The 57,671-nt window shown below is 30.0% G+C and carries 53 protein-coding genes and 1 other RNA gene (1 of these 54 only partly in view); 33 read left to right on the top strand and 21 right to left on the bottom strand.

Translation table 11 applies throughout. The annotated features are described in order from the left end of the window. The 11 genes from ACFQ1R_RS00930 to ACFQ1R_RS00880 form a co-directional block, all read left to right on the top strand. A protein-coding gene (locus ACFQ1R_RS00930) for an ATP-grasp domain-containing protein (RefSeq protein ID WP_379924210.1) crosses the window boundary here: on the top strand, nucleotides 1-449 show its end. It extends 598 nt beyond the left edge of the window; the window shows 449 of its 1,047 coding nt (coding positions 599-1,047); its start codon lies off the left edge, out of view; it ends in the stop codon at nucleotides 447-449. 263 nt (nucleotides 450-712) lie between these two features. Next, the gene (locus ACFQ1R_RS00925) at nucleotides 713-1,957 is read left to right on the top strand and encodes a GNAT family N-acetyltransferase (RefSeq protein ID WP_379924209.1); all 1,245 of its coding nucleotides are present in this window, start codon (nucleotides 713-715) and stop codon (nucleotides 1,955-1,957) included. A gap of 201 nt (nucleotides 1,958-2,158) precedes the next feature. Continuing rightward, nucleotides 2,159-3,322 (top strand): GNAT family N-acetyltransferase, encoded by a 1,164-nt coding sequence (locus ACFQ1R_RS00920; RefSeq protein ID WP_379924208.1) that lies wholly within the window; start codon nucleotides 2,159-2,161, stop codon nucleotides 3,320-3,322. Between the two features lies 1 nt (nucleotide 3,323). After that, the gene (locus ACFQ1R_RS00915) at nucleotides 3,324-4,505 is read left to right on the top strand and encodes a GNAT family N-acetyltransferase (RefSeq protein WP_379924207.1); all 1,182 of its coding nucleotides are present in this window, start codon (nucleotides 3,324-3,326) and stop codon (nucleotides 4,503-4,505) included. Further along, nucleotides 4,495-5,682 (top strand): GNAT family N-acetyltransferase, encoded by a 1,188-nt coding sequence (locus ACFQ1R_RS00910; protein WP_379924206.1) that lies wholly within the window; start codon nucleotides 4,495-4,497, stop codon nucleotides 5,680-5,682. The genes ACFQ1R_RS00915 and ACFQ1R_RS00910 overlap by 11 nt, the downstream gene beginning before the upstream one ends. Nucleotides 5,683-5,697: 15 nt before the next feature. Next, nucleotides 5,698-6,879 (top strand): GNAT family N-acetyltransferase, encoded by a 1,182-nt coding sequence (locus ACFQ1R_RS00905; protein WP_379924204.1) that lies wholly within the window; start codon nucleotides 5,698-5,700, stop codon nucleotides 6,877-6,879. Nucleotides 6,880-6,906: 27 nt separating this feature from the next. Further along, nucleotides 6,907-8,061 (top strand): GNAT family N-acetyltransferase, encoded by a 1,155-nt coding sequence (locus tag ACFQ1R_RS00900; protein ID WP_379924203.1) that lies wholly within the window; start codon nucleotides 6,907-6,909, stop codon nucleotides 8,059-8,061. An 89-nt stretch (nucleotides 8,062-8,150) separates the two neighbouring features. Further along, nucleotides 8,151-8,837, top strand: coding sequence for a hypothetical protein (locus ACFQ1R_RS00895; RefSeq protein WP_379924202.1), 687 nt, complete (start codon nucleotides 8,151-8,153; stop codon nucleotides 8,835-8,837). Next, a complete protein-coding gene (locus ACFQ1R_RS00890) occupies nucleotides 8,834-9,358 on the top strand; it encodes a hypothetical protein (protein WP_379924201.1) in 525 nt (174 codons plus the stop codon). The genes ACFQ1R_RS00895 and ACFQ1R_RS00890 overlap by 4 nt, the downstream gene beginning before the upstream one ends. Beyond that, nucleotides 9,355-10,401, top strand: a complete 1,047-nt coding sequence (locus ACFQ1R_RS00885) for a hypothetical protein (RefSeq protein WP_379924200.1) — start codon at nucleotides 9,355-9,357, stop codon at nucleotides 10,399-10,401. Before ACFQ1R_RS00890 ends, ACFQ1R_RS00885 begins: the two co-directional genes overlap by 4 nt. Before the next feature lie 87 nt (nucleotides 10,402-10,488). Continuing rightward, nucleotides 10,489-11,457, top strand: coding sequence for a hypothetical protein (locus ACFQ1R_RS00880; protein WP_379924199.1), 969 nt, complete (start codon nucleotides 10,489-10,491; stop codon nucleotides 11,455-11,457). Between the two features lie 8 nt (nucleotides 11,458-11,465). On the opposite strand, the gene ACFQ1R_RS00875 is transcribed toward ACFQ1R_RS00880, so the two are convergent. The 3 genes from ACFQ1R_RS00875 to ACFQ1R_RS00865 form a co-directional block, all read right to left on the bottom strand. Continuing rightward, nucleotides 11,466-12,917, bottom strand: a complete 1,452-nt coding sequence (locus ACFQ1R_RS00875) for an MBOAT family O-acyltransferase (RefSeq protein ID WP_379924198.1) — start codon at nucleotides 12,915-12,917, stop codon at nucleotides 11,466-11,468. A 185-nt stretch (nucleotides 12,918-13,102) separates the two neighbouring features. Then, nucleotides 13,103-13,582: an Lrp/AsnC family transcriptional regulator gene (locus ACFQ1R_RS00870; RefSeq protein WP_209651953.1), complete on the bottom strand. Its 480-nt coding sequence runs from the start codon at nucleotides 13,580-13,582 to the stop codon at nucleotides 13,103-13,105. 70 nt (nucleotides 13,583-13,652) lie between these two features. Continuing rightward, nucleotides 13,653-14,813 (bottom strand): M14 family zinc carboxypeptidase, encoded by a 1,161-nt coding sequence (locus tag ACFQ1R_RS00865; RefSeq protein ID WP_379924197.1) that lies wholly within the window; start codon nucleotides 14,811-14,813, stop codon nucleotides 13,653-13,655. Nucleotides 14,814-15,101: 288 nt separating this feature from the next. On the opposite strand from ACFQ1R_RS00865, the gene ACFQ1R_RS00860 reads away from it, so the two are divergent. Further along, nucleotides 15,102-15,506, top strand: coding sequence for a helix-turn-helix domain-containing protein (locus tag ACFQ1R_RS00860; protein ID WP_379924195.1), 405 nt, complete (start codon nucleotides 15,102-15,104; stop codon nucleotides 15,504-15,506). Between the two features lie 38 nt (nucleotides 15,507-15,544). Next, on the top strand, nucleotides 15,545-15,916 hold the full coding sequence (locus tag ACFQ1R_RS00855; RefSeq protein ID WP_379924194.1) for a DNA topoisomerase IV: 372 nt from the start codon (nucleotides 15,545-15,547) through the stop codon (nucleotides 15,914-15,916). Here ACFQ1R_RS00855 and ACFQ1R_RS00850 read toward each other — a convergent pair. Together ACFQ1R_RS00850 and ACFQ1R_RS00845 are read right to left on the bottom strand one after the other, a co-directional pair. Then, on the bottom strand, nucleotides 15,913-16,413 hold the full coding sequence (locus ACFQ1R_RS00850) for a hydrolase (RefSeq protein WP_379924193.1): 501 nt from the start codon (nucleotides 16,411-16,413) through the stop codon (nucleotides 15,913-15,915). The two genes, ACFQ1R_RS00855 and ACFQ1R_RS00850, sit on opposite strands and share 4 nt — an antisense overlap. A 9-nt stretch (nucleotides 16,414-16,422) precedes the next feature. Further along, nucleotides 16,423-17,184: an MBL fold metallo-hydrolase gene (locus ACFQ1R_RS00845; protein WP_379924192.1), complete on the bottom strand. Its 762-nt coding sequence runs from the start codon at nucleotides 17,182-17,184 to the stop codon at nucleotides 16,423-16,425. A gap of 243 nt (nucleotides 17,185-17,427) precedes the next feature. On the opposite strand from ACFQ1R_RS00845, the gene ACFQ1R_RS00840 reads away from it, so the two are divergent. Next, entirely contained in the window at nucleotides 17,428-18,900 is a 1,473-nt protein-coding gene (locus ACFQ1R_RS00840) for a TonB-dependent receptor (protein ID WP_379924191.1), read from the top strand. A gap of 44 nt (nucleotides 18,901-18,944) precedes the next feature. On the opposite strand, the gene bcp is transcribed toward ACFQ1R_RS00840, so the two are convergent. Beyond that, complete coding sequence (gene bcp / locus ACFQ1R_RS00835; protein ID WP_379924189.1) at nucleotides 18,945-19,397, bottom strand: thioredoxin-dependent thiol peroxidase; 453 nt, start codon at nucleotides 19,395-19,397, stop codon at nucleotides 18,945-18,947. Nucleotides 19,398-19,430: 33 nt separating this feature from the next. Between bcp and ACFQ1R_RS00830 the strand changes: the two genes are divergently transcribed. Then, a complete protein-coding gene (locus ACFQ1R_RS00830; RefSeq protein ID WP_379924188.1) occupies nucleotides 19,431-20,090 on the top strand; it encodes an endonuclease III domain-containing protein in 660 nt (219 codons plus the stop codon). A 31-nt stretch (nucleotides 20,091-20,121) separates the two neighbouring features. Here the strand turns inward: ACFQ1R_RS00830 and ACFQ1R_RS00825 are convergent, their stop codons facing one another. Next, nucleotides 20,122-20,268, bottom strand: coding sequence for a hypothetical protein (locus ACFQ1R_RS00825; protein WP_379924187.1), 147 nt, complete (start codon nucleotides 20,266-20,268; stop codon nucleotides 20,122-20,124). Between the two features lie 57 nt (nucleotides 20,269-20,325). Next, nucleotides 20,326-20,910, bottom strand: coding sequence for an RNA polymerase sigma factor (locus ACFQ1R_RS00820; RefSeq protein ID WP_379924185.1), 585 nt, complete (start codon nucleotides 20,908-20,910; stop codon nucleotides 20,326-20,328). 235 nt (nucleotides 20,911-21,145) lie between these two features. Between ACFQ1R_RS00820 and uvrA the strand changes: the two genes are divergently transcribed. Next, nucleotides 21,146-23,929 carry an excinuclease ABC subunit UvrA gene (uvrA, locus tag ACFQ1R_RS00815; protein WP_379924184.1) on the top strand — a complete coding sequence of 928 codons (2,784 nt, stop codon included), beginning with the start codon at nucleotides 21,146-21,148 and terminating at the stop codon, nucleotides 23,927-23,929. Between the two features lie 17 nt (nucleotides 23,930-23,946). Here the strand turns inward: uvrA and ACFQ1R_RS00810 are convergent, their stop codons facing one another. Further along, nucleotides 23,947-24,951, bottom strand: coding sequence for a DUF3667 domain-containing protein (locus tag ACFQ1R_RS00810; protein ID WP_379924183.1), 1,005 nt, complete (start codon nucleotides 24,949-24,951; stop codon nucleotides 23,947-23,949). A 306-nt stretch (nucleotides 24,952-25,257) separates the two neighbouring features. On the opposite strand from ACFQ1R_RS00810, the gene ACFQ1R_RS00805 reads away from it, so the two are divergent. The 8 genes from ACFQ1R_RS00805 to ACFQ1R_RS00770 all read left to right on the top strand — a co-directional run bounded on the left by ACFQ1R_RS00805 (nucleotide 25,258) and on the right by ACFQ1R_RS00770 (nucleotide 34,905). Then, on the top strand, nucleotides 25,258-26,820 hold the full coding sequence (locus tag ACFQ1R_RS00805; RefSeq protein WP_379924182.1) for a PQQ-dependent sugar dehydrogenase: 1,563 nt from the start codon (nucleotides 25,258-25,260) through the stop codon (nucleotides 26,818-26,820). A 230-nt stretch (nucleotides 26,821-27,050) separates the two neighbouring features. Beyond that, the gene (gene gcvT, locus ACFQ1R_RS00800) at nucleotides 27,051-28,133 is read left to right on the top strand and encodes a glycine cleavage system aminomethyltransferase GcvT (RefSeq protein WP_379924181.1); all 1,083 of its coding nucleotides are present in this window, start codon (nucleotides 27,051-27,053) and stop codon (nucleotides 28,131-28,133) included. A 1-nt stretch (nucleotide 28,134) separates the two neighbouring features. Beyond that, nucleotides 28,135-29,049: a glutaminase gene (locus ACFQ1R_RS00795; RefSeq protein WP_379924179.1), complete on the top strand. Its 915-nt coding sequence runs from the start codon at nucleotides 28,135-28,137 to the stop codon at nucleotides 29,047-29,049. A 13-nt stretch (nucleotides 29,050-29,062) separates the two neighbouring features. Continuing rightward, on the top strand, nucleotides 29,063-29,893 hold the full coding sequence (locus tag ACFQ1R_RS00790; RefSeq protein WP_379924178.1) for a sugar nucleotide-binding protein: 831 nt from the start codon (nucleotides 29,063-29,065) through the stop codon (nucleotides 29,891-29,893). Nucleotides 29,894-29,947: 54 nt separating this feature from the next. Further along, on the top strand, nucleotides 29,948-30,247 hold the full coding sequence (locus tag ACFQ1R_RS00785; RefSeq protein WP_379924177.1) for a 4a-hydroxytetrahydrobiopterin dehydratase: 300 nt from the start codon (nucleotides 29,948-29,950) through the stop codon (nucleotides 30,245-30,247). 110 nt (nucleotides 30,248-30,357) lie between these two features. Next, nucleotides 30,358-31,077, top strand: a complete 720-nt coding sequence (locus tag ACFQ1R_RS00780) for a YebC/PmpR family DNA-binding transcriptional regulator (RefSeq protein WP_379924176.1) — start codon at nucleotides 30,358-30,360, stop codon at nucleotides 31,075-31,077. Nucleotides 31,078-31,181: 104 nt separating this feature from the next. Next, entirely contained in the window at nucleotides 31,182-32,165 is a 984-nt protein-coding gene (locus ACFQ1R_RS00775; RefSeq protein WP_379924175.1) for a Gfo/Idh/MocA family protein, read from the top strand. A gap of 145 nt (nucleotides 32,166-32,310) precedes the next feature. Further along, nucleotides 32,311-34,905 (top strand): zinc-dependent metalloprotease, encoded by a 2,595-nt coding sequence (locus tag ACFQ1R_RS00770; protein ID WP_379924174.1) that lies wholly within the window; start codon nucleotides 32,311-32,313, stop codon nucleotides 34,903-34,905. Between the two features lie 158 nt (nucleotides 34,906-35,063). On the opposite strand, the gene ACFQ1R_RS00765 is transcribed toward ACFQ1R_RS00770, so the two are convergent. The 6 genes from ACFQ1R_RS00765 to ACFQ1R_RS00740 form a co-directional block, all read right to left on the bottom strand. Continuing rightward, nucleotides 35,064-35,612 carry a 1-acyl-sn-glycerol-3-phosphate acyltransferase gene (locus tag ACFQ1R_RS00765; RefSeq protein ID WP_379924173.1) on the bottom strand — a complete coding sequence of 183 codons (549 nt, stop codon included), beginning with the start codon at nucleotides 35,610-35,612 and terminating at the stop codon, nucleotides 35,064-35,066. Nucleotide 35,613: 1 nt separating this feature from the next. Continuing rightward, nucleotides 35,614-36,696 (bottom strand): iron-containing alcohol dehydrogenase family protein, encoded by a 1,083-nt coding sequence (locus ACFQ1R_RS00760; protein WP_379924172.1) that lies wholly within the window; start codon nucleotides 36,694-36,696, stop codon nucleotides 35,614-35,616. A gap of 57 nt (nucleotides 36,697-36,753) precedes the next feature. Then, entirely contained in the window at nucleotides 36,754-37,458 is a 705-nt protein-coding gene (locus ACFQ1R_RS00755) for an HAD family hydrolase (protein ID WP_379924171.1), read from the bottom strand. Then, nucleotides 37,449-38,177, bottom strand: coding sequence for a 3-deoxy-manno-octulosonate cytidylyltransferase (kdsB, locus tag ACFQ1R_RS00750; protein WP_379924170.1), 729 nt, complete (start codon nucleotides 38,175-38,177; stop codon nucleotides 37,449-37,451). The genes ACFQ1R_RS00755 and kdsB overlap by 10 nt, the downstream gene beginning before the upstream one ends. A gap of 126 nt (nucleotides 38,178-38,303) precedes the next feature. Beyond that, entirely contained in the window at nucleotides 38,304-38,879 is a 576-nt protein-coding gene (locus tag ACFQ1R_RS00745) for a DUF4126 domain-containing protein (protein ID WP_379924169.1), read from the bottom strand. 20 nt (nucleotides 38,880-38,899) lie between these two features. Then, nucleotides 38,900-40,324, bottom strand: a complete 1,425-nt coding sequence (locus tag ACFQ1R_RS00740; RefSeq protein ID WP_379924168.1) for an ATP-dependent DNA helicase — start codon at nucleotides 40,322-40,324, stop codon at nucleotides 38,900-38,902. A 128-nt stretch (nucleotides 40,325-40,452) separates the two neighbouring features. On the opposite strand from ACFQ1R_RS00740, the gene ACFQ1R_RS00735 reads away from it, so the two are divergent. From ACFQ1R_RS00735 to ACFQ1R_RS00720, 4 genes are all read left to right on the top strand, one after another. Further along, nucleotides 40,453-41,190 carry a hypothetical protein gene (locus tag ACFQ1R_RS00735; protein WP_379924167.1) on the top strand — a complete coding sequence of 246 codons (738 nt, stop codon included), beginning with the start codon at nucleotides 40,453-40,455 and terminating at the stop codon, nucleotides 41,188-41,190. Then, entirely contained in the window at nucleotides 41,174-41,995 is an 822-nt protein-coding gene (locus ACFQ1R_RS00730) for a DUF3822 family protein (RefSeq protein ID WP_379924166.1), read from the top strand. Before ACFQ1R_RS00735 ends, ACFQ1R_RS00730 begins: the two co-directional genes overlap by 17 nt. Further along, on the top strand, nucleotides 41,995-42,540 hold the full coding sequence (gene rsmD / locus ACFQ1R_RS00725; RefSeq protein ID WP_379924165.1) for a 16S rRNA (guanine(966)-N(2))-methyltransferase RsmD: 546 nt from the start codon (nucleotides 41,995-41,997) through the stop codon (nucleotides 42,538-42,540). The genes ACFQ1R_RS00730 and rsmD overlap by 1 nt, the downstream gene beginning before the upstream one ends. Nucleotides 42,541-42,680: 140 nt before the next feature. Continuing rightward, on the top strand, nucleotides 42,681-43,427 hold the full coding sequence (locus tag ACFQ1R_RS00720; RefSeq protein WP_379924164.1) for a hypothetical protein: 747 nt from the start codon (nucleotides 42,681-42,683) through the stop codon (nucleotides 43,425-43,427). 70 nt (nucleotides 43,428-43,497) lie between these two features. Here the strand turns inward: ACFQ1R_RS00720 and rnpB are convergent. Both rnpB and ACFQ1R_RS00710 read right to left on the bottom strand, forming a co-directional pair. Then, nucleotides 43,498-43,841, bottom strand: an RNA gene (gene rnpB / locus ACFQ1R_RS00715) — RNase P RNA component class A. Between the two features lie 298 nt (nucleotides 43,842-44,139). Next, on the bottom strand, nucleotides 44,140-45,267 hold the full coding sequence (locus ACFQ1R_RS00710) for a hypothetical protein (protein ID WP_379924163.1): 1,128 nt from the start codon (nucleotides 45,265-45,267) through the stop codon (nucleotides 44,140-44,142). Nucleotides 45,268-45,516: 249 nt separating this feature from the next. Between ACFQ1R_RS00710 and dnaX the strand changes: the two genes are divergently transcribed. Genes dnaX through miaE form a run of 3 tightly spaced genes read left to right on the top strand, consistent with a single transcriptional unit; the run spans nucleotide 45,517 to nucleotide 48,417 of the window. Then, complete coding sequence (gene dnaX, locus ACFQ1R_RS00705; protein ID WP_379924162.1) at nucleotides 45,517-47,253, top strand: DNA polymerase III subunit gamma/tau; 1,737 nt, start codon at nucleotides 45,517-45,519, stop codon at nucleotides 47,251-47,253. A 9-nt stretch (nucleotides 47,254-47,262) separates the two neighbouring features. After that, the gene (locus ACFQ1R_RS00700) at nucleotides 47,263-47,829 is read left to right on the top strand and encodes a hypothetical protein (protein ID WP_379924161.1); all 567 of its coding nucleotides are present in this window, start codon (nucleotides 47,263-47,265) and stop codon (nucleotides 47,827-47,829) included. A gap of 6 nt (nucleotides 47,830-47,835) precedes the next feature. After that, on the top strand, nucleotides 47,836-48,417 hold the full coding sequence (gene miaE / locus ACFQ1R_RS00695) for a tRNA-(ms[2]io[6]A)-hydroxylase (RefSeq protein WP_379924160.1): 582 nt from the start codon (nucleotides 47,836-47,838) through the stop codon (nucleotides 48,415-48,417). Here miaE and ACFQ1R_RS00690 read toward each other — a convergent pair. From ACFQ1R_RS00690 to ACFQ1R_RS00675, 4 genes are all read right to left on the bottom strand, one after another. Continuing rightward, nucleotides 48,414-48,938, bottom strand: a complete 525-nt coding sequence (locus tag ACFQ1R_RS00690) for a porin family protein (protein WP_379924159.1) — start codon at nucleotides 48,936-48,938, stop codon at nucleotides 48,414-48,416. The two genes, miaE and ACFQ1R_RS00690, sit on opposite strands and share 4 nt — an antisense overlap. 98 nt (nucleotides 48,939-49,036) lie before the next feature. Then, entirely contained in the window at nucleotides 49,037-49,942 is a 906-nt protein-coding gene (locus tag ACFQ1R_RS00685) for a Ppx/GppA phosphatase family protein (protein ID WP_379924158.1), read from the bottom strand. A 1-nt stretch (nucleotide 49,943) separates the two neighbouring features. Then, nucleotides 49,944-52,007, bottom strand: a complete 2,064-nt coding sequence (ppk1, locus tag ACFQ1R_RS00680; protein ID WP_379924157.1) for a polyphosphate kinase 1 — start codon at nucleotides 52,005-52,007, stop codon at nucleotides 49,944-49,946. 137 nt (nucleotides 52,008-52,144) lie between these two features. Then, the gene (locus tag ACFQ1R_RS00675) at nucleotides 52,145-52,630 is read right to left on the bottom strand and encodes a SixA phosphatase family protein (protein WP_379924156.1); all 486 of its coding nucleotides are present in this window, start codon (nucleotides 52,628-52,630) and stop codon (nucleotides 52,145-52,147) included. Nucleotides 52,631-53,100: 470 nt separating this feature from the next. Between ACFQ1R_RS00675 and ACFQ1R_RS00670 the strand changes: the two genes are divergently transcribed. Beyond that, nucleotides 53,101-53,622, top strand: coding sequence for a hypothetical protein (locus ACFQ1R_RS00670; protein ID WP_379924154.1), 522 nt, complete (start codon nucleotides 53,101-53,103; stop codon nucleotides 53,620-53,622). Nucleotides 53,623-53,660: 38 nt separating this feature from the next. Continuing rightward, nucleotides 53,661-57,671, top strand: a 4,011-nt coding sequence (locus ACFQ1R_RS00665) for an HYR-like domain-containing protein (protein ID WP_379924153.1), incomplete at its 3' end; no start/stop codon positions are given.

Raw genomic sequence — 57,671 nt, 5'->3', positions numbered from 1 at the left:
CAATTCTAATTCAAGAAAAACTTGAAGGTAGTGAGTATGGTTTAGACATAGTAAACGATTTAAAAGGCAATTATTTTGGTACCTATGCTAGATTAAAACTGGCTATGCGTTCTGGTGAAACAGATAAAGCTGTATCCGTAATAGATAGCCGCATAGAACAACTTGGAAAAAAAATTGCTGAAGAATTAAAGCACATAGGCAATATGGATTGTGATGCCTTTCTTGTTGGAAACACATATTATCTGCTTGAAATAAATCCACGTTTTGGAGGCGGCTATCCATTTTCGCATGAAGCAGGTGTTAATATAGCTGCTATAATTCTAGAGTGGTTAAAAGGTAAAAAAAGTGAAAGTCTTACACATTTAGTAAACTATAAAAGTGGTGTTGTGTTTTCAAAATGTGACAGATTGTTACATGTTAATGAAGTAACTAGTATTAAAATGAGTTAATGAATAAATTTACTTAACACTTAAACTTAGGAAATTACCTATTAACGAAATGCATAACAATACCTCTAATATTAGTAGTATTTTTTTTAACTTAGAGCTGCTGAAGGTATTGTAAATATTGATATTTATACTATTAGAAATCAGTATTTTAAAACATTCTAATTTATGATTTATGTATTTTAATAAATAAATCAGGACATAATAACATAAGATAAAATGCAAAAGTGATGTCATTTTATGTTTTTTTAATTTAAATACTAGCTTTGAGTCATAATAATAATCCCTTCATATCAGATACATTTTCAGAAATTTGGAAAAAAAGGTTTGCCAACCCTAAACTAATAAAATCGTTTAGCTTCATTAAAAACCTTACATTTTTCAAACACCCCTTTCTGCCCTTTTACACCAATGTTGGCAAAAACTTAACCAAAGGTGTCTCATACACACTTGAACAAAACACTTCTAAAGATTTTAAAAAAAACACACTTTTAATTTATGATGTACCACAATATTTTGAAATTAAAACAACCACAACGTTAAAAAATTTAAGGTTAATAAAAATAAAACAATATCCAGGTTACTTAATTCAACTTAAAAAACATACTAATTTTAATAACTACTTAAAAAGCACTTTTAGTAAAAGTAGTGTTCAAAAATTTAACCGATATAAAAAACGCTTAGAAAGTTGTTTTAATATTGATGAAAAAATGCTAATTGGTAATATAGACAAGGCAGAATACGATAACGTTTTTAATCACTTTAATCATTTACTTACCAAGCGCTTTGAAGATAAGCAAATTACAAACAATAATTTAAACCCTGATGAATGGGCTTTTTATTATGATGTAGTATTCCCTATGATATTAGAAAAAAAAGCGGCTCTTCATGTAATTTATAACAACAACATACCCATTAGCATTCGATTATTATACTTTTCTGATGCTATTATTTTTGATGCCATTACTGTTTTTGATATCGATTATTCTAAATTTCACATAGGAAAAGTATCAATAATGAAAGTATTGGAATGGAGTTTTAATAGCAATTATAAATATTTCGATTTTTCAAAAGGTTATTTTGATTATAAAGAAAGCTGGAGCGATTTAAAATATAATTTTGAATACCATCTGTATTTTGACACTAAATCTTTAATAGCAAACATTTTAGGGAATAGTATAGCAACCTTTTTTAAGTTAAAACAATTTTTAAGAGATAAAGAATTCGATAAAAAATTACACCAACTTACATTTTTATTGAAAAAAGAAAAAGCTTTAAGTTCTGAAACTTTAAAACAAATACCTCCAAATCAGGTTAGTTTAACAGAAACCATGTTAACAAAAATTAATATAAACAATATTGATTATGCATTTTTAAAAAAATATGCTTACAATTTTTTATTTCTAACTACAGAGCATATTAATGATTTAAAAGTTTTTAAATGTAATGATGCCAACCAAAACACCTACTACCTAATAAAAGGTAAAAACAATGAACAACTAATTGGTTAACCATAACCAATTAATAAAATTAGCACAACATAGCGCTTTTATAAGTTAAAGTTTAATAAAAATCAGTTAATCTGTTGCTTACATATTAATACTATTTTTCTTATCAAGAATAATGGCATTTTGTCTAAAAAAGCAAAAACCTATTAAATTTAATGAGTATTTTTAACCTATTATTTACAATGGGTATAACGTATTTTGCAAATGGGTTTAAAAATTACCAACCATAACTTTTTTTCTAACGTGTTTGAACAGCATAAAACAAATGCGTTATATAAAACGGTTTGTAATTCGTTTAATAATACATTGTTAGATAACGATGTGTATTCCGATAACCCACCATTTAATATAACAACCTTTAAGTTTGTTCCTAATTATTTAAATACCACGGTAACTACTAATGTTGCTTGCAGTAAAGTATTCTTAAAACACGGTTATTTAGCAAATTTAAAAGGATACAAAAATATAGACGATTACTTAAAAAAAGATTGTAAGCGAAACTTTAGATATAAAATTTTAAAATCCGTTAAACGCTTAGAATCGTGTTTTGAAATCAATTATAAAACTTATCATGGTGATAATATGTTGTACCAAGAGTACATACATTACATGAATATATTTCACAACATGCTTACAAAACGTTTCAACCAACGAAACGATAGAAATTTAATTCTTGAAAATTGGGATTATTATTTTAAAATAACATATAACTTAATCATAAACAAAAAAGCATCACTTTTTGTAATATTTAATAAACAAGAACCCATAACATTTACATTAAATTTTCATTGCGACACTATTTTATACTTTTCAGTACCAACCTTTAATTTGGATTATTCAAAATTTACACCAGGTAATGTGGCCATATATAAAATTATAGAATGGTGTTTTCAAAACAATTACCAAATTTTCGATATGGGTTATGGGAGTTTTGAAAATAAACTAAGTTGGTGTAATACAACGTACAATTATGAACACCACGTGCTATATAACCCAAAAAATAAAATAGGAAAACCTTATGCGTTTATTTTAAAAAACAAGTATAAACTTATAAATTACCTATTAGCAAAACGTGTAAATTTAGCTGTAAAAAAAATAAAGAATACAATTAAAGGAAGTAATAAAGAATTTCAAATTCCTTATGTGCTTTTACAAATAGAAAATACAGATTTTAATCAAATAAATAATGCCACCAAAATTGATTTAAACCTTGAAAGCAATAATTTTTTAAAAAAAGTAATTCATGATTTTTTATATTTAAATACAGAACATATTAATAACATAACTGTACATAAGTTACAGAATGCCCCAAAGCAATATATTTTTAAAGGAAAAGAAACCATGTCTAAAATCCAATTTACCTACTAGAATGAAACATATTAAAAAAGAACAGTTTATTTGGGATTTTCAAAATAAAGAAATAATACCTAGCTGTTATGAAAACGTGTTTTTTAATAACACAACATATAAAAATGAGTTGTCTTTAGCAAATAAAGAAAAAATAGTATATGTTAGTTTAGTACCATCCTATATAAACTACACACTTGTAAACCAAGAAGATTATAACCAAAAAAAAATACAACACATAGGAAAAGATGGTGCAGGCATATTAATTGATGGAAACTACACTACAGATACCTATTTACAAAAATTTACCAGTAAAAAATTACGAATTAATTTAAAAAGAGGAAAAACACGTTTAGAAGAATCATTCAATATAAAATACGAGTGCAATTTTGGTAGCATAACAGCAGATAAGTACAATTTTTTATTATCAGAATTGCGTATTATGCTTGAAAAACGCTTTAAGGAAAAAAACATAGAAAATATGTTTTTAAAAGAATGGGACTTGCACACCACAAATTTATACTCATTAATAAATACAAAAAAAGCATCATTATTTGTTATATATAGTGATGAAAAGCCAATAAGTATAACTATAAATAATCATATTTTAAATAGTATACTTTACTCTAAAACAAATGCTTTCGATACCGATTATTCAAAATTTGGATTAGGGCAAATTGATAATTATATCCTTTTGGATTGGTGTTTAAAAAATAACTACCATTTTTTAGATTTAGGCTTCGGGATTTTAGAATACAAAAAAAAATGGTGTAACCTTTTTTATAATTATGAGTATCACCTTTACACAAAAAAGGGAAGTTTAACAGCTAGCAGTATAGCATTAATGGAAAGTTTTAAAATAAAATTTAAAAATAACCTTAAAATTTTTAAAATAGACAAAGTATTACAAAGCATAAAATTTATATTCAAAAAAACACCAATTGAAAAAAACAACTCCTCACCTGTCGAAACACTAGAAGTAAAAACTAAAAGTGATGAAATTAATGATGATTTTTTAAAAAATATAAATATAAAAAACAAAAAATTTAAAGCATTAAGGCAACCAATATATAATTATTTGTATAATAGCAAATTGCATGTTGATACTATTGAAACCTATGAAGTAACCAATCAAAAAAACACCTATATAGTCAAAGCTGAAGAAGATATAATAAAAATAAAGGTACTTAGTTATGAGTCTTAAAAAAAGTCATTTTCTAAATGAATTACTAGAAAATCATAAAATTAATGATGCATACAAAACATTGCACTTTACTTTTAATAACACCTTATGTTATGAATTAAATACCGCAATGGATTTTAAAAAAAAAACAGAACCTTTAACACAAATCTACATAGCTTTTCCAAATTTTTTAACCCCTACTTTTAAAAATTCATCCAAAAACACCAAACGCATCGTTCAAAAATACCAAGATAGCTTTGGTATTATATTACCTAACAATATTACAAATATTACCGAGTACCTAAATAGCCATTTTAGCAAAAATTCTAGAACGCCTATTATAAAAAAAATGAAGCGTTTGGAAGCTTGCTTTAATATAAGCTATAAAGTGTTTTATGGCGCGATTGATAAAAAAACATATAGCCATATAATGGATAAAACCCACGCAATGTTAGTACGTAGGTTTAACCAGCGAAATGATGCTAATTTTGTTTTAAATAATTGGAATAAATATGAGGCATTGCTTTTTCCTTTAATAAACAGTGGTAAAGCATCTATTTTTGTAATCTATAACAACGAAACACCAATACAAGTTTCTATAAATTTCCATTATAAAAAAATATTTTTCGCGTACATTCCTACCTACGATATAGATTATGCTCAGTTTGGTTTAGGTAATACAGCAGTTTACAAACAACTCGAATGGTGTATTGAAAACAACTACCAGTATCTAGACATGGGAAATGGCGATTATGATTATAAAAAAAGATGGTGCAATTACCATTACGCGCTAGAAACACATATTCATTACAATCCTAATAACTTGAAATCTAAAATTTTAGCAATAAATGCGTTAAATACAATCCGTATTAAAAACATAGCTAAAGATGTTGTTAATAACACATTTTATAAAAAACTAAAACAACAAATTTTTACTAAAAACAATTCCGACAGACTTGATGTATATGCAAATTACACTACCAACAAAATAGAAAAGCAAGCATTATTAAAAACAAATAATTTAAATAAAATAGATTACAAAACAGTTTCTAACTTTGAGAAAATAAACAAACCGCTTTTCGATTTTTTATATACCACGCAAAATCATATTGATACAGTAACCATATATAAAGACACCAACAATACAACCTACTACATAGTAGGCAGTATAAATGCCATTCAGGTAATTTTTAATTAAATGAAAGGTTGAACTATGAAAAAAATTAAAAGCCTTATTCTAAAGAAATTTTTAATATTCGATTTTTATAATAATACCATTATAAAAAGAACATCACCTCCTTTTTTTAAAGCAATAACTAACAACAACACAAACCAAACCATACAGTTTGAAGCTAAACCAGAAAAGCTAAATGCAAATAAAGGGCTTCATTACATTACCTACATCCCACCCTATATTACAACTTCAAAATATGAAGGTTTAAAATATAGATCTTTATATCAATTCATAGGTTTTCTAGCTGATATTTCAGCCTACGATTCTTTAGAAGCCTATATGGGAAATCAATTTGGTGCTAAAAGCAGAAGTAAAATTAGAGCCTATTGCAAACGCTTAGACACCTGTTTTAAAACAACCTATAAACTATATTATGGTGCTATAGAAAAACAAGACTATCAAGCAATTATGGATGCATTAGAAACCATGATTTCAAGACGGTTTAACCAACGCGGAGATACACACCAAGCAGAAAAAGACTGGAACTATTATAAAGAAACCACTTACCAATTGATTCTTGATAAAAAAGCATCATTATTTGTTATTTATGATAATAATAAACACATTGATATTTGTTTAAATTATCATTTTAATACCATAATGATTAATTATATTAGAGCTTTTGATATTGATTATGCAAAGTTTAGATTAGGATATATCGATATTTATAAACAGTTAGAATGGTGTTTTGATAATAATCATACCATTTTTGATTTGGGTGCAGGCGTATTTTCATATAAAAAACAATGGTGTAATGTAACCTACAAATTTAGAAACGACATTGTAAACAGTAAAACATCTATATTTAATACATGCCTTAGTTTTTACATTCATAAATTACTAAAATTGAAGTTGTATTTGAATAGTAAAAACATCATTTCAGACAAAGCAAACCTAAGTAAAGATGTTTCAAACAGTAATAATAATTTAGAAGAAAGCCCATATTATAGTTTCAATCAAACACCTATTAATGCGAATGATATAACATCAGATTTTATTAAAATTAATATTGAAAACCCCGAGTACAAATTTTTAAGACAACCCGTTTTTGAATATTTATATTTAAATTTTGAAAATAAAAATACTATAACCATTTATAAAATAAACAATAAGCCTAACACCTTTTGCATTAGTGGAAAAAAATGCATGCTGCTTAACTAATAAAACTAGCCAAACAATACAAACATTATGGCAATACATAACAATTTTCACGAAACAATATCTACAAAAAATGAGGTTTTAGCTTGTTATAAAAAATTAAGTTTTACCCACAACAAAGTAAATATATACACAGCTCAAACTTTAAAAAAAAACAAGCAAAACAATACACAAAACGTATCATTATTTCCTTCTTACATACAACCAGAATTTTTTAATACAGATACCGTTGAAGTGGTTAAAATACCTCAAGAAAAAATTACAGGATATGCAGTTTTAATTAATAATCATGAAAATTTAGATACGCTTTTTAAAACCGAATACAAAAAAAGTTTTAGAGCTAATATTTTAAGATTTGTAAATAGATTTGAAGATTGCTTTGACGCAAGTTATAAATTATTTTACGGCCATATTTCACAAGATGATTATACGTTTTTAATGGCAACTTTACACAATATGTTAACCAATAGGTTCGACCAACGAAACGATTCCAACAAGGTGTTAAATAATTGGGAATTCTACCTAAGCACAACATATAATTTAATTTTAGAAAAAAAAGCATCCCTATTTGTTATTTACCAAAACACAACCCCAGTTCATATTTGTATTAATCATCATTTTAATAACATTTTATTTGTATCAGTTCCGTCGTATAACATCAATTATGCAAAATTCGCTTTAGGCAATGTGTCGCTTTACAAATTGTTAGAATGGAGTGTAAACAATAAATACGAAATAATGGATATGGCTCAAGGCTATTTAGAATATAAACGCCGCTGGAGCAATCTTATTTACACGTTCGAACACCATATTGTTTTTAATAAAAGCAACTTAAAGAGCAAGTTAGATGCAGCTATTGAAATTAAAAAATTAAACTTCAAAAACTATTTGAAATCTAAAAATATAGATGAACTAATAGAAACTATTAAAAAAAGACTTAAAAACAGCAACGCTTCGGTTGAAGTGTTAAACTATAGTTTTGAAGACTTAAAACAGCAAAACACAGATAATCTCATTGCCATTAAGCAAGGAACGTCAAAATACAATGAGCTAGTAAAACCTATTAACGATTTTTTATATACAAACAAGGCGCATATTAACAATATAAGAATTTTTGAAACAACAAAAACTAATGAGTTCTTGTTTTGCAGTGCGAATACAATACAAAAGTTAACCATTAAATAACCATATCGAAATTTTAGGGCTTTAAACTAATTATAAAAAGAAAATAAATATAAAAATTTAACTTTAGCTATTTAAAACCAAAATCTACTATGTACAAACTTGTAAAAAAAGCAAAGGTTTTTTTAAATATGGTATTAAATGGCTTATACAAAGATATTTTTAATATTATAAAACAGAGAATCTACTCTAACACCTATTGGTTTTACATCAGAAGAGATTTAACACAAGGTATTAATAACCAAACTCATAAAGCTAAAATAGACATAACACTTCGCGAATATACAGATGCTGATCATAAGTATTTTAAAAACTTACCGTTAGATGATATGCTTATAAATGCAAATATACCTACCTGCTATGTGGCAGTAACTAAAGACGGTATTCCTTGTTTTAGAGAATGGTTTATTGAACCTTCACAAAATGAAAAAATAAAAAAGTTTTTTGTTAATAATTTACCACAATTAAAACCCGATGAATGTATTTTTGAACGAGCTTTTGCCGTTAAAGCTTATAGGGGTTTAGATTTGTACCAAGAAGTTAATTACCTGTTTGCAAAAAAAGCCCTAAATTTAGGTTACAAATGGTCAATAAGTTGTATCGATTTAGATAATATTTTATCCTTAAAAGCAGCTCATAAATTACAAACTACACCTACTAAACTTCTAGTAATTAAACATCGCTTTTTTACACAAAAACCCGTTTTAATTGATATTCCTAAAAAACTGAAAGCAAAAACACCATGGCTTTTTGACGAAGAAAATGAAGTTAAAGTATGACACTAAAAAACATATATAAAGCCACTATTATTCCTTTAATAGTGATACCAAATATTTTTGTAATGGTACTAGGTATTGAAAGTTTTCCATATACCTGTGCGCCCATGTTTGGGCATTATATAGACAGCAAAACAGATTTATACTTATTAGAGTTTGAAGGTGTTAATGATGGTAAAACAACAAATTTAATTAACTATTTAGGAAAACCAGAAGACTTTTTTATGAGGCATTTTTTTAGCAAAGTGTACGGTTCTACAAAAGCGATTTCGCCATTTTCTAATAAACTATCAGAAAGTGATGAAGCATTTCATGATAGAATGAAACTTTTTTTCCTTCACTATACCAAAATTTTAAAAGATGAATACCATTTAACATTCCAAAAGATAAATATTAAAGCAGTAAAAGTAAACCAAGACCGCAAAAAACTTACAGAACCTAAAATTATTGGGTTTTATGATACTTCTGAAAAAGAATACATTTCTAGTATAGAAAACAAAACAGTAAAAAGATATAAAAAATGAAGTTAATCTATAAATGCTATGCTATTGTAATAGCTTTATTAAATCAACCGTTAAGTCTACTAAGGTTTTTATTATCTATTTTACTTGGTAAAAAGTTAATAGAACAACTATATTTTATCAACGAAGTTGTAGATAATACTAGATACCAACTTGCCACAACATGGTTTACTCGTTTATTACCAGATACATGGTTTGTGTTTAATGATAGTCATGTTTCTACAATACTAATATTAATTATAGTAGTAGCAATTGCTGCGGCTATTGGCTTTTTAGGAAGATTAAGTTTATTTACACTAGCTTTTTTAAGCTATTATATTTTTGGAATAAGCGAAGGTATTGGCATTTTCGACCATCACATGTCCTTACCAACCCAAGTTATTCTTGCGCTAGCCTTAGTACCTGGTTCTATGAAACTGTCCATAGATTATTTACTTTTAAAATATGTCTATTTAAAAGAAAAAACACCATTATTTCAGTTTTCAAAAAATCCTAAATGGGGTTTTAATTTAGTTTTAGCCTTAGTTGTTTTAACCTATTTTACCGCAGGCGTTTCAAAATTACGTTACGGACATGGTGTAAACTGGCTAGATGGTTCTACTTTAGGATTTTATTTAAAAGAACGAACAAACTTGTACAAACAAGGCGATGTGCAATTAATAATTGGTGATGCTAAAATTGCTGAAAACAAAAAATGGAAAGACGAATATGGTTTTATAGCACATACATACGCCAATTATCAAATATCTCCAAGGCTAACGGCTATTGCAGAATATGTTGCAAATAAAAAAATACTACTCATTTTACTTTCAATAGGTTCTGTGTTATTCGAACTTTTAGCGTTTATTGCTTTTATAAATTCTAAATACAGAAACATATACCTTGTTGCTGCAATTATTTTCCATTTATCTATTGGTGCTTTAATGGGTATTTCATTTAGACAATACAGAATAATATGCTTATTTTTAATAGATTGGGTTATAATATTTGAATTTATACTTAAAAAGATAAAATCTATTAAAAGCCTTCGTATCAATAAAACATAAAACTGAATAAACAGCATTTTGACGATTATTAATTTAATGAAAATAAATTAGTGATTATCTTTATAAACAAGTCAAAACAATGAGGTTATGAAACTGCTTTTCTTAAAAACATTGATATACAGTATATTAATATTTATTTCTTTAGAAATAATTGTAAGGGTATTTCATTTATACGATCATTACCCACTATTTATTATAAATGATAAAAATGTTAAAACCTATGCGCCAAATCAAGATGGTTATACGGTTACAGGTAATAGAGTTATGAATTTTGCGCAATACCACATAAACAAGTCTGGATTTAATTCATACAGAGAATTTACACCATCAAAAAACAAAACAGACATAGCCATTATAGGCGATTCGTTTATTGAAGGACTTCATCAAAATTATAATAATTCTATTGGAAAAAAAATTGAAAGCAAACTAAACGATGGAACTGAAGTATTTGAATATGGACATTCTGGTTATGATTTTGCAGATCAATTGCATCTAATTTCTGCTTACAAAGAAAAATTCGACTTGATAGATTATATTATAATTTACATGAAATTTGAAAATGATTTAAAAAGAGATTTTTATGAGCCAGACCAATATTGGATTGATTCGCAGTACTTTTTAACATCAAGAATTCAAAATAAAATTAAACTATTTAACTACATTGGTAATATTGGTCTTTTTGAACCATTAAGAGAATTAAAAGGCAAAATTGTGTCGTTAGGAAGTAGCAATCCAGAAACAGAAAGTGATAAAACTGAAACTACAAAACCAATTTCAAATGATTTGGTGTATCTAGAAAACTTCAAAAAGCTAATTAAAACGTATGGGTTTAATAAAAGTAAAACAGCCATATTATTAGATTCACGAACAACTAGCAAATCATTTTTGAATTACTGCGATTCTATGGGTTACAAATATTTAGATTTTGGAAAAGCTCTGGAACAATCTAAAACCCCCGCAACATTAATTTACGACATGCATTGGAATAATCATGGCAGAGAAATTATTGCTTCAGAAATTTCAAGTTACATTAAAAGCGTAAAAGTATCTAATTAATTGTTTTGTTAAAACTGGAAGTAAATAAACGACCTATCAATACCATCGTCAAAAAACAATAGCATCAATAAAATTACAGCTGTATAAGCTATAAATCGAACAATTTTCGATTTAAACTTAAATGGTGAACGTTCATCCTTACGAATAATATACTCATAAACAACAAATACGATTATAAGTATGTAATAATCAATCATGCGGTAACCCATTGGATGACTATAGGTTTCATATGAGAAATTTGTGAATATTTGGTTTATAAAACCAAAAGCACCTGTTATAGATTCCGATCTAAAAAATATTCTTGAAAAGGTAACAATGCTAAAGGTTAAAAGCACTTGACCAACTTCTGTTAATGTTGGTAAAAAGGTATTCTCTCCTATAACACTATCTTTATAAATGGCATTTCTTCCCATTAAAAATACAGGTATAAATGCCAAAGCATGAAATGCACCCCAAAAAATAAATGTCCAGTTTGCACCATGCCAAAACCCACTAACCAAAAACACAATACTTATATTTCTAACAGACTTTAGTTTACTAACTTTTGAACCGCCTAAAGGAATATATACATAATGCCTAAACCAAGTTGATAGTGATATGTGCCAACGCTGCCAATATTCTGCAACATTTCTAGAGAAATTGGGAAATTTAAAGTTAGACATAAGTTCTACACCAAAAAGCTTTGCTGTACCAATAGCTATATCTGTATAACCACTAAAATCACCATATACCTGAAAACTAAACATGGTAACACCTAAAATAAGTGTAGAAGCTGAATGTTGCGAATAATTGGTAAAGATATCATCCACCATAGGAGCTAAAGCATCGGCAATTACTACTTTTTTAAATAAACCCCATAATATAAGTTTTAAACCGCTAACAGTTTGGTAGTAACTAAAAATGCGTTTATTTAATATTTGAGATAGTAAATTTGAAGCTCGTTCTATTGGTCCAGCAACAAGCTGCGGAAAGAAACTAACAAATGCTGCAAACGATAAAAAATCGGTAGTAGGTTTTAATTTTTTATAATACACATCAAACGAATACGACATGGTTTGAAAGGTGTAAAACGAAATACCAACAGGTAAAATAACACGTAAGGTCCAAGTACTTTTTATTTCATGGCCAAAAAGCGAAAACATATCTACCCAAGAGTCAACAAAAAAGTTGTAATATTTAAAAAATCCTAAAAGTCCTAAATTAAAAATAACACTAACCCAAAGCCAGCGTTTTCGTTTACTTTGTACATCAAGGTTATAAATTTTTATGGCAACAAAATAATCTACTGCTGTGCTTAATAATATTAAGGAAAGAAACCTCCAATCCCATAAGCCATAAAACACATAACTAGCTACTAAAATTAAAACATTTTGCGCTTTTAGATGCTTTTGAAATACAAACCAATAGAGAGCAAAAACTATAATTAGAAATATAAAAAACTCTAAAGAATTAAAAACCATATAGAATTATTATAAAGTAAAAAGTAAAGTTGTCTAAATATATTTAACTACCCAAACATCAAATTAAATTATAGAAAAATCAAATAAAATCTTCAAAAAGGCAATTAAAACTGTAATCTACATAAAGAATAAAAAAAAGGCCGCTTAATTATTGATAAGCAGCCTTTTATAATATTGTTATAAAATTATAATTCATTAAAAATGGAATGCATTAAACGTTTTTTATCGTTTATACTTTCTTCTAATGAAATCATAGTTTCAGTTCTGTAAACACCTTCAATATCATCTAATTTAAAAATTATTTCTTTAGCATGTTCTGTACTTCTAGCTCTAATTTTACAAAATATATTGAATTTACCAGTGGTAATATGTGCTACTGTTACAAAAGCAATTTCATTAATACGTTCTAATACAAACTTAGTTTGTGATGTATTGTTTAAATAAACACCTACGTAAGCGATGAATGAATATCCTAGCTTTTTGTAATCTAACATTAAAGATGATCCTTTAATAATACCTTGCTCTTCCATTTTTTTTACACGTACATGAACTGTACCTGCTGAGATTAATAATTTTTTAGCAATGTCTGTAAAAGGTATTCTTGTGTTGTCAATCAACATATCAAGAATTTGATGATCAATTTCGTCTAATTTAATTTTCCCCATAATTAATTATTCTTAAATATATTGCGAAAATAATACATTTTTGTTAATAATAGCACAATAATTGGGCGTTTTATTTCGGTAATAATGATATTTTTTCATTATTTATCATTACGAAAACGTTTTCGCTATCAATTTTCAATAATTGCATGTTATTATTAAATACTTCTAACTTATTAGCTTGTATGTGCTTATGTGCAAAATAGCCATCAAGATTTTCAATTTTTTCAACTTTTGGTATAAAATTAATTTTTCCGCCAATCAATTTTTCTTGGTATTGGATTGCGATATCTGTTATTATTTCTTTTCCATCAAGTATTGTTTTGGCGTCTTTTATGATGATATCAAAAAACAACTTTTCATTCTCAGGAATTTCTAAATATGGTTGATAATTAACACCCGTTACATCAGTTTTAGAAATATAATCTAAGGAAGTTAGATACGATATGTATATAAACTCTCTGGTACAATCTCTGGCGTAATCATTATGGTAATGACCAGCTTCAAACAAAATAGTAGGCACATTTTCACTTTGAAATGTGTCGCCAACACAGTTTAAATTAAACGCATCATCATAAACACCTACTTGGTTAGGTATTACTTCCTGCAAGGCAGCATTCATTACAGCTATTACTTCCATAGCTACTTTTCTATTGGGTGTAATAGTGCAAACCTTATCTTGTGCAGGTGCTAAAAACGATACTGTAGCCGATTTATTTGTGTTTCCTGCACTAAAAATAGTGCGTTGTCCGTGTAAATTATAACAAAAATGAGGGTTAAAAGTTTTAAAAATGGCTCGTAAAACTTTGCTTTCTGGTTGTGTTAAGTTTTGTGCGTCTCTATTTAAATCTACTTCATTTGCATTTATTCGTGTGTAAGCAAGTGCACCATCCGGATTTAAAATAGGTATAATATATAACGTACATGCTTTTAAAATAGGACTTACTAGGGCTTCGTCACTTAGCAATGTGTTTAATAAATCGAAAATAGCCTTTGTGGTTGTCGATTCATTTCCGTGCATTTGCGACCACATTAAAATTCGTTTTTCACCCGAACCTATTTTAATACCATGAATAGGGTTGTTTAAAACAGAAATTCCTATGGTTTCAATTGTTATTTTTTTTGATAGGTTTTCCAACAAAGGTTTTATGCTTTTATGGGTTATATACCTATGCTGTAAATGCGATTCTTTGTGTTTTAAAAATAATTGTTTTATAGCTTCTACTTGCATCATGATAATTTAGTCTACAAATGTAAACATTTACTAATTTACAATTGTAAACAAAAGAAATAAGATATTTTGTTACAATGTTAAACATTGTAATATAGACAGTAACAATAAATATTAAAGATGTAATCACCCCAAACTTATAAAATTTATAAAATACTATATTTCAGTAAAATAACATTTATTATTTAAAGTTATAGATTCAAATTGACGAAACAGATTTGTTTAATTTTGCTTATAAATCAATATAATTTGTTACATTTGTGTAACCAAATTACATTTGTGACGTTTACAATGATAAACACTGAAAATTTTACTAAAAGGCTGCAAAAAGTAATAGATTATTACGGAGAAACAGCGTCTTCTTTTGCCGAAAAAATTGGTGTGCAACGCTCTAGTATTTCACATATTTTATCTGGTAGAAATAAGCCTAGTTTGGAATTTGTTTTGAAAATTATTTCTTCATATCCAGAAGTTGAATTGTATTGGCTATTAAATGGCAAAGGTGAATTTCCTGCAAATAAAAACATAGATGAAATAACATTAGCCGCATCTACTCCTATTGCTAAAATAAATGTTGATGAAAATGAATCGATAAAAAATAAGGAAGCTGTTATTTCTGAACTAAAAAAAGACAAAACTATTGAGCGTATTGTAATTTTTTATTCGGATGGTAGTTTTAAAAACTTTGAAAATTAAATTTTAAGTTTAGTATTTTTGCCTTGAAATAAAAACCTATGAAACTTCTATACATTTTACTATTACTAAGTTTATTTAGCTGCTACGAAAAATCAAGAAATTGCAGCGATTACAAAACAGGTAAATTTTACAGTGAAGTAACTATTGATGGTAAATTATACAAATCGAAATTTACACGCACAGATACTTTGCAAATTGAAACATATGACAAAAAAGTAGATTCCGCACAACTACGCTGGATAAATGATTGTGAAGTTATTTTTAAAACCATCAGGCCTAAAAACATGGCGGAACGTAAGGATGTTCATTTAAAAATATTAACCACAACCGATTCTTCGTATACCTTTGAATATTCGTATGTAGGTGAAACCAAAAAGCAAAAAGGTGTTGCTTACCAGATTAAAAACTAGTTTAAGGGGTATAAAAAAGATTCGGCTAAAGTAAATTTAAGCTCCTTCTCCTCCGTTATTTCATAAGTTAAAAAAAGTTCGCCCCAAAATTGTCCATCTGAAAAATCGGCAATAATCCATTTATGATTTAATAATTTTACAGTGTTAATCATCATGCGTCTTCCTTCTTCTGAACCATATGGAATTATTGGATGCTCGCCTTTGCCTTCATTTAGTTTGTAAAGTTCATCTTTTATCATAGGTATTAATTCAGATACATTGTAACCTTTATTTTCAAAATAACTAATAGCATCTTCGTTTCGTTCCAAATTAAAATGCGATAATTCTAAATTTTCATTCTGTAAAACAGCTATAGAATCTTTACTACGCGTCAATTGCGCTTTGTAACCATCCAATTTATGATTCATATCCTCAAAAACACGTTTTGAATTTACGTATTGAAATAATACTAATAGTATTGAAAACACGAATAAATACATGAAAATTTTCTGCTTCATTTTATAAAATTAAATTGTTATTTGTAATTCATCATACGCCAAAAATACATTTTTTGGAAGTTTTTTTTCAATTTCATCATGAAAACCCAAAGTATGACTTATATGTGTTAAATAGGCTTTTTCAGGATTTACTTTTTTAATAAAACTTAAAGCTTCATCAAGATTAAAATGTGAATGATGCGGTTCAATTCGCAATGCATTTACTACCAATACTTTAATGTTTTTAATTTTTTCAATTTCTTTATCTTTAACCGTTTTCATATCGGTTAAATACGCAAAATCACCAAATTTAAAGCCAAAAACTTGCAGTTTATTATGTTTGCCATTAACTGGTATTACTTCTAAATTATGCAATTTAAAAGGTTTGTTTTTAACTCTGTTTGAAATAACTGTTGGCGCGCCTGGATATTTGTTTTTGGTCGTAAAAATGTAATCAAACTTTACTTTCAGTGCCTTTAAAACCCGCTTGTGTGCATAAATTGAAATATCGCCTTGTTTAAAATAATATGGGCGAATATCATCTAATCCCATAATATGGTCGGAATGTTCATGTGTAAACAAAATACCATCAATTTTTGTGCAGCCAGAACGCAGCATTTGATATCTGAAATCTGGTCCACAATCTACAACATATACATAATCATCCCAAGCAACCAAAATAGAAACGCGTAACCGCTTGTCTTTTTTGTTTTTACTTAAACATACAGGATGATTACTTCCTATTACAGGAATGCCTTGTGAAGTGCCTGTGCCTAAAAATGTAATTTTCAAAAAAAAATATAAATTTAGTTAGATTTTGCAATAAAAATCACCTGTTAAACAAAGTGTAAATAACGCTGTTAAAACAGATTAATAATTTTAATACTTTTATTTTAATGAAACCCTAATATAAGAGTTTTATTTTGCACCTAAACTAAAAGCACTAAAGTCTGCAAACAAAAATAAGCTTATTTTTTTGTTTGAAATACTTATTTAATATCTTTACTTTTTTATGTAAAAAAAACCCAAAACGCTATGGAAATTACCTTAAAAGGAGATAGAGAATTTGAAGAAATACCTTCATTAAAAAACAAAGCACTTCGAATAAACCTTAATGAAAATATCTATGGTACGTTTGCTGAAATTGGTGCAGGACAAGAAACAAGTCGCCATTTTTTTAGAGCTGGTGGCGCATCTGGAACCATAGCGAAAGCAATGTCTGCCTACGATAAAGCATTTAGTGACGCCATATATGGCGCGGAAGATGATGGCAGATATGTAACAGAAGGTCGTTTAAGAAAAATGCTTAACCATGAAATTGATCTTATTGAAAAACGCCTTAATAGAAAAGACTACCCTAATAAAATGTTCTTTTCGTTCGCGAATACCGTTACTACCATTGACTTTGCTAAACAATTTAAAGGTCATGGTTGGATTGGTATAAAATATCAAATAGAGCCAAATCAAGAATATAACGATATTCTTTTACATATCCGATTTAAAGAAACAGATGCCAGATTACAACAAGAAACACTTGGTGTAATAGGAACAAACCTAATTTATGGTGCTTTTTACAAATACAATGAACCAAAAAAATTACTACGTTACTTATACGACCATTTAGATAAAGATCAATTGGAAATTGATACTGTAAATTTCTCCGGACCTTTATTTAAAAATGTTGATAACCGATTAATGAGTTTACAACTTGTTAAAAATGGTATGACTGATGCGGTAATGTTTGGACCTGATGGTAAAAACGTACTTCCCGCGCGTATTTTTTACAAAAAAAACATACTAGCCTTTAGAGGAAGTTTTAGACCAGTAACACAAGTAAACATAGATATGTATGAAAACGCATATAAAATGTTTATTGCTGAAAAGAAAGTTGATAAAGAAAATACAGAGGTTGTTTTTGAAATTACACTTTCAAATTTACGTGCAGAAGGCGAAATTGACGAACAAGATTTTATGGATAGAGCAGATTTATTATGTTCTCTAGGACAGTCTGTTATGATATCCAATTTTCAGGAATACTATAAGGTTGTAGAGTATTTTTCTAACTACACAAAAGCACGAATGGGACTTGCTATGGGTGTTAGTAATTTGGTTGATATTTTTGATGAAAAATACTATCGTCATATGAGTGGTGGTATTTTAGAAGCTTTTGGTAAATTATTCTTTAAAGATTTAAAAGTTTATTTATATCCTATGGTAGATGTTGTAACTGGAGAATTGATAAACAGTGAAAATCTAAAAGTATATCCTCGTATGAAAGAATTATATAAGTTCTTTAAATACAACGGAAAAGTAATAGATATTGAAGATTATGATGAAAAATGTTTAACCATTTTTTCTAGAGAAATTTTGCAGCAAATTGCAAATGGAGAAACCGGTTGGGAAGACAAACTTCCTGAAGGTGTAGCCGATTTAATTAAAGATTACCGATTATTTGGTTACACGCGAAAACCGTTAGTATTACCAAAAAGAAAAAAATACACACGATAAATAAAAAAAGCCTTCTTAAAATTAAGAAGGCTTTTTTTTATGTGTTATTCCATTATTTGTGAGGCATGAATTTTTGCTTTTACAGCATCAATTACCTTTTCAACAACGCCTTGTTCGTTAATAACAAAGGTAACTCTATGAATACCATCAAAGGTTCTACCCATAAACTTTTTCGATCCCCAAACACCAAAGGCGTTAATCATAACTTTATCTACATCAGCTATTAATGGGTATTGAAAACCATGTTTCTTTTTAAAATTAGATTGTTTTTTTTGTGTATCTGCACTAACGCCTAAAATTTCATAACCGGCATCTGTTAATTCTTTATAATAATCTCTAATGTTGCATGCTTCAACGGTACATGTTGGCGTATTTGCAGCTGGATAAAAGAAAACAACTAGTTTTTTTCCTTGGTAATCAGATAATTTTATAACATGGCCTTGTTCATCAAAAACTTCAAAATTAGGCACTTTGTCACCTTGTTTTAATGTATTCATAATAGTAACTTTGGTTTTTTACAAAAATACAACATGACAAAAGAAAAAAAGGTAGAATTTGTAATTAATACGCTAAACGAATTATATCCAACCATACCAATTCCGTTAGATCATAAAGATCCATATACATTGTTAGTAGCTGTGCTATTATCAGCACAATGTACAGATGTTCGAGTTAATAAAATCACACCACTGTTATTTGAAAAAGCTGATAATCCGTATGATATGGTGAAACTTTCTGTGGATGAAATCAAAGAAATTATAAAACCTTGCGGACTTTCACCTATGAAAAGTAAAGGTATTCACGGGCTATCAGAAATTTTGATTGAAAAACACCAAGGTAAAGTTCCGCAAAGTTTTGAAGCATTAGAGGCATTACCAGCAGTAGGACATAAAACAGCAAGCGTTGTAATGTCGCAAGCATTTGGTGTTCCTGCATTTCCTGTTGACACACACATTCACAGATTAATGTATAGATGGAATTTAAGTAATGGTAAAAACGTATCTCAAACCGAAAAGGATGCTAAACGATTATTTCCTAAAGAGTTATGGAACGATTTACATCTTCAAATAATTTGGTATGGTAGAGAATATTCACCTGCTAGAGGTTGGGATTTAGAAAAAGACATTATTACTAAAACTATAGGAAGACAAACTGTTATAAACGACTATGAAAAAATTAAAAAGTCCTAATACTTAATGAAATATTAGGACTTTTCACAACTTAGTTTAGAAGCACTTCAAACTTCAACTTATTACAATTTATAACACTTAAAGCCTTTGAATAACTTAGAAGAAAATTAACCGTTTCTTCTTTCGGTTCTATGTTTTTCAAATTTTTAATAGAATTTTCAGAGTAAAGTTTTGCCATTTTAATAATTTAAGGGTGAATTTAAACTATTAACGTAGCTAAAACTAGTTTATTGTATTAATTTGTTAAAATTATATTATGCTTGTCTACAATTTTTCTTAGGTTAATTAAAGCATAACGCATTCTACCTAAGGCTGTATTAATGCTAACGCCAGTTTTATCAGATATTTCTTTAAAACTTAAATCTTCATAAATACGCATTAGCAACACTTCTTTTTGGTCTTCTGGCAATTCATCAACTAAACGACGTACATCCGTTTCAACTTGTTCTTTAATAATACTATTTTCAGCATTTAAACTAGAATCACTTAATACTGAAAAAATATTAAACTCATTGGTGTTATCAAATTTTGGCATGCGGTTATTTTTTCTAAAATAATCAATCACCAAATTATGTGATATACGCATTACCCAAGGTAAAAATTTACCTTCTTCATTATAATTTCCTTTTTTTAGTGTGCGTATTACTTTAATAAATGTGTCCTGAAAAATATCTTCAGCAACATCTCTATCAAAAACCTTCGAATAAATAAAACTGTAAATTTTCTGTTTGTGCCTATAAATAAGTATTTCTAAAGCACTTTCATCACCTTTAACGTAATTGCTAACTAGGGTAGAATCTGGTATTATTTCGTATTGCATAATAATTACTTTTTTTGCACAGAAGTACACTTCAATGCTTGGGGTTATTGTTTAAAAAGTAATGTTATGCTATAGGCAAGTGTTGATTTATAATTGATTAACAAATCAAATATAACAACTATCATTCCAAAAAAACAAAAATTAACATATTTATTTAACATTTTTTTAAAGTATAATCAATTTTTTAGGCTGAATTACTTATAGTATCTTTGCAAAATTATTCCTTTCAACGCTTATGACTACTAATATTCTGGAAGTAAACCCAAAAGAAAACATCATTATTAAAGGTGCAAAACTTCATAATTTAAAAGATATTGATGTTGTAATACCAAGAAATAAACTAGTGGTAATCACGGGTTTATCGGGTTCAGGAAAATCTAGTTTGGCGTTCGATACCTTGTATGCAGAAGGACAAAGACGCTACGTAGAAAGTTTATCGAGTTATGCACGTCAATTTTTAGGAAGACTTAACAAGCCTAAAGTAGATTATATTAAAGGCATTGCACCTGCTATAGCTATTGAACAAAAGGTGAATTCTACAAACCCGCGCTCAACGGTTGGAACAAGTACAGAAATTTATGATTATCTAAAATTATTATTTGCCCGAATTGGAAAAACCTATTCACCAGTTTCTGGTGTTGAAGTAAAAAAAGACACTGTTTCGGATGTTATAAATTACTTAAGTGCATTTCCTGAAGGTGAAAAATTACTCCTACTCGCTCCTATTCATTTAGAAGAAGGTCGTAAAATGGAAGATAAATTAAAAGCCTTACAACACCAAGGTTATGCCAGAATTAAAGTAAATGAAACGGTTTTACGTATTGATGAAGCTTCAACATTTCAAAAAAACGACACTATTCTTCTAGTTGTTGATAGAATTATTTTAAAACATGAAGAAGATTTTCAAAACAGATTAGCTGATGCAGTACAAACCGCTTTTTTTGAAGGCAAAGGCGCATGTTTAATTGAAACCTTAAGTGATAATAAGCAACAATCTTTTAGCAACACCTTTGAAATGGATGGCATTTCTTTTTTAGAACCTAATGTCCATTTATTCAGTTTTAATAATCCTTATGGTGCGTGTCCAAAATGTGAAGGTTACGGCGATATTATTGGTATTGATGATGATTTGGTAATTCCAAACACAGGTCTTTCTGTATATGATAATGCTATTTTTCCTTGGCGAGGAGAAAGTATGAGTTGGTATAGAGACCAATTGGTTAACAACTCTCATAAATTCGATTTTCCTATACATAAACCTTATTTTCAGTTAAACGAAGCTCAAAAACAACTTATTTGGGATGGAAATAAACATTTTGAAGGTTTAAATTCGTTTTTTGCAGAATTAGAAGCTAAAGCCTACAAAATTCAAAATAGGGTTATGCTATCACGCTATCGCGGAAAAACAAAATGTAAAGCTTGTAATGGCAAACGTTTGCGTGTTGAAGCTAATTATATTAAAATTGGAGGTGCAACTATTACCGATTTGGTTGAAATGCCACTAGACAAACTAGCTAATTTCTTCAAGCAATTAGAATTAAACGATTACGATACGCAAATTGCTGATAGATTACTAAAAGAAATAAACAACAGGTTATCATTTCTTGCCAATGTTGGATTAGATTATTTAACATTAAACAGAAAATCAAATACCCTTTCAGGTGGTGAAAGTCAACGTATAAATTTAGCAACATCTTTAGGTAGTAGTTTAGTAGGTTCTATGTATATTTTAGATGAGCCAAGTATTGGTTTACACCCAAAAGACACCGAACGCTTAATTCTTGTATTAAAACAACTGCGCGATTTAGGAAATACGGTTATTGTTGTTGAACATGATGAAGATATAATGAAAGCTGCCGACGAAATAATAGATATAGGTCCTGAAGCCGGAACGTTTGGCGGTCATGTAGTTGCAACAGGTAACTTTAAACAAATACTTGCATCAAACTCATTAACAGCACAATACCTTAACGAAACAATAAAAATTGAAGTTCCTAAAACCCGAAGAACTTCAAAATACTATGTAGATATTATTGGTGCACGTGAAAACAACTTAAAAAATATCGATGTTCGTTTTCCCTTGGGAATGCTTACCGTTGTTACAGGTGTTTCTGGTAGTGGAAAAAGTACGCTAATAAAGAAAATATTATTTCCAGCACTTCAAAAACAATTAACCGATTTTTCAGATAAACCAGGACAATTTACAAGTATAGAAGGTAATTTTATCAATATAAAGCACATTGAGTTTGTTGACCAAAATCCAATTGGACGTTCATCGCGTTCTAATCCGGTTACCTATATTAAAGCGTATGATGACATTCGAGCGTTGTACGCAAATCAAAAATTAAGCACCATTAGAAATTACCAAGCAAAACATTTTTCTTTCAATGTAGATGGCGGACGCTGTGAAACTTGCAAAGGCGAAGGTGAAGTAACTATTGAAATGCAATTTATGGCAGATGTACATTTAGAATGTGAAACTTGTAAAGGTAAACGTTTTAAAAAAGAAGTACTAGAAGTTACGTTTGCTGATAAAAATATTGATGATATTTTAAACCTAACTATTGATGATGCCATCACTTTTTTTGAAGCAACTAAACAAACAAAAATAAAAACCAAATTACAGCCATTACAAGATGTTGGTTTGGGTTATGTAACACTTGGGCAAAGTTCTTCTACCCTATCTGGTGGCGAAGCACAACGTATTAAATTGGCATCATTCCTTGGAAAAGGAAATAATAAAGACAAAGCGCTTTTTATTTTTGATGAACCAACAACTGGCTTACATTTTCATGATATTCAAAAACTATTAAAATCTTTCAATGCGCTTATTGAAAATGGTCATTCTATTATCGTTGTAGAGCACAATTTAGAACTAATTAAATGTGCCGATTATATTATAGATTTAGGACCAACCGGTGGTGAAATGGGCGGTAATTTAGTTGCCACTGGCACACCTGAAGCAATTATAAAGGTTAAAACTTCTGAAACAGGCAAATATTTAAAAGAAAAACTTTAGGCTTATTATTGCTTTAGTTAATAAAACATAAATGTAGCAAGACTAAGAACAATAATTGCTAAAGGTATTACTAGCAACAAAAATGAAAATGTTGCTATACTTGTTTTAATAAAACTTAAAAACCACCGTTGTTCATAAAACCGTTTTACAGCAATAAGCAAATAGAAAAAGGTAGAAAGTATGGCAATTGTAACCAAGCTATCAGGTAATTTAATAATAAAATTAGTAGCGATTAGTATGCCAAAAGCCATAAACAAAAAGGAGAAAAAGTAAAAACTAAATACTAGGTGATACGAAAATGGTCCTTTTTTATAATACAACAGTTTCAATATAAGTGCAAAAATGGGCAATAGAATAAACATAGCAACAGGAATACTATCATAAAAACCCTGTAAAAGTGAACCTCCATTACGTTGTTTGTAAAACTTAAGCATTTGTGAATACGCCTTTCTTTTAAAAAACCCAGCATCCTCAGGCATTCCCATAGCCTTATATATCGTTTCGTTTGAGGCGTTTAACTGTATTAAAGAATCTACTTTAGTTTGGTTAAAATTATATGTAATTTTTCGGTTTACACCTTTAACTTCGTTAGATTTTACAATCGAATCAAAATTTATATCATTAAATTGAGCATCATTTTTGTTTATCGAATCTAGTTTTAAGGAAGTTTTTTTTAAATCATCTTTAAAAACTTTATCAACACTCTCAACCTGTTTCCTACTTATAAATGAAAACAAAAAGAAAAAAACCACTGAAACAAACAAATACATTTGTGCAGGGTGTAAATACAACAATCGTTTTCCTTGTATAAAAGTTTTTGCTAAAAACCCTGGTTTAATTAATAATGGTATAAAACTTTTAAAAAAACGGGCATCAACTGAAAAATAATTACTAATAGTATTGTAAAACAATACGCCTATGGTTAATTCTTCATTAAACTTTAAACCACAATGGGGACAAAATTGAAAACCTTCAGCAGATTTTTGTTCACAATTTGTACAAATAGTAAGTTTTTTTCTCATTCAAATTAATTTATGCTTAATAAAAATCAAATTCCAATAGCTGAAATTAATTTATAAAATACTGATAATTAATATTTTAAAATAATTTAAGTAAATTTAATAAATTACAATTTAAAACTAAAATTTGGTTACTAAATTAAGATTATAATTATTGTCTAAAACAATATTAAATAGTAATAATCATTTTAACACATTCTGCTTTTTTTAATGTTAAAAAAGCAATCGATTACATTTTTGTTGTTTTATAAATTACAAAATTGTTTATTTACAAAATCATTTTTTAACTGCCAACTAAACCAAAAGATTATGCGATTATCGAACGCTGTCCAAACCATTTTATTAGTTTTATTTGTACTCGTAGCAAACACTAATCACGCTCAAAACGAAACCTTTACAATGACTCAAATTGGGTCTAATAATTTATTGAATTCTGCATGGGATTTAAATTATGGTCCAGATAATTATCTTTGGGTTACTGAAAAAACTACTGGAATTGTAGCCAGAATTAACCCTAGTAATGGGCAACGAGATAATTTAATTCAAATAGCCGATGTATCTTCTACTGGTGGGCAAGATGGTTTAATAGGTATGGCTATTCATCCTGAATTACTTTCAACAAACCCGTATGTTTATGTGTCTTACACCTATTTAGCACAGGGTCAAAGAAAACAAAAAATAGTTAGATATACTTATCAAATAAATGGAAACGATGGCTCTTTAGCATCTCCTTTTATACTTATAAGCAATTTACCTGCAAGTAATGACCATAATTCTGGTAGACTTATAATAGGTTCGGACCTGAAAATTTATTATACTATTGGTGATCAAGGTGTTAAAAATTGCAATACTAATTTAGCACAATTTTTACCAACACAACAAGAAATTAATGCACAAAATTGGGCTAATTATCCTGGTAAAATTTTAAGATTAAATCTTGATGGCACCATTCCTTCTGATAATCCAGAAATTAATGGTGTTGTAAGTCATATTTACACCTACGGTCACAGAAATCCGCAAGGGCTTGTTTTTGGTAGTAATGGTATATTATATTCTGATGAACATGGGCCAAGTTCTGATGATGAAGTTAATATTATAAATTCTGGTAAAAATTATGGTTGGCCATTTGTAGCTGGCGTTAAAGACAATTTAATGTACGATTCAGATGGATGTCTTACCACCGAAACTTCTTTTACAGCTCCTAATTATCAAGATCCATTATTGTCAATGTTTTTACCAAATGCTTATAAAGATCCTGCATGCACCGATTCTTGGATGTGTCGCCCAAACATAGCACCATCAAGTATTGCTGTTTATGAAAGTAATGCAATACCAAACTGGACAAATTCGTTACTAATAACTAGTTTGAAAAAAGGTAGGGTTTACAGATTAAAATTAGATGCTAATGGTACAGCTGTTGTTGGAGAACCAATACAACATTTTTATACGCCAAATAGGTATCGTGATATTGTTGTTAGTCCTGACGGAAAATCTATTTACATAATTACTGATAGTTCTGGAAAAACATCAGATGCTTCCGGTTTTAATCAAGTATCTAGTGTTCAAAACCCAGGTACCATACTAAAATTCACGGTTAATGAATCTTTATCTGTAGAAAATTTAAATGCAGATGATGTGTTTAAAACATGGCAAAATTCAACTTTTAATAAACTATACATAGATATAAAAAAATCTAACGAAACAAATTTTAAAGCAGAGTTAATAAACACACTTGGGCAAGTAGTTAAACAATTTACAGAATTAGAATCTGGTTTAAATGAATTTAGTATTAACAATGTACCTTCAGGTATTTACATTTTAAAATTATATAACAGTAACTTGTTTTTACACAAACAAATACTTTTAAATTAGATTAAAAAAAGTTGCTTTCACTTTAAAATTGAAAGCACAAATAAGTATTTTAAATGTGGTTAAGCGAATTTTAAAAAGTTCATTTAACCACATTTTAACTTAGCTTAAAATTACCATCCATAAATTTTCAATACATTTGCTTTCGTTTAAAAATAATGACTATTTAATAGTATGTCGTTAAGTTGTTTTTGTTTAGTCAAATACAATTAATTACTTAAAACATCCATAAAATGAAAGATACAGCTTTAACAAAAACACACGAAGCACTTGGTGCAAAAATGGTTCCTTTTGCAGGTTTTAACATGCCTGTTCAATACGAAGGTGTTAATATAGAACACGAAACAGTTAGAAATGCTGTAGGTGTTTTTGATGTGTCGCACATGGGTGAGTTTTTAATTGAAGGTGAACACGCATTAGCATTAATACAAAAAGTAACAAGTAATGATGCTTCAAAACTAACAATTGGCAAAGCACAATACAGTTGTTTACCAAATGATGATGGCGGTATTGTAGACGATTTAATTGTATATCGTATTAAAGAAGAAACCTTCTTATTAGTTGTAAACGCTAGCAATATTGAAAAAGATTGGAACTGGATTGTATCAAAAAATGATGTTGGTGCTACTATGCGCAATTTAAGTGATGATTATTCCTTACTCGCCATTCAAGGTCCAAAAGCCATAGAAGCTATGCAAAGTTTAACAAGTCAAGATTTAGCTGCTATAAACTTTTACAACTTTGTTGTAGGCGATTTTGCAGGCATTGAACATGTTATAATTTCAGCAACGGGTTATACAGGTAGCGGTGGCTTTGAAATTTATTGTAAAAACAGTGAAGTAAAACAAATTTGGGATAAAGTTTTTGAAGCTGGAAACAATTTTGGCATAAAACCTATCGGACTTGCAGCTCGCGATACCTTACGTTTAGAAATGGGTTATTGTCTATACGGTAATGATATTAGCGATACAACATCACCAATAGAAGCTGGTTTGGGTTGGATAACAAAATTCACAAAAAACTTTACAAACTCTGAAGCTTTAAAAAAACAAAAAGAACAAGGTACACAACGCAAATTAATTGCTTTTGAATTAGATGAACGTGGAATTCCGCGTCACGATTACGACATTGTTGATAGCAACGGAAATAAAATTGGTATTGTAACTTCAGGAACTATGTCGCCATCATTATGTAAAGGTATTGGTTTGGGTTATGTGCCAACTGTTTTTACAGAAGTTGGAAGCAAAATTTATGTTCAAATTCGAAAAAATGCCATTCCTGCAACTGTTGTAAAACTACCGTTTTATAAAGGTTAATATGCAAAATTTTCAGGCTATATTAGATGAAATTTACATTGATGCTAAAAATACTATTGAAAAAGGTAGCATTGCATCATATATTCCAGAGTTAGCTCATGTTGATAAAACTAATTTTGGTATTCATTTAAGAACCTTAAATGGTAGCGAATATGGTGTTGGTAATTTTGAAACATTATTTTCTATACAAAGTATTTCAAAAGTTTTGGCACTTTCAAAAGCCATGTCATTAATAGGTGAAGCTGTTTGGAAACGTGTAGATGTAGAACCTTCTGGTCATCCATTTAATCAATTGGCGTTATTAGAAATTGAAAATGGTATTCCTAGAAATCCACTAATAAATTCTGGAGCCATTGTAATTGCAGATATTCTTTTATCACATTTAAAAAATCCGAAAGAAGACTTTTTAAATTATGTTAGAGATTTGGCAGGTGATGATAGTATAAACTACAATAAATCGGTGGCAAATTCAGAAAAAGTTACAGGTTTTAAAAATTATGCAGCGGCTAATCTTTTAAAATCGTTCAACAATTTAGAAAATACTGTTGATGATGTTTTGGATTTTTACTTTCATCAATGTTCTATTGAAATGTCATGTAGTCAACTATCAAAAGCATTTTTATTTTTAGCAAATAAAGGTGGTTGCATGAAAAACACAGCACATTTAACAGAGTCGCAAGCAAAAAGAATAAATGCCATAATGCTTACTTGTGGTTTTTACGATGAAGCAGGCGAATTTGCTTTCGAAGTTGGTTTACCAGGTAAAAGCGGTGTAGGCGGTGGTATTGTTGCTCTTTTACCCGACCATTATATAATTTCAACTTGGTCGCCAGGTCTTAATAAAAAAGGAAATTCCCTCTTAGGCATGCAGGCTTTAGAACAGTTTACTACAAAAACTAAACTTTCCATTTTTTAAAAAAAAGTGGTTAATGAATAAACAAGAAGGTAAACATAGAATATTAATTTTAGGAGCTAATGGTTTTTTAGGAAATGCCATTTATAAAGAGCTTTGCTCCTATTTTAAAACTTTTGGCACTTACAATACGTCAAACACACAATTAGAAAAAAACAATCATTTTTTTCAATACAATATTGAAGAAGATGATGTTTATGAAATTTTAGATATTGTAAAACCAACCATCATCATCTCAGCACTTCGTGGTGATTTTTCAAAGCAAGTTATAGTACATCAACATTTAGCAGAATATGTTTTTACTAAAAAAATTAAACTTCTTTTTCTATCATCGGCAAATGTTTTTGACGCATACAGCAAATACCCAAGTTATGAAACCGATAAAACCTATAGCAACAGCATCTACGGTCATTTCAAAATAAAAATTGAAAACATGCTATTGCGCTTACCTAAAAACCAAGTAGCTATTTTAAGACTTCCAATGGTTTTTGGTTCAAAATCACCCAGAATATATGAAATTATTCAGCATGCAAAAGAAAAAGAACCTATAGAAGTATTCCCAAATTTAATAATGAATGTAACCACAGATACCAAAGTAACACAACAAATTCACTACATAATAAACCGAAATAAATCGGGCATTTTTCATTTAGGAAGTAGTGATTTGGTACATCATGATGATTTTTTTAAAGACATTATCAAATCATTAAAAATTGAAAATCCTATTATAAAACAAGTCTATACAACAAATGATGAACGTTATTTGGCAGTATTACCAAAATATAACTTACTCCCAAAAAATTTACAATTAATAAGTCAGGAAATATTAACAGCGTTAGAACTATAAGTTGATTTTAATTTCTGAAATTAGTAACTTGATGAAAATTTAAAAACTATAATTATGAGTAAACTTTCAGCAGAAGCTATAGAAAAACGATTATTACATTTTCCAGATTGGGATTATTATGATGATGCCATTCATGCCGAATTTGAATTCGACAATTTCAAAGATTGCTTTAGTGCTATGAGTAGAATTGCTTTTGAATGTGAAGCCTTAAACCATCACCCCGATTGGTCTAACACATATAATGTTTTAACCATTTCTTTATCAACGCACAGTGCCAATGGTGTAACCGAAAAAGATTTCAAATTAGCCGAAGCCATAGAAGCCATTGTAGAACCAGAAGATGAAGACGCATAAAAGTATTTAAGTACTATTATAAAAATTAATAACTATTATTTCAATTCGCAGATTTTTTTAAATTTGCCACAGTTTAAAAACGTTTAAACTTTTAATATTAAACAGAAATTATGGGAAGAGCTTTTGAATTTAGAAAAGCACGTAAAATGAAACGTTGGTCTGCCATGAGTAAAGCCTTTACTCGTATTGGTAAAGATATTGTAATGGCAGTAAAAGAAGGTGGTCCAGATCCAGCAGGTAACGCTAGGTTAAGAGCTGTAATGCAAAATGCAAAAGCAGTAAACATGCCTAAAGACACTGTTGAACGTGCCATAAAAAAAGCAACCGAAAAAGGTCAAGGTGATTATAAAGAAGTAATTTTTGAAGGCTATGCACCACACGGTATTGCCATTTTAGTTGAAACTGCAACTGATAATAATACTAGAACCGTAGCCAATGTACGAAGCTATTTTAATAAATGTGATGGTAGTTTAGGTACTTCAGGTTCGGTAGTTTTTATGTTCGATCATACCTGTAATTTTAGAATAAATGCAGAAGGATTAGATGCAGAAGAAGTAGAACTAGAATTTATAGATTATGGTGCAGAAGAAGTTTTTGCAGATGAAGATGGCATTTTAATTTACGCACCTTTTGAAAGTTTTGGAGCTATACAAGCTGCTTTAGAGGAAAAAGGTATTGAAATTTTATCGTCTGGTTTTGAACGTATTCCGCAAGTAACAAAAGCCTTAACACCAGAACAAGTTGCCGATGTTGAAAAACTTTTAGAAAAGTTAGATGATGATGATGATGTGCAAAACGTATATCACACCATGGAGGAAAGTGAAGATTAAATTTATTAGAACTTTAAATATTAAAAAGGCTATCAGAAATTGATAGCCTTTTTAATTAGGGAAAAAAGTTATAATTTTAAAAAATAAACATATGTGTATTAAAAATGACAAATAATATAACAATTACGTGGGGAATTATTGGATGTGGTAACGTTACCGAAGTTAAAAGTGGACCAGCATATAAAAACACGTTAGGTTTTGAGTTGGTAGCTGTAATGCGACGTGATGAAGAAAAAGTTAAAGATTATGCTAAAAGGCATGGTATTAAAAAATATTATACCAATGCTGATGATTTAATTAATGATGAAACTATTGATGCCATATATATTGCAACACCACCAGATACCCACAAGCTATATGCCTTAAAAGTGGCCAAAGCAGGTAAAATTTGTTGTATTGAAAAACCTATGACACCTACTTATGCTGAAAGTTTAGAAGTATTTAATGCTTTTAATGAAAAAAACATTCCACTATTTGTAGCATATTATAGACGTTCTTTACCTCGATTTTTAAAAATTAAAGAGTGGTTAAATAATAATTATATAGGTGACGTTAGACACATTAATTGGCATTTTAGTAAACCGGCAAGTGCCATTGATAAATCAAAAAATTATAATTGGCGAACAGATGCCAACATAGCACCTGCTGGATATTTTGATGATTTAGCAAGTCATGGTTTAGATTTATTCAATTTTTTATTAGGTGATATTAAAGAAGTTCATGGTATTAGTTTAAACCAGCAAAATAATTATACAGCAAAAGATGCTATAACTGCTTGCTGGTTGCATGAAACAAATGTTACTGGTTCGGGTAGCTGGAATTTTGACTCTCATCATTCTATAGATAAAGTCTCTATTTACGGAAGTGATGGTAAAATTGAATTTTCTATTTTTCATGAAAATGCATTAGTCTTAGAAAGTGTTACAAAAAATGAAGAACTTTTTATTGATAACCCTACACATATACAAATAAACCATGTTGAAAGTATGCGCGATATGCTAATTAATAAAAATTCTCAGCATCCATCAACAGGAAAAACAGCACTTCATGCCAATTGGGTAATGGATAAAATTTTAGGAGTTATATAGTCTGATTATTAAATTTAAACGAACAACAATAAACACCTTTTAACATTATCACTGGTATATAATAAATTGTTTTGTAGTATTTTTAGCTTGACTAATTCAAAAAAATAATCAAAGGATAACATCCTGCTAACATTCCTATTGCACTATGAAACAAAAACATTCACGGGTTACTAACCTAATTTGCATTGCTTTTACAGCGCTTCTATTTGTATCTGTTCAAGATATGGAAGCTCAAGACAAGAAAAAGAAAAACAAAAAAGGTGATGCTACCGAAATTCCTGCACCTCCTACTAAAAAGGAAAAAACAATTGCAGAACTAGTAAAAACTAGTAAAAAAATTGATGGTTTATTCCCCATTTATCAAGACACCATTACAGGAACCATACAAATGATTATATCTGACAATCAAGTAAATAAAGAATTTATTTACTTCAGTCAAATTGCAGATGGCGTTTTAGATGTAGGTAGAGTAAATAGAGGTTCTTACATGGGTTCTAAAGTTGTTAAAATTGAAAAATATTTTGACAAAATAGAATTTGTTGCTCAAAACACGTCGTTTTATTTTGATCCTGAAAGTCCATTATCAAAATCAAAAGACGCTAATATTACCAATGGTAATTTAGCTAGTTTACAAATTGAAGTATACGATAAAAAAAAGGGACTTTATTTAATTAAAGCAGACGAACTTTTTTTAAACGAAACCTTTGCACAAGTTAAAAGACCAAGTTCGCCAGGAGAATCGCCAACAGTTTTCAAACTTGGAAGTTTAAACAAAGCAAAAACAAAAATTAATTCTATTAAAAACTATTCTGAAAACACAAACCTAGAAGTAGAATATGTGTATACATCACCTTCTGTTTTAAATAATGGTTCAAGTGCTGTAGCAGATGGTAGAAACGTTAGCATAAAGGTATTTCAAAGTTTAATGGCTATGCCAGAAAATAATTATGAAGTACGATATGATGACCCAAGAGTTGGCTATTTCACCACCCAAATTGATGATAAAACCACAACCAATAGCATTGATTATAGAGATTTAATTCATAGATGGCATTTAGTAAAAAAAGATCCTAATGCTGCTATTTCTGAACCTGTTGAACCTATTACTTGGTGGATAGAAAACTCTACGCCTTTAGAATGGCGAGAAACTATTAAAGAAGGTGTTTTAAAATGGAATATAGCCTTTGAAAAAGCAGGCTTTAAAAATGCTATGGTGGTAAAAGTACAACCAGATGATGCTGATTGGGATGCTGGCGATTTAAAACACAACGTATTACGTTGGACTTCTTCTCCTGAACCGCCTTTTGGTGGCTATGGTCCAAGTTTTGTTAACCCAAGAACAGGTCAAATTTTAGGTGCAGATATTATGCTAGAATTTGTTCATTTTACAAATCGTGTGTTTTATGATAAAGTTTTTAGTTTAGCTTCACTTGAAAAACCTTTTGAAGCTTCAGAAGAAAACAATACAGACCATTTATACTGTTCACTTGGGCATCAAATACAAGAAGAAATTATGTTTGCAAACGCTGCAGCTTCAACATTTGCGAACTCAGATTTAGAGATGGAACGCATCAAAAAAGAATCGATGTTAGCACTTATTATGCACGAAGTTGGACACACGTTAGGCTTAAACCATAATATGAAAGCAAGTCAGTTATTTTCACCAGCGCAATTAAATGATGCAGAATTTATTGAAGGAAAATGTTTAACAGCTTCTGTAATGGATTATGCGGCATTAAACATTACTAGAGATAGAACTAAACAAGGACAATATGATGATGTTACGGTTGGACCTTATGATATTTGGGCAATTCAGTTAGGATATACGCCTTTTAAATCTGAAAATGAAAGACAAGCGTTATTAAACGAGTCTACCAAACCAGAGCATATTTTTGGAAATGATGCTGATGATATGCGCGCGCCTGGAAAAGCTATTGACCCACGAGTTAATGTTTCAGACCAATCAAACGACCAAATTACATGGGCAATAGATCGTATGGAATTATCAAACGATTTAATGAAAAATGCTAAAACCAAGTTTACAAAATCTGGTGAATCGTATGAGGAACTTAGACGTGTTTATTACTTATTAAGTTCGCAAAAAGCAACATCTGCTGGCATCATTTCAAGGTTTATTGGTGGTGTATATATTGATCGTGCTATGGCAGGACAAAGCGGTGGAACAAAACCTTATACGCCTGTAAGTTTAAAAGATCAAAAGCGTGCTATGGCAGCATTAAGTAATTATGTATTTGCTCCTAATGCGTTTGATGTACCTAATGAGCTATTTAACTATTTAGCAGTACAACGTAGAGGTTTTAATTTTAGAACGCCTGAAGATCCAAAAATTCATAATCAAGTGCTAACGTATCAAAAAAATGTATTGAATCATCTTTTACATTATAATACATTACAAAGAATTACAGATTCTGAATTATATGGAAATGAATACAAATTATCTGCGTTTATGACTGATTTAAATAACGCTATTTTTAAAGCAGATATTTATGGAAACGTTAATTCTTTCAGACAAAATATTCAGTTAGAATATACAAATATGTTGATTGGTATTTTAACTGGAAAACAAGGTGATAATTACACAAACAATGCAAAGTCTATGGCTTTGTATAATTTAAAAAATATTAAAACAATGGCAGGTTCAACAGGTGATGTCGCTTCAATAGCACATAAACAACATTTAAAAATACTTATTGATAATGCATTAGAAGACGTGAAATAAACTTGTAAATTGTTTAAAATAAAAAAAGCTACTTCATTCGAGGTAGCTTTTATTTTGTGATTTAGTGATGTTTCTTTTTAGGAACAAATGGTATTGTTTACTTTATGTTTCATTACTACTACACAATTATTATAATTATTTCAATTTCTATGCCATATTTATGAATATTCAGCAATTTTTCCTTTTACACCTTCATAAAACTGTTGCATAAATTTAAAATCGGCTTCTATATCTTCCGTAGGATAAAAAGGTTCAGATATTCTGTTTTGTTTATTTTCAAAATCGAGTGTGAACATAATTATTGGAACGTTGGCTTTTTTAGCTATATAGTAAAAACCTGTTCGCCACTTCGCTACTTTTTTTCTTGTTCCTTCGGGCGACAAAGTTATTCTAAATTCTTCTTTTTCTTCAAATAAATTAGCTATAATTTCTACTTTATTTTCACTAGTACTTCTATCTATTGGCACGCCTCCTAATGCTTTAAAAAGTAATCCAAATGGAAAAATAAAAAGTTCCTTTTTACCTATAAAATTGGTTTTAACGTTTAATACAGACCGCAATAAAATTCCTATGTAAAAGTCGTGCCAACTTGTATGAGGTGCAGCTATAATAACAGCTTTTTTAATGGTGTTTTTTGATATTTGGGTATTGCCTACAACTTTCCATCCTAATAAATTAAAATAGATACGTTTGGCTAACCACTGCATATTACATTTTTTGATAAAGTTCTTTAAGCTTTTTAGGAGTTATGATGGTTTTCCAGTTTTTGCCTAATGCATTTTCCCAAAGTGGTACTAAATTTAAAGTGATACTTATCATTTTATCAAAATCTGCATCGCTTAAATTAGCACAAATACCTTGCGGTAATGTAATGTTATGCTGTTGCTTCATTGCTTTAAACAACGTTACGCCTTCTGGGTAAAATTCTTCTAAATGATCAAAAACTATACAATTACCAATACCGTGTTTTACACCTAGTAAAAAAGCTAAAGCATAACTCATAGCATGTGCTACACCAACTTGTGAATAGGCAATACTCATACCACCATGCCATGAAGCCATCATAAGTTTTTCTTCAGATTCTGTTTTGGTTAAATTGTTTTCTAAAAATACCTCTTTACACAGTTCTAAAGCCATATTGCCATACGTTTCGCTAAAAGTATTTAAATATGTACCTGTTAAAGATTCTATACAGTGAATATAGCAATCCATACCTGTGTAAAACCACTGGTCTGTTGGCACATCTTTAGTAAGTTCAGAATCTAAAATAACTTGGTCAAAAGGTGTAAAATCAGAATTAATTCCTAGTTTTTTTTCAGGACCAATAAGTACAGTAGTTCTAGAAACTTCAGCACCTGTACCAGAAATAGTTGGAATACCAACATGGTAAATAGCTTCGTTTTTTACCAAATCCCAACCTTGATAGTCTTTTGCTTCACCTTCGTTAGTAAGCATTATTGAAACAGCTTTAGCTAAATCTAAAACCGAACCACCACCAATACCAATAATACCTGATGGTAATGCTTTTGTTGTTAAAATAATATCTTCAACTAAATCATCAACTTGTATGGTTGTTGGTTCTTTTATGGTTGAAACAAAAACAATTTTGTCTTCATAAGATAATGGAATTCTTGATGTTAACCAAGCATTTCCTTTAAAAACATCATCTACCAAAAAAATAAAAGGCGCATGAATGCTTAAGCGTTTTGGGGCTAAAATTTCACTTAACTGATTGAAACTACCTCTGCCAAAAATAACTCTTGGCACCATTGGAAAGTTTTTATAACTCATTTAATATTTTTTCTTTTTCGAACGTAAAAATACTACAATTTTAATTTTACAAGTTCATTAATTTAATAATTTAAGTAAGTCTCTTAAAGTATTAATTGTTTTATATGTTTTGCCATTGGTTTCCTGTTCGGTTACTTGCTCGTGTGCCCAAGTGGTATGAAATGGTACGTGAATAGCATGTGCTTTTATGTTTACTAAAGGTAAAACATCTGATTTTAAAGAGTTTCCAATCATTAAAAACTCTGAAGGTTTAATATCTAAATGATTTAATAATTTAGAATAATTAGCTTCTTTTTTATCACTTAAAACCTCAATGTGATGAAAATATTTTGTTAAACCCGATTTTTCTAATTTACGCTCTTGGTCAAGTAAATCGCCTTTTGTTGCTAAAATTAATCGGTATTTTGGTGATAATACTTTTAACACATCTTCAACACCATCTAATAATTCAACTGGTTTGTTAAGCATATCTTTTCCTATATTCAAAATAGCCTCTATAGATTTTGTTGATATGTTATAATTTGATTGTTCTAAAGCACTTTCAACCATAGATAACACAAAAGCTTTTACACCATAACCGTACATTGGCAAATTGTCAATTTCCTTTTTAAAAAGCTCTTGATCTATAGTATTTAAAGTTTCGTATTCAGACAATAAGTTGCCAAATTCCATTTCGGCTTCACGAAAATATGTTTCGTTAACCCATAAGGTATCATCGGCATCAAAGCCAATTACTTTTATGTTTTGATAATTTATTTCCATTGTTTTTTAGCGCGTTCTAAATCTTCTGGTGTATCTATTTCTACACCTTCGGTAGATGTTTCAACCATTTTTATACGCTTACCATATTCCAGATAACGTAATTGTTCTAGTTTTTCTGAAGCTTCTAAAGTTAGCATTGGTAATCGATAAAAATCTAACAACGCTTCTTTTCTAAAGGCATAAACACCTTTGTGTTTAAAATATTTAGCACCCGCATTTTTATCTCTTGGGTATGGAATTGGACTTCTTGAGAAATAAAGAGCAAAATCAAACTTATCAAGAACGACCTTTACGGTATTTGGGTTGTTTATTTCATCTTCATTAGTAATATGAACCATTAATGATGCTAAATCTATTTTTTTATCATGGTCATCTTTAAAAACAGCTATCAATTTCTCTAACGATTCTTTATCAGTAAACGGTTCATCACCTTGCACATTAATAACAATGTCAATATCTAAAAATTCAACTGCTTCTGCTATTCTATCACTTCCGCATTCGTGTTCTTTTTTACTCATTACCGCCTTTCCGCCATTATTTACAATTTCATTATAAATAATATCACTATCGGTAACAACCAAAACATCATCAAACAATTTGGTGTTTACAGTAGCTTCATAGGTACGAACAATAACTGTTTTACCACCAAGGTCTTGCATTAGTTTACCTGGAAAACGTGAAGCACTATAACGTGCCGGAATCATCGAAATTATTTTCATGCGATGTAATTATTGTTGTTCAATTGTCGCATGCTGTTCGCTATTAATCATTTTATTAAATCATTAAAATATTTAACATGCTCGTTTCATATTAATAAAAATTCTGCGTCAAAAATAACATAAATATTAGTGGTTTTTGGTTTTACTTGGTGTAAACTTTTTATATAAGACGAAAATGATGTAAAGTAAAATAAGTACAACTATAAATGCTAACAACGGCAGAAATATGGAAACTATTGCCATAACTATTGAAGTACCAGTTTCTACCGTTGAAACTAAAGAATTTGCAATACCACCTGTTGTAGCTGTTGATGTTAATCGTGTTGCACTTGCAGTTCCTGAAATGGCTGTAGCCGTTCCTCCACCCGCAATAATGGCTAATGCCCATGTGATTACAGGACTTAAATCTGCCACAGTTGAAAGCATTACTGCAGTACCAGCCAAAGCCGCTAATGGTACAGAGATGGTATCTAAAAGGTTATCAATGTAAGGTATAAAATAGGCGAAAATCTCTACTAGAGTTGCAACACCAAGTGTAATTAATGCTGTACTACTTCCAATCCACTGCCAAGAATCATTCAACTGCCAAACATCAAAATAAGCTGCTAAACTTAAAGCGAATAATGGTAAAAACACACGAAAACCTACGGACGCTGAAAGTCCGATACCTAGGCAAATACTGATGATGGTTTCTATTGTCATACAATTATAATATCAAGAAATTAAATCTCAAAAAAATCATCTTTAAAACCAATAAGATACAATTTTTCTTTGGCTCTTGTTATTGCGGTATATAACCAACGTAAATACTCTTTATCAATACCATTTGGCAAATAAGGCTGCTCTACAAAAACAGTATTCCATTGGCCACCTTGCGATTTATGACAGGTAATAGCATACGAAAATTTAACCTGTAACGCATTAAAATGTTTGCTTGCTTTCACTTTTATAAACTTTTTATAATTGCTAGTTTCGTTTTCAAAATCTTTCATCACTTCTTGATACAATCGGTTTGAATCTTCATAAGATAATGATGGTGTTTCAGCTTCAATAGTGTCTAAAAGTAAAACGGTTTCAAAAGGTGTCATTCTAGGATAATCTACCATGCGAATCTTTACTTCCGCAAAGCGAAACCCATATAATTCTTCAATTCTAAAAATTTCTAAAACTTCAATAATATCGCCGTTGGCTATAAAACCTGCTTCACTAGTTGGTTTTACCCAAAAATAATTATTTTTTACTACCATTAAATAGTCGCCGGCAGATAGCTCACTTTCATTAAACAAAATACGATTACGTATTTGTTGGTTGTATAAATTGGCACGTTTATTACTTCGAACAATTATGGCTGTTTCTTCGTTGCCTAAGCTGCTGTATGCATCATTTATTGCATCCATTATTTCATAACCATCAGTTAGCCTAACAATATCTTTAAAACCTGCTAAATCAAACTTAAATGAATCGTTTACATTATTAGATAGTGCTTCTCTTAAAACGGTAGCATTTACCAAAATACCCGAATCTTGTTCTTGCCTAACAACTTCATCCAATTCCATTTTGGTCACTTCCTTGTTATAATTTAGGGCTAACATATTTTCATCAAGCGCTGGACTTAAATCTAACTTTACAGGTGGCAATTGAGCGGTATCACCAATTAAAAGAAGCTTGCATTGATGCCCTGAATATACGTATTGCATTAAATCATCTAGCAACGAACCGTTTTCAAATAATTTTGAATCGCCTGGCGTGTCTGGTATCATAGATGCTTCATCTACAATAAAAATAGTATTTTTATGTTTGTTGGGTTGCAATACAAACGATACACCACCACCCTTTTCTTTTTTGGGAAAATATATTTTTTTATGAATTGTAAAAGCTTCTTTTCCAGAATAATTGGCAATAACTTTAGCTGCTCTACCCGTTGGTGCTAGTAGTACAGCGCTTTTTTTTGCCTTCCATAAATTAGTAACAATACTACCAACTATGGTTGTTTTTCCTGTACCTGCGTAGCCTTTAAGCACATAAAGGGTGTTTGGAACCTTATTAATGATAAACTCTGAAAGTTGTTGTAAAACAATATTTTGTTTAATAGTAGGTTGAAACGGAAACTGCTGTTTTATAAGGGAATAGAATTCAGAAGAGGTCATTAATATTTATAAATTATAAATTATTCAAAGATAGTAATGATTTTTACTGTGAATTGATTTTAACGATTAAAAAAAAATTGTAGATTTGCGAAACACCTTTAATAAACTATTTAAATTATAAAACGATTATGTTGAAATTTATTCTTATTGCTGTTGCAGCTATACTGCTTACAATTGTCTTGGTTAAGTTAGTTGATAAATTTATACCTTCAAAATTTAAGCCTGTATTAAATATTGGCCTTTGGGTATTAATTGCTTTTCTTGCTTATCAAACTTACATATCTATTTACACACCTATTTTGTTCAACCAAGAAAAAGATAAGCGTTATTCTCAAGTAATTAAAAATTTAATAGATATTAGAGATGCTCAATTAGCTTATAAACAAGTTAATGGAAAATTTACTGATAATTTTGATGAATTAGTAAAATTTATTGAAAACGGAAAATACACAATCATACAACGTAAAGATACGCAAGTTTTAGATGTTGAAGCTACAAAACGTTTTGGTGTTGATACTTATAAAGATAAAGTTATTATAGATACCTTAGGATTTGTTTCTGTTAAAGATTCATTATTTAAAAAATCTACACGTTACAAAACCATGATGAATGTACCTGTTGGAAAAGAAGGTGAAAAATTTAAACTACAAGCAGGTTTTATAGACCAAAATGATATTAAAATACCAGTTTTTGAAGCTTCTGTTAAAAAAGATGTTATCTTATTTGACCAAGATAGAGATATGGTAATTCAAGAAAATCAAGTTGTTTCGGTTGATGGCGTAAATGGAGATGCTTTAAAAGTAGGTTCTATGAACGAAGTAAATACCAACGGAAACTGGCCTAAAACTTATGGCTCAAACGAATAATACGTTAAACAAACTAACTAATCTAGAACTGTCCATTCAAATAAGTTTGAGTGGACTTTCTTTTTGTATTTTACAACGAGATATCAATACTGTAATTGCCCTTAATGAAATTAGTTTTGATAAAAAACTAAACCCTTTAGAGGTTTTAGAGAAACTTAAACATCTATTTAACGCTGAAGGCATTACACAAAACGATTTTGGTGATATCACAATTTTACACGATAACGACCTTTCTACGCTTGTACCAAAACCGTTATTTAATGAAGATTGTATAGCCGATTATTTAAAATTCAACTCAAAAATACTAAAGTCCGATTTTATTGCTTTTGATGAAATTTTAATAAACGATAGCGTAAATGTTTATGTACCATATATAAACATAAATAATTTTATTTACGACCAATTTGGTGCGTTTACCTTTAAGCATACATCAACCGTATTAATTGAACAAATTTTGCAAATTGAAAAAAACGCGAGCGTACCTAAAATGTATGTAAACGTTAGTAACAATCATTTTAAAACCATTGTTATAAATAACGCAAAACTTATATTGTATAATACGTTTGAATATAATTCACCTGAAGATTTTTTATATTACATTCTTTTCACCATAGAACAACTAAACCTAAATCCAGAAACTTGCCATTTAGTGTTTATAGGTAACATAGCAAAAGATGATGTTTTATACAATATAGCCTATAAATACATTAGACATATAAGTTTTGGTAGCCGAAATGAAACGTATACGTATTTAGAAAAGCCAAAATCAAATCATTCAAATTTCACTTTAATAAAAAGCTTATAATGCGCATTGTTTCAGGAATATATAAAAGCCGAAAAATTGTAGCACCAAAACATTTGCCTGTGCGACCTACTACCGATATGGCAAAAGAATCGTTATTCAACATTATAAACAATCATTTTTATTTTGATGAGCTAATAGTACTCGATTTGTTTGCAGGTACAGGAAATATAAGTTACGAATTTGCATCAAGAGGTACAGAACATATCACCTGTGTCGATCAAGATTTTGGTTGTATAAAATTTATAAATCAAACTGCCGAAACTTTCAAAATGCCTATTCAAACTATTAAAAGCGATGTGTTTAAATACCTAGAAAAGGCAACTCTTCAAGCCAACATTATATTTGCAGATCCACCATACAACTTCACCGATGACGATTTTGCAAAAATACCAGAACTCGTTTTTCAAAACAATTTACTATTAGAAGAAGGCTTACTAATTGTAGAACATTCAAAACATACCAACCTATCCAATTTAAAAAATTATAGCTATTCAAAAAGTTATGGAGGTAATATGTTTAGTTTTTTTGAGCATACACTTCCTTAATTACTTTCATAATTCCTTTTTTTTCAGTATATTAGAGTTTCCCTAAGAGTGCCCAACTCTAGCGTTTACTTACAATGAATGTATTTTCATTGTACTTGTTTATGGTTTGCTATTAATATCAACCAATTAAAAACCATAACATGAAAACATTAAAAACATCTTTAGTAATAGCATTACTTTTTTGCTTTACTACCAATTCCATTTTAGCACAAATGGCGTATCAAATTCATCAAGACAATGTAAAACCATCTATGGTGATGCAATATGAAAAAGTAGCCAAAGATTTTACAGAAGCCTGCAAACAGCACAAACCACAAACCAGTTGGGTAACTGCTAGAACAAACGATTTAAAATACCTTTACATTACACCCATAAAAAATATGGCAGATTTAGATAAAACGCCGTTTTCAGACATGGCAAAAACTATGGGTGATACATGGTCGAAATTTTTTGAAGATTTTGATAAATGCTACGATTCACACAGCAGTTACATTATACATTTAGTAGAAGATTTAACTTATATGCCCGAAGGTGTAACCATAACGCAAGATGGACAAAACTACCGTAATTGGTATTATATTTATTTTACACCACAAAACGCAGCCAAAGTGCGCGAAGGCATGAAAGCTATAAAGGAACTTTACAAAACCAAAGGATCAAAAGAATACTACCGTATTTACCGAAATGGTTTTGGTACTACCGAAAACTTTTATCTAGTAGCCGTATCATCAAAAGATGAAATAGATTCTGCTACCCGAAGCAAAAAAAATGAAGACGTACTAGGTCCAGACCGTTGGGAAACCTTTAGCAAAGTGATGAATTACGCAACGAGGTTTGAAGAATATGCCGGCGAAATGCGACCAGATCTATCCTACTCGCCTAAATAAGTTATTGTTAGCATCTTTCATTTTGTAATTATAAACCCTTCTTTTTAAACAAAAAAGAAGGGTTTATTTATAAGTAAGTAAATCTATAAGCCGAATTCTGTTCATCCTGAACATGTTTCAGGATCTACCCGAAACAAATTACAAGAATACCTTATCATTTATCTGAGTGCATTGTTACCAATACACTTTAGCTGCTTACCCTCCAGCATTGGGCGTGCAACCCTTAAACGCTGGTTTACATAGCATTGCACCACATAGAGTTTACCTGGTTTCACTACAGCATTACCTGTACATACTTTCTGTTGCACTTGTCCTAACCTCTCGGTTGGTGGCCATTAACCACTATATTGCACTACGGTGTTCGGACTTTCCTCCTCCCGAAAAATATCAGGAAGCGATAAGGCGATTTACTTAGCCGCAAAGGTACAATTAACAATGAATAATAAACAATGTAAAATTCAAAATTAGTATTACTTATTGGTAACCGTATCTTACTAAACGAGAAACCTAATAAACTTTATAAATAGTTAGATAATTCTTTGATGGATATAGATTGTTTTTTTTAGTTCGTTTAACGTTTATGTGTAAGGAACGTTGCGTGTTTGAGTGCGAGGATTTTCCGAAGGAAAATCAGATGCAAGCAAACAAAGCAACGACCAAACGATTAAACTAAAATAAGCAATGTTTTTTACACGATGTTATATGCTGGCTTTTATTCATCTCTCAATTCAGAGCAAATTAATCTATATGCTGTGTAATATTCAATTTCATTATAGATATTCAATTCCATATGGTTCAATTCGTTAAGAACAACTTCATTGTTAGCACATTTTTGTTTTAAAGAACCTCCAAAAAAACCAAAATCTCTTGGGTTGCGCTTTGTTGCAATTTTCCCAAGTTCATAATGATAGGTTACAGGTCTTTCTTTATCAGCTGGTTTTCTGTCTCCAGCATTAATAAATTTTATATCGAAAATTGGTCTTTCTATTTCGGATTTATTAATTTCTTTAATTGGCTCAAAATGTTCAATTACATATTCTCTTGTTTCTTTAAGACCGCTTATTAAATCTTTATAAAATTTATCAATTAGGTTTTGATATCTTCTATGTTCATCTTTACGAGCATAGATTATTAGCAACGATTCCTTGTCATATATGTAATTGTTTTTAAAAATTGTTTCATAATATACAGATGCTATATTTAAAATTTCATTAAAACTTTGTTTAGAAATCAATTCTTCCAATTTTTCAATTTGTTTTATAAAACTTAAAAGAATTTGTTTTAGTTTATTAAGGATTATGTCAAAGAATTTATTTAAAAAATTCTTATGCCTTTCAATGATTTCTGAAATAGGAAATTCCATCGACTCAAACTCATAGTTGTTATCCTTGTGATACCTTAAATAGACAATTTTATCGTTTCTTTCATTGTAGCCAAATAAGCAGGAAGAAATAAATTCTCCTCTATATTTTCTGATTGGATGCCCAACTAATTCATTCCTTATTTCTCGGTTTATATTATAGTTTGAATCTTTTTTTAAATCGCCTTTTTCTATTTTGCATTTAAATATTATCAATAATTCTTCTATGAAATCTTGTTGAACATAAATACTTTGCAAGAGACTTATTTGGTTCGAGAATCGGTCAGAATAAGATATTGATTCTCTATTGTCAAATATGATATCAAAAGTGTCTTGGAAGTAACCTAAAATATCACCGAAATAATTAGTTCTTACGTCAGGTGTAAATTTTATTTTTCGTTTACAAAAATCATATTCCCAAATAAAGTGATTCCAAATGCTAGCAATTCGTTCAAGTTTAAATACTACTTCTTTTTTCAAATGGGATGGTTTTTCAGCTTGCACATAACTATAATGATATGAGTCTGTTTTAATGACTTATATCAAACGTTAAACGAAGTTAGTTGATTTTTTCTACAAAAGCAAGAAAATTCATTATCGAAATTCTATATTCATTGTTAATAACTAATTCATAATTCCTAATTCGTAATTCCTAATTTACAATGTAATTTTTAACTTTGTTACTAATTCAATTGGCATCAAAAAGATGCTGAACTAAATTCAGCAAAATTGGAACACTTTGTAGTATCGGCACGAAAATACCGTCCGCAAACGTTTAAAGACGTTGTGGGTCAACAGGCTATTACAAATACCTTGCTAAACGCCATTGAACATAACCACTTAGCGCAAGCTTTACTTTTTACAGGTCCACGAGGTGTTGGTAAAACAACTTGTGCTCGTATTTTGGCTAAAATGATTAATAGCGATGGCACCGAAACGGGCGACGAAGATTTTGCTTTTAATATTTTTGAGCTTGATGCGGCATCAAACAACTCGGTTGATGATATTAGAAGCTTAACCGACCAAGTGCGTATTCCGCCGCAAGTTGGCAAATACAAAGTGTATATTATTGATGAGGTGCATATGCTATCGCAAGCGGCTTTTAATGCGTTTTTAAAAACCTTAGAAGAACCACCAAAACACTGCATTTTTATTCTTGCAACTACCGAAAAACATAAAATTATACCAACCATACTGTCGCGTTGTCAAATTTTTGATTTCAAACGCATTACAGTTCGCGATGCCAAAGAATACCTAAAATACATTGCCGAAGAACAAGGTATAACTGCCGATGATGATGCGTTACATATTATTGCTCAAAAAGCTGATGGTGCTATGCGTGATGCTTTGTCTATTTTTGACCGCGTGGTTAGTTTCTCGGGTAAAGATTTAACACGACAAGCAGTTACCGAAAATTTAAACGTACTTGACTACGAAACGTATTTTGAAAGTACCAATCTTATTTTAGAAAATAACATTCCGCAATTGTTGCTTCAATTTAATACCACACTTGCTAAGGGTTTTGATGGGCATCATTATATTGCAGGTTTAGCGTCGCATTTTAGAGATTTGCTAGTTTGTAAAACACCAGAAACTATAGAACTTATTGAGGTTGGCGACGAAACCAAAAAGAAATATTTAGAACAAGCGCAAAAAGCATCGCAAGAATTTTTGCTTCAAGGTATTAATTTGGCTAACGATTGCGACTTAAAATACAAAAGCAGCAAAAACCAACGCTTGCTTATTGAACTTTGCTTAATGCAACTTGCCTCTATCACTTTTGATGGAGAAAAAAAAAATTCTAGGCACTTCATAATTCCTGCTTCTTTTTTCAAAAAGAAAGGCATAACACCAATTCCTGTTTCAGTTCCTAAAAGTATTGAAGCAAACGTTGAAACTGTTCAACAAAAAACGAGTGACGTAAAAAAAGTTGACGTTAGTACAAATCCTGTTGTAGCTAAATTTCAAATTAACGAGCCTGAAAAAATTGAATTAAAGTCCGATTTGCAACGTGCTTCTGGTTTATCATTAAAAAGTTTGAAAGTAAAAAAAGAACATCTTATTAAACAAATGGATGTTGTTATTGATGAAGAAAACCTGCCAAAAGAACCATTTACAGAACAAGCACTAATTACCGTTTGGAATCAATATATAGAAGATTTACAAAACGATGGTAAGCATAATTTAGCATCCATTTTATCAATTGATACACCAAAGGTAACAGGAACAGCTATAAATTTAGAGTTTCCAAACGCTACCAACAAAGTGGAAGTTGAACGCCAACAATACGAATTATTGGCGTTTATAAGAAAAGCGTTAAACAATTTTGATATTCATTTAGCCATTACAGTAAATGAAGAAATGGAAAAACAATATGCATATACTACGCTTGAAAAATTTGAAAAATTGAAGGAGAAAAATCCAAGCATAGACCTTTTAAGAAAAACGTTCGATTTAGATATATAACTTTTACAGATGAAAAATTTACTGCTTTTAGCCTTCATTATTGTATCTATAATAAGCTGTAACGGCAACAAAACAAAGTACGATACTTTAAAAGATTCTGTTGAAAAATTTAAAGATTCATTAGAAACACTTGAAGTTGAAGCATATATACCTGAAAAATATTCGGAAGTAAAAACAGATACCATTTTAAGTAATGGTTTTTCTGTAAGTATAAAAACCTATACCGATATGAACCGATTTGTTACTTTTCAATATAAAGTTGATGAAACTTTAACGCATATTGATAAATTTAGAGATTGGATATCTGAAGTGAAAATTAAAAAAGATAATGTGCTTATTTTTGATAAAAAATTAGATGCCAACTTTTTTTTAGAGCAAGATAAATCGATTAAAGATAGTGTTTCAAAAGCCATAAACAATAAAGTTTGGTTGAATGAAGACTTTCCTTTAGAAAAAAACTATGTGTATCTTGTAGGTGGTTTTATATTTCCAGAATCTGAAAAAGTAATATACTACGATATTAAAATTGACACTAAAGGCAATTATAGCTTAAAAAAAATAAAACTAGAATACTAATTAATTATGCTAGGACTTAAATTACCAACCGACCCAAGATGGGTTAATATTGTTGAAAAAAACATAGAAGAAATACTAACAGACCATGCTTTTTGTGAACAAAAAGCAACAAGTACAGCTATTTCGCTTATTGTTAGTTTTCCTGAATATACCGAGTTGGTACAAGAAATGGTAGCTTTAGTAAAAGAAGAAATTAGCCATTTTAAAATGGTACACGACATTATTTTAAAACGTGGTTGGACACTTGGTAGAGACAGACGCGATGATTATGTAATTGAATTGGTTAAATTTTTTCCAAAAGGCGGTAGTAGAACTACACAATTAGTACATAGATTGCTTTATGCTGCTTTAATAGAAGCTAGAAGTTGTGAACGTTTTAGATTGCTATCAGAAGAATTGGCAGATAAAGAATTAGCAACGTTTTATAGAAATTTAATGGTAAGTGAAGCAAACCATTATACCATGTTTTTAGGTTTTGCTAGACAATATGGCGAAAAAAAAGAAGTTGACGCCAAATGGCAACAACTTCTTGAATATGAGAGTCAAATTATAGCTAATTTAGGTAAAACCGAAGCTATTCACGGTTAAAATTTGTAGCCTACACCAATTTGAATATTTGTGTTTTTGGCTTCAAATGGTAAATAATCATCAAACACATTTGTAATCCCGTACGTATATCTTAAGTCTGCAAAAAGCATGTGGGTTAATTTGTAATCTATAGCTGCAACGCCAGAATATGCCATGTTTTTTTGGCCATCATCTACTTTATTAATCTTTAATCCTACTTGTGGACCAATACCAAAACGCAGCTTTTCACTTAAACGAAACTTAACTAAAATTGGCGCTTGTATATAATCTAAATGCCATTTTTCAACATTAGCACCTTCAGCCGAAAATTGTAATTCTGGAACTAATGCTACAGTTTTAGATAAACGCATATCACCAAAAAAACCAATATAAAAACTGTTTCTGTGCTTGTTTGTAATTTGGGGTGTGGTATTAAAATCTAAGTTAGAGATATTGTAACCACCTCTTACACCATACTTTACCTCTTGCGAATACCCTAAAAAGGACATAACAAGTAGTAGTGTTAAAAATATATTCTTCATAATTAATAGGTTTGGGTTATAAATTTTACAATTTATTATGCACGAATATATATTATAAAATAATAAAGCTGCAATTTAAAAAGGTGAAGTGCAGAATTTTACTGTGTATTGCTCGAAACCGTTTGGAAATAGATACTTTTTATAATGCCATCTGCCAATCCTATTTTAGGAACATAGATGTTTTTTGCACCACTCCATTTCATTGATGATAGGTAAATACGCATAGCGGGAATAATAACGTCTGCCCTATCTTGGTTTAAATCTAATTCGGTAATACGTTCTTCATAAGAATAGCTTTGTAGCAAGTTGTAATACGATGTTAAGTAGAAATAGGTTAACGGTTTACCTAAAGCTTTATTTGATATTTTGAATATTTTATTAATGTTTCCACCAGAACCTAAAACAGATATTTTATCGTATTCTTTGGTATTTAGTTTTATCCATTCTTCCAGTTCTTGCCATGCTTCTTTAGAAACCATATCGTTTAATAAACGAACCGTTCCTATTTTAAATGAGCGTGATGCTATTTGGTTGCCTTCATGTATAACTGTAAATTCTGTACTTCCACCACCAACATCAACATATAAATACGTTTTACTTACATCAATAAATGAATTTAAATCGGTAGCAGCAATAATAGCAGCTTCTTCTTCACCTTCAATAATATCAATACTAATTTCTGAGTTTTTTAAAATTAAATCGACAACTTGTTTTCCGTTAGTCGATTCGCGCATTGCCGATGTAGCACAGGCTTTATATTTTACAACTTTGTGAGATTTCATTAAAAGTTTAAATGCCAACATAGTATCAACTAAGCGTTGTGTATTTTCTTTAGAAATCCGGTTATTAACAAACACATCGGCACCCAAACGAATTGGCACACGAACCAACGAGTTTTTTTTAAACTGAACTGGTTTTCCTTTTTGTTCTATAATGTTTGAAATAAGCAACCTTACGGCATTGGAACCAATATCAATTGCTGCATATTTTTTTATTGAAAGCATACTAATGTTGTAATTTTTTTAAATAATAACTGTACATATCAAATTGAGAACGTACTTTTTCCTCATTATTTACTTTATATTCATTTTCTTGAGAAGCATTTAACAAACGTGCTTTTACATTATCATTCCAACTAATATTGAAATTTTCTATAATTTCTTGTTTTATGGCTTCATCATAAATTGGGCAACTTACTTCTACACGATTTTCAATGTTTCGTGTCATCCAATCTGCCGATGAAATATACACTTTTGGGTCGCCATTATTTCCAAAAATATATACTCTAGAATGTTCTAAAAACTTATCAATTACGCTAATAACTTCTATGTTTTCGCTCATATCTTTAATGCCTGGTATTAAACAGCATATACCACGAACTATCATTTGAATTTTTACACCTGCATTACTAGCTTCATACAGTTTATCAACCATATTGTAGCTAGATATACTATTCATTTTTAAGCGAATTAAACCTTCTTTACCATTTTTTACATTCTGAATTTCGGCATCAATAAGTTTAAATATAGCTTTTTTTGTGTAATGTGGCGATGTGATTAAATGTTTATATCTGAAAATTTTATAGTTGGTTTCAAAGAAGCTGAAAATTTTATTAACATCTTTTAAAATACGTTGGTCTGCAGTAAACAACGTGTAATCGGTATAAATTTTAGCTGTAGATTCGTTAAAATTTCCAGTACTAATAAAACCATAGCGCTTTAATTTCTTGCCTTCTTCTCGCTCTATAACACACATTTTACTATGTACTTTTAAACCTTTTACGCCAAATACTAAGTTGATGCCTTCTTCTTCCATTTGTTGCGCATAATCAATATTAGCTTGCTCATCAAACCTAGCTTGAAGTTCTATAGAAACGGTTACCGATTTTCCATTAATTGCTGCATTAATTAATGAACTTGCAATGTGAGATATTTGCGCTAAACGGTAAATAGTAATTTTTAAAGTTTTTACCTGCGGATCGAGTGCAGCTTCACGCAAAAACTTTACAATGTATGAAAACGTTTGATATGGCGCATGTAACAAATAATCTTTATGCTCAATAGCTTTAAAAATACTGGTTTCTAAACTTAGTCCTTTAATAGGTAATGCTTCAATTTTATTGTACAGCAAATCGGTTCTTCCCAAACTTGGAAAATTCATATAATCGCGTCTGTTATGGTAGCGACCTCCTGGTATAATACTATCAGTACTATCTATTCCCATTTTAGACATTAAATATTCTAAAGTATCTTGATCGATGGTTTTATCGTAAACAAAGCGAACTGGATCGCCAATTTGACGGTGTTTTACACTATCGGAAATTTTTTCAATAAAACTTTTACTTAAATCACTTTCAAAATCTAACTCACCATCGCGAGTTATTTTTATCATGTGTGCAGACACACTTTTGTAATCGAAAATATTAAAAATGTAGCCTAAACAATGGCGTAATAAATCGTCTATCATAATGATATAACTTTTATCACCTTGCTTTGGTAATTCTATAAAACGATTGATTGATTTAGGAATTTCAATAAGTGCATATTGATTTTTATCATCATTCATTACCATTTTAACAGCTAAATATGCAGCACTATCTTTTAAATTAGGCAATACTACTAAATCGTTTAAAATGATGGTAACTAATGCAGGACTTACTTTTCGTATAAAATATTTTTTTATGAAGTTGTGTTGAAAATCATCTATTTGATTTTCATCAATTACGTAAATTTTTTCATCTTCAAGCCTTTTATGAATACAATCTAAAACCTCTAAACTTTCACTTTGTTGTTTAATAACTATTTGTGTGATAATTTCAAGTAATTCATTGGCTTTAATACCACCTAATTCGCTTTTTCCGGCTTTACCAGCATCAACAATGCGTTTTACGGTTGCATAACGCACTTTAAAAAATTCATCTAAATTATTAGAAAAAATACCTAAAAATCGTAATCTTTCAATTAAAGGAACACATTCATCTGAAGCTTCTTGTAAAACCCTGGCATTAAATTGTAACCAACTAATTTCTCTATTTATATAGCTGTTTTCGTGAATTTCTGGTTTTGTCATGCTTGTAATTGTATGTATGCTTAGCACAAATATATTCTATTTAAGCTAAATAATATGCCTTAAAACCCACGATATAGACGTGTTTTACTTAAATATAACATATGTGTTTGATATATAAATGAATACTAAAATGCGTATTACCTTAAATCTCTTGGAAATAAGGTATTTACAGTTTTTCCTTTATTTAAATCTTGCCAATTGCTAATGTTAAACTCAATTATTGTTACACCACAAGTTGGCACATTATCAATAAATTTACTACCGTAAGTATTTACAAAAGCAGTTATGGCGTGGTTATGACCAAAAACCATTAGATTGGTTACATCATTTTTACAGTTTTTTATAACTTGAACCAAATTACTACCAGCGAAATCGTACAAATCGTACTCAAATACTATTGGTGTATTGTTTATATTAAGGTTTGAAATAAATATGTTTGCTGTTGAAGTGGTTCTAATTGAATCGCTACATAATATCAAATCAATATCTAAATGATTTGTTTTTAATGCATTTGATACAGTATTCGCATCTAACATACCTCGTTCATTTAATGGACGCTCGTGGTCAATCACATCATATTCCCATGAAGATTTGGCGTGCCTAACTAAGATTAGTTTTTTCATAAATTCGATTAAGTGTAAATTATACCGATAAAATGTTGTTTTTATCGATATAATTCATTTTATTTGTGTTTTCTATTTAGTTTTAAATGGTTGTGTGTTAATAAAAATAAATGTAATTACTAAATAATTAGTATGTAAAAAGTTTAAGTCGATGATTAACCAATTATTCCGTTTAAATGTTTTATTTAGCTTTTAAACGAATTTATAAGTGATTTGTCATTTTATTTTGAACAACAGTAAGCATATACGTTAATTTGTTTTACCTATAAAATTGAAAGTTATGACCCCAAATCTAATTTCACAAAAAATATTGGCATTGGTATTCAATGCATTTCCCTCGCAGTTTTTCCCCTCAAAAACTTTAGTATCATTTTTATTAGTAATTAACATTTAAGGCTTTAGTAATTATTTTACTGCCTTAAGTATTATATATATTTATATTTTTTAAAATAAAAAACAATCATATTGCCATGAAAAATAAATTAACAATTCCGTTTTATTCATTATTGTTATCTCTATGTATTACATTAATATCATCAGGAAAGCTTTGTGCACAAGAAAATGGTATATATGAGATAGAAAACAACAATTCCTTATCAAAAGAAACTGCAAAAAAAAGCAAAGGGAACAATAGAGAAGATTTTTATAACCTAGCATATAAACTACACCCTACTTCATATGCAGAAAATAAAAGCATTAAAAAGGTTAATAATAGTGCAAAAGTTTCAAAACTCACATTTAATGATTCCAACTCTTTTAATGTTATAAATCAAACTAATTCAAACTTTAATGATGTAGAATTGATAACCATAAAATTAAATTCGGTAGCAGATTTGAATAACAAATTGGATTTAACAGATGCTAATGGGTTTAATAACTTAAAATATGTATATATTAAATGTTCGTTTAAGTGTACTGAAACTCAAATAAAACAATTTATAAATTCAGACTCGAATGTTAGAGTTTTTTATAAAATAGAAATTCCTTCATAAAAAAGTATAAGCACAAGACCCATTTAAAAGATTTAGAAATGAAACAACTATACTCCAAAAAAACATTCGCAAATAGCACTTCAATTAAATTGATATTATTTGCCATTTTGTTTGCAAGTATTAATATAGGTTTTGGCCAAGTAAGAGTTCCTTTTGCTCCAAGAACTTCCGATTATACTCCAGGACTTACAAATTATACCATTAAGGGTGATTTCACCATGATGGGTAATACAAACCTAAAGTTAGCTGGGTATACTTATCCAACAAATGCAGCAAACAATAACGACATGGAATATGTTGATATTGATAATGATATTAATACGTTAAACTCATCATCTGCAAATTTAACATTTTCAACAGAAAATGGTGCGATTCCTAGCTGTTCAAATATTATATATGCTGGTTTATATTGGACAGGTAGAGCTTTTGGTGATGGTGAAACAGATTCTGAAACCTTTCAAGTAACAAAACAAATCCCTACTGGTGGCACTACAACACAACCAATAACAAACTCGAATGTAGAGGTATATAATGGCAACAGTATAGCTAATACTAATTACACTTTAACAATTTCTGAGACATCAACAGGAAATGGTCAAAATGCAATTTGGACCGTACAATATACTTTCACACCTTCAGGTGTAGGAAATACAGTGCGATTTATATATAGAAGAAACACTAATTCAAACAACAATCAAACAGTGCATGTTTCTGTTAACAATGGTCCAGAATCATTGCTTACAACCAGTAGTATAGACAATGATAATGCGTTTCTTTCTACTCCTTACACAGTTTTCTCCAATTCAACTAATGCTTTAAGAGTTTCAAGATTAAGAAGACAAAACACTAACAGAGCTTATGTAAATGTTACATACAATCAAACTGTACCAGTAACCACAACCGTTACAAAAAATTTCGATAAGCGTAAAGTATCTATTAAAGGACCTTTAGCTTCAACTTACACCCAATTAACAGCAACAGGTATAGCATATCCTACAAATGGCGACGACAGAAATATGTATTCAGCCTATGCTGAAATTACCGATTATGTAAGACAGAATGGTTTAGGTGAATATTTTGTTGCAGATATTGCTTTAAGAGAAGGAAATGTTGATGGAACTGGTTACTATGGTGGCTGGGGCTTAGTGGTAGTTTATGAAAACTCTAAAATGAAATGGAGAGATATAACTGTATTTGACGGTCATGCTTATGTACAAAATCCTAACGGAGGTGCTCCAATAAATCACACACTAAGCGTGTCTGGTTTTAAAGCTGTTCAAAATGGTGATGTAAATATTAAACTTGGGCTTATGGCTGGAGAAGGTGACATTGCTTGGACTGGTGATGCCTTTGAAATGTTAAGACAAGATACCAATACTTATGAACCGCTTAGCCATAGTAACAACATAGCTACAAACTTCTTTAACTCGTCAATTGTAACTGGTGGAAATACCAGAAATCCTAACTACAACAATAATACAGGTTTGGATATAGCCATGTTTAATGTTGATAATGGTAATAGCAATGCAACAACGTTGGATGACAACAAGTTTATAACCAACAATCAAACATCCACTTCGTTCAGATATGGTTCTGCCCAAGACACGTACATAATATTTAATATCACATTTTCAGTTGATGCGTATATTCCAGAAATGGAAGGAATTTTAACAACAACTGCGACTAGCACAGGTGGATCAAACCCTTCATCATTATTACCTGGTGAAAGTGCAGATTATAAAATTGAAATAAAAAACAAAGGTACAGAAGCTACTAATAATACAGTTATTACTATTCCTGTACCTTATACATCATCGTATGAAGCATTGAGTATTTCATATAATACCTATGCTCCATTTTCAACCTCTAATGTTCCTATCTACGACCCGAATGCTGGTGCTACAGGTTCAATAATTTGGAATCTTGGTACATTGCCCGTACCAACAAATCCTGATAGTATTTTAGCTGATTTAAGTTTTACGCTAACAGCTACAACAGATTGCTCGTTATTAGTAAATCCTAATTGTACCCCAAATATTTCTCTTAACGGAACTATTTCAGGTACAGGCTCTACTTCTGGCACCAATTTTAATCAACCATTAATTCAAGGATATCAAACATCTGGTTCTTGTATTGGTGAACCTATACCAACACCTAGCATTATTAATATTGATTCTGATGCATATATTGCCGCTAATTGTGGTAGTTATACACATGTTAGAGATTTTTATTTCTGCAATATTGGTTCAACACCTATACAAACATCACAAGTTAGTGCAGCATTTCCTGGAGGAACAAAGTTTTATAATGAATATCCTAAAACACCTTCTTCTATAGAATATAATGCATCAAATCCGTTTCCTCCAACTATAGGAAGCACAAACTATTACGCTATTCCTCCTGGATCAACCACATGTTATTATCAATTTAGCATCAATGTTTCAAATATAGCGTCTGTACCAACGGTTCAAGATATCAATTATTGCTTAGGTCAAACAGCTAATCCATTATCGGCAAATCCAAGTGATTATCCAACATCACCGTCTGCTTATAAGTTATATTATTATGTAGATAATAACCCTGCAACACCAGCTCAAAATTCTATTACTCCATCAACAACAACAGCAGGTGTAACAACCTATTATGTTGCAGAAGGTTATTCAAATTCTTGTATTAGCCCTAATAGAGTTCCTATAAAAGTTACAGTATATGGTGAAAATCCTGTTATTACTGCACCTAGTACAATTGATATTACAGGTTGTAATGAAAATAGTATTACTCTGGCTAATTCTAGATACCCATATAGTTCAACTCAATCTGCTGATATTAAAGCTACCTACGTTACTACTGGTTATACAGCTTCAGATGATGAAACTATAGCAAGTATTACTTATATTGATGTTATAAATACTAGTTCTAACTGTCCTTTGGTAGTAACTAGAACATTTACAATTACTGATGGATGTGGTAATACTGCTACAGCTGTTCAAACAATTACAATAACACAAGAAGACTTTTCAATGCCGGCTAATGGTAGCTCTACTGTAAACTGTTTAGTTGATGCTAAAGTGGCTCCTACAACACCTACTGTAAATGATGCTTGTGGTAACACTATAACTCCTGTGTTAAAAACAACACCTGCTGATATTGCTTGTTCTGGTGATATGGTTTGGGTATATACTTATACCGATTGTGCTGGTAATACTGCTGATTGGTCATATACTTATACTATCGATGTGCCAGACTTTACAATGCCTGCTAATGGTAGCTCTACTGTAAACTGTTTAGTTGATGCTAAAGTGGCACCTACAACACCTACTGTAAATGATGCTTGTGGTAACACTATAACTCCGGTATTAAAAACAACACCTGCTGATATTGCTTGTTCTGGTGATATGGTTTGGGTATATACTTATACCGATTGTGAAGGTAATACACATGATTGGTCATATACTTACACTATTGATGTACCAGACTTTACAATGCCTGCTAATGGTAGCTCTACAGTAAACTGTTTAGTTGATGCTAAAGTGGCACCTGCAACACCTACTGTAAATGATGCTTGTGGTAACACTATAACTCCTGTGTTAAAAACAACACCTGCTGATATTGCTTGTTCTGGTGATATGGTTTGGGTATATACTTATACCGATTGTGAAGGTAATACACATGATTGGTCATATACTTACACTATTAATATACCAGACTTTACAATGCCTGCTAATGGTAGCTCTACTGTAAACTGTTTAGTTGATGCTAAAGTGGCTCCTGCAACACCTACTGTAAATGATGCTTGTGGTAACACTATAACTCCTGTGTTAAAAACAACACCTGCTGATATTGCTTGTTCTGGTGATATGGTTTGGGTATATACGTATACCGATTGTGCTGGTAATACTGCTGATTGGTCATACACTTACACTATCGATGTACCAGACTTTACAATGCCCGCTAATGGTAGCTCTACTGTAAACTGTTTAGTAGATGCTAAAGTGGCTCCTGCAACACCTACTGTAAATGATGCTTGTGGAAACCCTATTACACCTGTA

It is taken from the genome of Mariniflexile jejuense, from assembly GCF_042675665.1.
Classification (GTDB): Bacteria; Bacteroidota; Bacteroidia; order Flavobacteriales; family Flavobacteriaceae; genus Mariniflexile; species Mariniflexile jejuense.
This window is presented reverse-complemented; position numbering and strand designations above follow the sequence as displayed.

Coding starts and splice junctions, on each gene's coding strand:
- ACFQ1R_RS00790 (WP_379924178.1), top strand. CDS start 29,063: ATGAATAAACAAGAAGGTAAACATAGAATATTAATTTTAGGAGCTAAT.
- ACFQ1R_RS00895 (WP_379924202.1), top strand. CDS start 8,151: ATGTACAAACTTGTAAAAAAAGCAAAGGTTTTTTTAAATATGGTATTA.
- ACFQ1R_RS00730 (WP_379924166.1), top strand. CDS start 41,174: ATGGCTCAAACGAATAATACGTTAAACAAACTAACTAATCTAGAACTG.
- ACFQ1R_RS00910 (WP_379924206.1), top strand. CDS start 4,495: ATGAGTCTTAAAAAAAGTCATTTTCTAAATGAATTACTAGAAAATCAT.
- ACFQ1R_RS00770 (WP_379924174.1), top strand. CDS start 32,311: ATGAAACAAAAACATTCACGGGTTACTAACCTAATTTGCATTGCTTTT.
- ACFQ1R_RS00700 (WP_379924161.1), top strand. CDS start 47,263: ATGAAAAATTTACTGCTTTTAGCCTTCATTATTGTATCTATAATAAGC.
- ACFQ1R_RS00860 (WP_379924195.1), top strand. CDS start 15,102: ATGATAAACACTGAAAATTTTACTAAAAGGCTGCAAAAAGTAATAGAT.
- ACFQ1R_RS00820 (WP_379924185.1), bottom strand. CDS start 20,910: ATGCAATACGAAATAATACCAGATTCTACCCTAGTTAGCAATTACGTT.
- ACFQ1R_RS00880 (WP_379924199.1), top strand. CDS start 10,489: ATGAAACTGCTTTTCTTAAAAACATTGATATACAGTATATTAATATTT.
- ACFQ1R_RS00855 (WP_379924194.1), top strand. CDS start 15,545: ATGAAACTTCTATACATTTTACTATTACTAAGTTTATTTAGCTGCTAC.
- ACFQ1R_RS00670 (WP_379924154.1), top strand. CDS start 53,101: ATGAAAAATAAATTAACAATTCCGTTTTATTCATTATTGTTATCTCTA.
- gcvT (WP_379924181.1), top strand. CDS start 27,051: ATGAAAGATACAGCTTTAACAAAAACACACGAAGCACTTGGTGCAAAA.
- ACFQ1R_RS00850 (WP_379924193.1), bottom strand. CDS start 16,413: ATGAAGCAGAAAATTTTCATGTATTTATTCGTGTTTTCAATACTATTA.
- ACFQ1R_RS00785 (WP_379924177.1), top strand. CDS start 29,948: ATGAGTAAACTTTCAGCAGAAGCTATAGAAAAACGATTATTACATTTT.
- ACFQ1R_RS00830 (WP_379924188.1), top strand. CDS start 19,431: ATGACAAAAGAAAAAAAGGTAGAATTTGTAATTAATACGCTAAACGAA.
- ACFQ1R_RS00825 (WP_379924187.1), bottom strand. CDS start 20,268: ATGGCAAAACTTTACTCTGAAAATTCTATTAAAAATTTGAAAAACATA.
- uvrA (WP_379924184.1), top strand. CDS start 21,146: ATGACTACTAATATTCTGGAAGTAAACCCAAAAGAAAACATCATTATT.
- ACFQ1R_RS00795 (WP_379924179.1), top strand. CDS start 28,135: ATGCAAAATTTTCAGGCTATATTAGATGAAATTTACATTGATGCTAAA.
- ACFQ1R_RS00735 (WP_379924167.1), top strand. CDS start 40,453: ATGTTGAAATTTATTCTTATTGCTGTTGCAGCTATACTGCTTACAATT.
- ACFQ1R_RS00890 (WP_379924201.1), top strand. CDS start 8,834: ATGACACTAAAAAACATATATAAAGCCACTATTATTCCTTTAATAGTG.
- ACFQ1R_RS00885 (WP_379924200.1), top strand. CDS start 9,355: ATGAAGTTAATCTATAAATGCTATGCTATTGTAATAGCTTTATTAAAT.
- rsmD (WP_379924165.1), top strand. CDS start 41,995: ATGCGCATTGTTTCAGGAATATATAAAAGCCGAAAAATTGTAGCACCA.
- miaE (WP_379924160.1), top strand. CDS start 47,836: ATGCTAGGACTTAAATTACCAACCGACCCAAGATGGGTTAATATTGTT.
- ACFQ1R_RS00840 (WP_379924191.1), top strand. CDS start 17,428: ATGGAAATTACCTTAAAAGGAGATAGAGAATTTGAAGAAATACCTTCA.
- ACFQ1R_RS00805 (WP_379924182.1), top strand. CDS start 25,258: ATGCGATTATCGAACGCTGTCCAAACCATTTTATTAGTTTTATTTGTA.
- ACFQ1R_RS00685 (WP_379924158.1), bottom strand. CDS start 49,942: ATGCTTTCAATAAAAAAATATGCAGCAATTGATATTGGTTCCAATGCC.
- ACFQ1R_RS00905 (WP_379924204.1), top strand. CDS start 5,698: ATGAAAAAAATTAAAAGCCTTATTCTAAAGAAATTTTTAATATTCGAT.
- ACFQ1R_RS00765 (WP_379924173.1), bottom strand. CDS start 35,612: ATGCAGTGGTTAGCCAAACGTATCTATTTTAATTTATTAGGATGGAAA.
- ACFQ1R_RS00755 (WP_379924171.1), bottom strand. CDS start 37,458: ATGGAAATAAATTATCAAAACATAAAAGTAATTGGCTTTGATGCCGAT.
- ACFQ1R_RS00720 (WP_379924164.1), top strand. CDS start 42,681: ATGAAAACATTAAAAACATCTTTAGTAATAGCATTACTTTTTTGCTTT.
- ppk1 (WP_379924157.1), bottom strand. CDS start 52,007: ATGACAAAACCAGAAATTCACGAAAACAGCTATATAAATAGAGAAATT.
- ACFQ1R_RS00875 (WP_379924198.1), bottom strand. CDS start 12,917: ATGGTTTTTAATTCTTTAGAGTTTTTTATATTTCTAATTATAGTTTTT.
- ACFQ1R_RS00920 (WP_379924208.1), top strand. CDS start 2,159: ATGGGTTTAAAAATTACCAACCATAACTTTTTTTCTAACGTGTTTGAA.
- ACFQ1R_RS00775 (WP_379924175.1), top strand. CDS start 31,182: ATGACAAATAATATAACAATTACGTGGGGAATTATTGGATGTGGTAAC.
- ACFQ1R_RS00740 (WP_379924168.1), bottom strand. CDS start 40,324: ATGACCTCTTCTGAATTCTATTCCCTTATAAAACAGCAGTTTCCGTTT.
- ACFQ1R_RS00810 (WP_379924183.1), bottom strand. CDS start 24,951: ATGAGAAAAAAACTTACTATTTGTACAAATTGTGAACAAAAATCTGCT.
- ACFQ1R_RS00780 (WP_379924176.1), top strand. CDS start 30,358: ATGGGAAGAGCTTTTGAATTTAGAAAAGCACGTAAAATGAAACGTTGG.
- ACFQ1R_RS00760 (WP_379924172.1), bottom strand. CDS start 36,696: ATGAGTTATAAAAACTTTCCAATGGTGCCAAGAGTTATTTTTGGCAGA.
- ACFQ1R_RS00915 (WP_379924207.1), top strand. CDS start 3,324: ATGAAACATATTAAAAAAGAACAGTTTATTTGGGATTTTCAAAATAAA.
- ACFQ1R_RS00900 (WP_379924203.1), top strand. CDS start 6,907: ATGGCAATACATAACAATTTTCACGAAACAATATCTACAAAAAATGAG.
- ACFQ1R_RS00870 (WP_209651953.1), bottom strand. CDS start 13,582: ATGGGGAAAATTAAATTAGACGAAATTGATCATCAAATTCTTGATATG.
- kdsB (WP_379924170.1), bottom strand. CDS start 38,177: ATGAAAATAATTTCGATGATTCCGGCACGTTATAGTGCTTCACGTTTT.
- bcp (WP_379924189.1), bottom strand. CDS start 19,397: ATGAATACATTAAAACAAGGTGACAAAGTGCCTAATTTTGAAGTTTTT.
- ACFQ1R_RS00675 (WP_379924156.1), bottom strand. CDS start 52,630: ATGAAAAAACTAATCTTAGTTAGGCACGCCAAATCTTCATGGGAATAT.
- ACFQ1R_RS00745 (WP_379924169.1), bottom strand. CDS start 38,879: ATGACAATAGAAACCATCATCAGTATTTGCCTAGGTATCGGACTTTCA.
- ACFQ1R_RS00690 (WP_379924159.1), bottom strand. CDS start 48,938: ATGAAGAATATATTTTTAACACTACTACTTGTTATGTCCTTTTTAGGG.
- ACFQ1R_RS00865 (WP_379924197.1), bottom strand. CDS start 14,813: ATGATGCAAGTAGAAGCTATAAAACAATTATTTTTAAAACACAAAGAA.